This is a genomic window from Brevibacillus sp. B_LB10_24 (assembly GCF_046036945.1).
In the GTDB taxonomy this organism is placed as follows: Bacteria; Bacillota; Bacilli; order Brevibacillales; family Brevibacillaceae; genus Brevibacillus_C.
This window is the reverse complement of record NZ_JBJQOQ010000001.1, coordinates 56,124-113,794: the sequence shown is the minus strand read 5'-3', so window position 1 is coordinate 113,794 and position 57,671 is coordinate 56,124. Positions and strand designations below refer to the sequence as shown.

General features: G+C 55.9%; 54 protein-coding genes and 1 other annotated feature (2 of these 55 cut by a window edge). Of the genes, 15 read left to right on the top strand and 39 right to left on the bottom strand.

What is annotated here, in order from left to right:
- The 3 genes from ACI7RC_RS00555 to ACI7RC_RS00545 form a co-directional block, all read right to left on the bottom strand.
- On the bottom strand, positions 1–803 hold the 5' portion of the coding sequence (locus ACI7RC_RS00555; RefSeq protein WP_408106273.1) for an acyclic terpene utilization AtuA family protein. Its footprint begins 508 nt before the window's first position; the window shows 803 of its 1,311 coding nt (coding positions 1–803); the start codon lies at positions 801–803; the stop codon falls past the left edge of the window.
- A 14-nt stretch (positions 804–817) separates the two neighbouring features.
- Positions 818–2,110 carry a CitMHS family transporter gene (locus tag ACI7RC_RS00550; RefSeq protein WP_408106272.1) on the bottom strand — a complete coding sequence of 431 codons (1,293 nt, stop codon included), beginning with the start codon at positions 2,108–2,110 and terminating at the stop codon, positions 818–820.
- Positions 2,111–2,343: 233 nt separating this feature from the next.
- On the bottom strand, positions 2,344–3,759 hold the full coding sequence (locus ACI7RC_RS00545) for a sigma-54 interaction domain-containing protein (RefSeq protein WP_408106271.1): 1,416 nt from the start codon (positions 3,757–3,759) through the stop codon (positions 2,344–2,346).
- 198 nt (positions 3,760–3,957) lie between these two features.
- On the opposite strand from ACI7RC_RS00545, the gene ACI7RC_RS00540 reads away from it, so the two are divergent.
- Positions 3,958–4,632 carry a type 1 glutamine amidotransferase domain-containing protein gene (locus tag ACI7RC_RS00540; protein ID WP_408106270.1) on the top strand — a complete coding sequence of 225 codons (675 nt, stop codon included), beginning with the start codon at positions 3,958–3,960 and terminating at the stop codon, positions 4,630–4,632.
- Positions 4,633–4,745: 113 nt separating this feature from the next.
- Here ACI7RC_RS00540 and ACI7RC_RS00535 read toward each other — a convergent pair whose 3' ends face one another.
- Positions 4,746–6,347 carry an amidohydrolase gene (locus ACI7RC_RS00535; RefSeq protein ID WP_408106269.1) on the bottom strand — a complete coding sequence of 534 codons (1,602 nt, stop codon included), beginning with the start codon at positions 6,345–6,347 and terminating at the stop codon, positions 4,746–4,748.
- A gap of 258 nt (positions 6,348–6,605) precedes the next feature.
- Here ACI7RC_RS00535 and ACI7RC_RS00530 point away from each other — a divergent pair, with 258 nt between their 5' ends.
- Both ACI7RC_RS00530 and ACI7RC_RS00525 read left to right on the top strand, forming a co-directional pair.
- Positions 6,606–8,222 (top strand): S-layer homology domain-containing protein, encoded by a 1,617-nt coding sequence (locus tag ACI7RC_RS00530; protein WP_408106268.1) that lies wholly within the window; start codon positions 6,606–6,608, stop codon positions 8,220–8,222.
- Positions 8,223–8,331: 109 nt separating this feature from the next.
- Positions 8,332–8,814, top strand: coding sequence for a GyrI-like domain-containing protein (locus ACI7RC_RS00525; RefSeq protein WP_408106267.1), 483 nt, complete (start codon positions 8,332–8,334; stop codon positions 8,812–8,814).
- 57 nt (positions 8,815–8,871) lie between these two features.
- On the opposite strand, the gene ACI7RC_RS00520 is transcribed toward ACI7RC_RS00525, so the two are convergent.
- From ACI7RC_RS00520 to ACI7RC_RS00445, 16 genes are all read right to left on the bottom strand, one after another.
- On the bottom strand, positions 8,872–9,846 hold the full coding sequence (locus ACI7RC_RS00520) for a 5-oxoprolinase subunit C family protein (protein WP_408106266.1): 975 nt from the start codon (positions 9,844–9,846) through the stop codon (positions 8,872–8,874).
- A gap of 1 nt (position 9,847) precedes the next feature.
- The gene (locus ACI7RC_RS00515; RefSeq protein ID WP_408106265.1) at positions 9,848–10,735 is read right to left on the bottom strand and encodes a 5-oxoprolinase subunit B family protein; all 888 of its coding nucleotides are present in this window, start codon (positions 10,733–10,735) and stop codon (positions 9,848–9,850) included.
- Between the two features lie 19 nt (positions 10,736–10,754).
- Positions 10,755–12,821, bottom strand: a complete 2,067-nt coding sequence (locus ACI7RC_RS00510; protein WP_408106701.1) for a sigma 54-interacting transcriptional regulator — start codon at positions 12,819–12,821, stop codon at positions 10,755–10,757.
- Positions 12,822–12,972: 151 nt separating this feature from the next.
- Positions 12,973–13,743 (bottom strand): LamB/YcsF family protein, encoded by a 771-nt coding sequence (locus ACI7RC_RS00505; protein ID WP_408106264.1) that lies wholly within the window; start codon positions 13,741–13,743, stop codon positions 12,973–12,975.
- 40 nt (positions 13,744–13,783) lie between these two features.
- The gene (locus tag ACI7RC_RS00500) at positions 13,784–14,026 is read right to left on the bottom strand and encodes an acetyl-CoA carboxylase (RefSeq protein WP_408106263.1); all 243 of its coding nucleotides are present in this window, start codon (positions 14,024–14,026) and stop codon (positions 13,784–13,786) included.
- A 29-nt stretch (positions 14,027–14,055) separates the two neighbouring features.
- Positions 14,056–15,024, bottom strand: coding sequence for a 5-oxoprolinase subunit C family protein (locus ACI7RC_RS00495; protein ID WP_408106262.1), 969 nt, complete (start codon positions 15,022–15,024; stop codon positions 14,056–14,058).
- Positions 15,017–15,904 (bottom strand): 5-oxoprolinase subunit B family protein, encoded by an 888-nt coding sequence (locus tag ACI7RC_RS00490; protein ID WP_408106261.1) that lies wholly within the window; start codon positions 15,902–15,904, stop codon positions 15,017–15,019. The genes ACI7RC_RS00495 and ACI7RC_RS00490 overlap by 8 nt, the downstream gene beginning before the upstream one ends.
- A complete protein-coding gene (locus ACI7RC_RS00485; protein ID WP_408106260.1) occupies positions 15,901–16,551 on the bottom strand; it encodes a nucleotidyltransferase family protein in 651 nt (216 codons plus the stop codon). Before ACI7RC_RS00485 ends, ACI7RC_RS00490 begins: the two co-directional genes overlap by 4 nt.
- A 21-nt stretch (positions 16,552–16,572) precedes the next feature.
- On the bottom strand, positions 16,573–17,691 hold the full coding sequence (locus ACI7RC_RS00480; RefSeq protein ID WP_408106259.1) for an XdhC family protein: 1,119 nt from the start codon (positions 17,689–17,691) through the stop codon (positions 16,573–16,575).
- 6 nt (positions 17,692–17,697) lie between these two features.
- On the bottom strand, positions 17,698–18,888 hold the full coding sequence (locus ACI7RC_RS00475) for a vWA domain-containing protein (RefSeq protein WP_408106258.1): 1,191 nt from the start codon (positions 18,886–18,888) through the stop codon (positions 17,698–17,700).
- On the bottom strand, positions 18,881–19,681 hold the full coding sequence (locus ACI7RC_RS00470; RefSeq protein WP_408106257.1) for an AAA family ATPase: 801 nt from the start codon (positions 19,679–19,681) through the stop codon (positions 18,881–18,883). Before ACI7RC_RS00470 ends, ACI7RC_RS00475 begins: the two co-directional genes overlap by 8 nt.
- Before the next feature lie 180 nt (positions 19,682–19,861).
- Positions 19,862–20,719: an FAD binding domain-containing protein gene (locus tag ACI7RC_RS00465; protein WP_408106256.1), complete on the bottom strand. Its 858-nt coding sequence runs from the start codon at positions 20,717–20,719 to the stop codon at positions 19,862–19,864.
- Positions 20,700–23,063 (bottom strand): xanthine dehydrogenase family protein molybdopterin-binding subunit, encoded by a 2,364-nt coding sequence (locus tag ACI7RC_RS00460; RefSeq protein WP_408106255.1) that lies wholly within the window; start codon positions 23,061–23,063, stop codon positions 20,700–20,702. The genes ACI7RC_RS00465 and ACI7RC_RS00460 overlap by 20 nt, the downstream gene beginning before the upstream one ends.
- Positions 23,064–23,065: 2 nt before the next feature.
- Positions 23,066–23,593: a (2Fe-2S)-binding protein gene (locus tag ACI7RC_RS00455; RefSeq protein WP_408106254.1), complete on the bottom strand. Its 528-nt coding sequence runs from the start codon at positions 23,591–23,593 to the stop codon at positions 23,066–23,068.
- A gap of 28 nt (positions 23,594–23,621) precedes the next feature.
- Positions 23,622–24,074, bottom strand: coding sequence for an SRPBCC family protein (locus ACI7RC_RS00450; RefSeq protein WP_408106253.1), 453 nt, complete (start codon positions 24,072–24,074; stop codon positions 23,622–23,624).
- A gap of 167 nt (positions 24,075–24,241) precedes the next feature.
- On the bottom strand, positions 24,242–25,096 hold the full coding sequence (locus ACI7RC_RS00445; protein WP_408106252.1) for an SMR family transporter: 855 nt from the start codon (positions 25,094–25,096) through the stop codon (positions 24,242–24,244).
- Positions 25,097–25,385: 289 nt separating this feature from the next.
- Here ACI7RC_RS00445 and ACI7RC_RS00440 point away from each other — a divergent pair, with 289 nt between their 5' ends.
- The 3 genes from ACI7RC_RS00440 (at position 25,386) to ACI7RC_RS00430 (ending at position 31,044) form a co-directional block, all read left to right on the top strand.
- On the top strand, positions 25,386–27,416 hold the full coding sequence (locus ACI7RC_RS00440) for a hydantoinase/oxoprolinase family protein (protein ID WP_408106251.1): 2,031 nt from the start codon (positions 25,386–25,388) through the stop codon (positions 27,414–27,416).
- 17 nt (positions 27,417–27,433) lie between these two features.
- Positions 27,434–29,401, top strand: a complete 1,968-nt coding sequence (locus ACI7RC_RS00435) for a hydantoinase B/oxoprolinase family protein (protein ID WP_408106250.1) — start codon at positions 27,434–27,436, stop codon at positions 29,399–29,401.
- Between the two features lie 71 nt (positions 29,402–29,472).
- The gene (locus ACI7RC_RS00430; protein WP_408106249.1) at positions 29,473–31,044 is read left to right on the top strand and encodes a purine-cytosine permease family protein; all 1,572 of its coding nucleotides are present in this window, start codon (positions 29,473–29,475) and stop codon (positions 31,042–31,044) included.
- Positions 31,045–31,127: 83 nt separating this feature from the next.
- Here ACI7RC_RS00430 and ACI7RC_RS00425 read toward each other — a convergent pair whose 3' ends face one another.
- From ACI7RC_RS00425 to ACI7RC_RS00405, 5 genes are all read right to left on the bottom strand, one after another.
- Entirely contained in the window at positions 31,128–32,723 is a 1,596-nt protein-coding gene (locus ACI7RC_RS00425) for an amidohydrolase (protein WP_408106248.1), read from the bottom strand.
- Between the two features lie 245 nt (positions 32,724–32,968).
- Positions 32,969–33,439 (bottom strand): SRPBCC family protein, encoded by a 471-nt coding sequence (locus tag ACI7RC_RS00420; protein WP_408106247.1) that lies wholly within the window; start codon positions 33,437–33,439, stop codon positions 32,969–32,971.
- A 101-nt stretch (positions 33,440–33,540) separates the two neighbouring features.
- Positions 33,541–34,107 (bottom strand): hypothetical protein, encoded by a 567-nt coding sequence (locus tag ACI7RC_RS00415; protein WP_408106246.1) that lies wholly within the window; start codon positions 34,105–34,107, stop codon positions 33,541–33,543.
- The gene (locus ACI7RC_RS00410; protein ID WP_408106245.1) at positions 34,104–35,021 is read right to left on the bottom strand and encodes a stalk domain-containing protein; all 918 of its coding nucleotides are present in this window, start codon (positions 35,019–35,021) and stop codon (positions 34,104–34,106) included. The genes ACI7RC_RS00415 and ACI7RC_RS00410 overlap by 4 nt, the downstream gene beginning before the upstream one ends.
- 33 nt (positions 35,022–35,054) lie before the next feature.
- Positions 35,055–35,288: a hypothetical protein gene (locus ACI7RC_RS00405; protein WP_408106244.1), complete on the bottom strand. Its 234-nt coding sequence runs from the start codon at positions 35,286–35,288 to the stop codon at positions 35,055–35,057.
- Positions 35,289–35,420: 132 nt separating this feature from the next.
- Here ACI7RC_RS00405 and ACI7RC_RS00400 point away from each other — a divergent pair, with 132 nt between their 5' ends.
- Positions 35,421–35,870, top strand: a complete 450-nt coding sequence (locus ACI7RC_RS00400; RefSeq protein WP_408106243.1) for a hypothetical protein — start codon at positions 35,421–35,423, stop codon at positions 35,868–35,870.
- A gap of 127 nt (positions 35,871–35,997) precedes the next feature.
- On the opposite strand, the gene larA is transcribed toward ACI7RC_RS00400, so the two are convergent.
- From larA to ACI7RC_RS00380, 4 genes are all read right to left on the bottom strand, one after another.
- Positions 35,998–37,260, bottom strand: a complete 1,263-nt coding sequence (gene larA, locus ACI7RC_RS00395; RefSeq protein WP_408106242.1) for a nickel-dependent lactate racemase — start codon at positions 37,258–37,260, stop codon at positions 35,998–36,000.
- Positions 37,261–38,403 (bottom strand): glycerate kinase, encoded by a 1,143-nt coding sequence (locus tag ACI7RC_RS00390; protein ID WP_408106241.1) that lies wholly within the window; start codon positions 38,401–38,403, stop codon positions 37,261–37,263.
- Positions 38,404–38,506: 103 nt separating this feature from the next.
- Positions 38,507–39,802, bottom strand: a complete 1,296-nt coding sequence (locus tag ACI7RC_RS00385; RefSeq protein ID WP_408106240.1) for a (Fe-S)-binding protein — start codon at positions 39,800–39,802, stop codon at positions 38,507–38,509.
- A complete protein-coding gene (locus ACI7RC_RS00380; protein WP_408106239.1) occupies positions 39,799–41,211 on the bottom strand; it encodes an FAD-binding oxidoreductase in 1,413 nt (470 codons plus the stop codon). The genes ACI7RC_RS00385 and ACI7RC_RS00380 overlap by 4 nt, the downstream gene beginning before the upstream one ends.
- 249 nt (positions 41,212–41,460) lie before the next feature.
- Here ACI7RC_RS00380 and ACI7RC_RS00375 point away from each other — a divergent pair, with 249 nt between their 5' ends.
- From ACI7RC_RS00375 to ACI7RC_RS00360, 4 genes are all read left to right on the top strand, one after another.
- Positions 41,461–42,615, top strand: a complete 1,155-nt coding sequence (locus ACI7RC_RS00375; protein WP_408106238.1) for an alpha-hydroxy-acid oxidizing protein — start codon at positions 41,461–41,463, stop codon at positions 42,613–42,615.
- A gap of 63 nt (positions 42,616–42,678) precedes the next feature.
- Positions 42,679–43,788: a 2-keto-3-deoxygluconate permease gene (locus ACI7RC_RS00370; protein WP_408106237.1), complete on the top strand. Its 1,110-nt coding sequence runs from the start codon at positions 42,679–42,681 to the stop codon at positions 43,786–43,788.
- A gap of 85 nt (positions 43,789–43,873) precedes the next feature.
- Positions 43,874–44,593, top strand: a complete 720-nt coding sequence (locus ACI7RC_RS00365; RefSeq protein ID WP_408106236.1) for a FadR/GntR family transcriptional regulator — start codon at positions 43,874–43,876, stop codon at positions 44,591–44,593.
- A 25-nt stretch (positions 44,594–44,618) separates the two neighbouring features.
- Positions 44,619–45,035, top strand: a complete 417-nt coding sequence (locus ACI7RC_RS00360; protein ID WP_408106235.1) for a thiol-disulfide oxidoreductase DCC family protein — start codon at positions 44,619–44,621, stop codon at positions 45,033–45,035.
- A gap of 13 nt (positions 45,036–45,048) precedes the next feature.
- On the opposite strand, the gene ACI7RC_RS00355 is transcribed toward ACI7RC_RS00360, so the two are convergent.
- On the bottom strand, positions 45,049–45,942 hold the full coding sequence (locus ACI7RC_RS00355; RefSeq protein ID WP_408106234.1) for a TIGR01777 family oxidoreductase: 894 nt from the start codon (positions 45,940–45,942) through the stop codon (positions 45,049–45,051).
- 153 nt (positions 45,943–46,095) lie between these two features.
- On the opposite strand from ACI7RC_RS00355, the gene ACI7RC_RS00350 reads away from it, so the two are divergent.
- From ACI7RC_RS00350 to ACI7RC_RS00335, 4 genes are all read left to right on the top strand, one after another.
- A complete protein-coding gene (locus ACI7RC_RS00350) occupies positions 46,096–46,701 on the top strand; it encodes a TetR/AcrR family transcriptional regulator (RefSeq protein ID WP_408106233.1) in 606 nt (201 codons plus the stop codon).
- Positions 46,702–46,703: 2 nt separating this feature from the next.
- The gene (locus tag ACI7RC_RS00345; protein WP_408106232.1) at positions 46,704–47,108 is read left to right on the top strand and encodes a hypothetical protein; all 405 of its coding nucleotides are present in this window, start codon (positions 46,704–46,706) and stop codon (positions 47,106–47,108) included.
- 108 nt (positions 47,109–47,216) lie between these two features.
- The gene (locus tag ACI7RC_RS00340; protein WP_408106231.1) at positions 47,217–48,146 is read left to right on the top strand and encodes an NAD(P)/FAD-dependent oxidoreductase; all 930 of its coding nucleotides are present in this window, start codon (positions 47,217–47,219) and stop codon (positions 48,144–48,146) included.
- A gap of 7 nt (positions 48,147–48,153) precedes the next feature.
- The gene (locus ACI7RC_RS00335; protein ID WP_408106230.1) at positions 48,154–48,627 is read left to right on the top strand and encodes an NUDIX domain-containing protein; all 474 of its coding nucleotides are present in this window, start codon (positions 48,154–48,156) and stop codon (positions 48,625–48,627) included.
- A gap of 40 nt (positions 48,628–48,667) precedes the next feature.
- Here the strand turns inward: ACI7RC_RS00335 and ACI7RC_RS00330 are convergent, their stop codons facing one another.
- The 9 genes from ACI7RC_RS00330 to ACI7RC_RS00290 all read right to left on the bottom strand — a co-directional run.
- Positions 48,668–50,077, bottom strand: coding sequence for an MFS transporter (locus ACI7RC_RS00330; RefSeq protein WP_408106229.1), 1,410 nt, complete (start codon positions 50,075–50,077; stop codon positions 48,668–48,670).
- Positions 50,078–50,094: 17 nt separating this feature from the next.
- A complete protein-coding gene (locus ACI7RC_RS00325) occupies positions 50,095–51,213 on the bottom strand; it encodes a mandelate racemase/muconate lactonizing enzyme family protein (protein ID WP_408106700.1) in 1,119 nt (372 codons plus the stop codon).
- The gene (locus ACI7RC_RS00320) at positions 51,203–51,994 is read right to left on the bottom strand and encodes a TraR/DksA C4-type zinc finger protein (RefSeq protein WP_408106228.1); all 792 of its coding nucleotides are present in this window, start codon (positions 51,992–51,994) and stop codon (positions 51,203–51,205) included. Before ACI7RC_RS00320 ends, ACI7RC_RS00325 begins: the two co-directional genes overlap by 11 nt.
- 117 nt (positions 51,995–52,111) lie before the next feature.
- Entirely contained in the window at positions 52,112–54,892 is a 2,781-nt protein-coding gene (ileS, locus tag ACI7RC_RS00315; protein WP_408106699.1) for an isoleucine--tRNA ligase, read from the bottom strand.
- A gap of 59 nt (positions 54,893–54,951) precedes the next feature.
- Positions 54,952–55,191 (bottom strand) — a binding site (T-box leader).
- A 49-nt stretch (positions 55,192–55,240) separates the two neighbouring features.
- Entirely contained in the window at positions 55,241–55,726 is a 486-nt protein-coding gene (locus ACI7RC_RS00310) for a DivIVA domain-containing protein (protein WP_408106227.1), read from the bottom strand.
- A gap of 105 nt (positions 55,727–55,831) precedes the next feature.
- Positions 55,832–56,605 carry a YlmH family RNA-binding protein gene (locus ACI7RC_RS00305; protein ID WP_408106226.1) on the bottom strand — a complete coding sequence of 258 codons (774 nt, stop codon included), beginning with the start codon at positions 56,603–56,605 and terminating at the stop codon, positions 55,832–55,834.
- Positions 56,606–56,614: 9 nt separating this feature from the next.
- A complete protein-coding gene (locus tag ACI7RC_RS00300) occupies positions 56,615–56,893 on the bottom strand; it encodes a YggT family protein (protein WP_408106225.1) in 279 nt (92 codons plus the stop codon).
- 22 nt (positions 56,894–56,915) lie between these two features.
- Positions 56,916–57,335: a cell division protein SepF gene (locus ACI7RC_RS00295; RefSeq protein WP_408106698.1), complete on the bottom strand. Its 420-nt coding sequence runs from the start codon at positions 57,333–57,335 to the stop codon at positions 56,916–56,918.
- 35 nt (positions 57,336–57,370) lie between these two features.
- Positions 57,371–57,671: the 3' end of a YggS family pyridoxal phosphate-dependent enzyme gene (locus ACI7RC_RS00290; protein WP_408106224.1), read on the bottom strand. 401 nt of this gene lie beyond the right edge of the window; only the last 301 of its 702 coding nucleotides appear in the window; the start codon falls outside the window, past its right edge — the gene reads right to left on this strand; it ends in the stop codon at positions 57,371–57,373.

The window sequence follows — 57,671 nt, the reverse complement described above, 5'->3', positions numbered from 1 at the left end:
TAGCCGGTCGGGTCTGTCACTTCGTAGAGAAGCTGTTCTTTGACCGTCGCCAGACTGATCAGTCCGCCCGTTCCCGCCACTTTGCCAATTACCGCCCTTCCCGTGGAATCGATGTCAGCGTAGGGAAAGCCGATGTTCGCGAGGTCGGGCACGTCCTTGATGCCCGGATCAGCGAAGTAGCCGCCGCAGATTTGTCCGGCGCATTCCAGCAAGTGTCCGACGACGGTTCCCTGTGCGATCCGGTCGGCGTCCTGCAGGGACCAGCCGTAGTGGTAGATCATCGGAGCCAGAAAGAGCGACGGATCTGCCACCCGTCCGGTGATGATCACATCTGCTCCGCTCTTAAGCGCCGGCAGCAGAGCGTCGGCCCCGAGGTAAGCGTTGGCAGAGATGACTTGCGGATAGCTGGCCAGCGGCTCGCCAGTCTCCAGTACCGTGTCCGCCGGCGTGATCAGATCCAGCACGTCGTCCCCGGTCACCGCTGCCACTTTGAGCGAAAGCCCCAGGCTGCCGGCGATTTCCAGGACGCGACGGGCGGCAGCCAACGGATTTGCCGCCCCCATGTTGGTGATGATCCGGACGCCATTTGCCTTGGTCACAGGCAAAAGCTGCTTCATCCGCTTTTCCAATAGCGGATCATAGCCGCGTGCCGGATCGTGAAGTTTTCTTTTTTGGGCGAGAGCGATGGTCCTTTCCGCCAAACACTCCAATACTAGATAATCCAGTTCTCCCCGTTCGGCCAGGAGTACTGCCGGCTCCAGCCGATCTCCGGAAAATCCCGCCCCGGAACCAATTCTCAGCATAGTCCAACCCTCTCTTATAAGGAAATTGCTCCGATGATAACGGCGATGATCGTCATCACAATCGTCGTGCCAAACGCCCAGGCAAACGTAAATTTCTGGTGGTCTCCCAGCTCCACCCCCGCCAGGCCAACCAATAAAAAGGTGGAAGCCGTCAGCGGACTGATCGGGAATCCTGTCGTCATCTGTCCCAGGATGGCGGCCCGGGCGATCTCTGCAGGCTCGACGCCAAATGCCGCAGCCGCCTGGGAAACAACTGGCAGCACTCCGAAGTAATACGCATCCGGGTTGAACAGCAGGCTCAAAGGCATGCTGGTCACAGCCACCAAAACAGGCATATGTCCGCCCATTCCCTGGGGAATCAGGCTGACGAGGCTGGCAGCCATCGCTTCGATCATTTTGGTGCCAGACAGGATTCCCGTAAAGATGCCGGCGGCAAAGATAATCGCCAGCACCAATATAACGCCTTGCGCCTGTGCGTTTATCCGCTCCTGCTGTTCTTTGGGATTGGGATAATTCACAATCAGTGCGATCACCAGCGAGATCATAAAGACGACGGGAAGCGGTATCCATGCCCCAACAAGCACCACGATTGTAACCAGGGTCAGCGCCAGGTTAAACCAGAACAAGCGGGGCCGGCGTACGCGCAGCTGCTCTTCCGTCAGTTCCGCATGAAAATTGTAAACCAGATCGGTTACCCCGACCCGCTCCCGCTCCTTTTTCCCCAGCCAGTAGGCGGCTGCCAGAACCCAGATGAGCCCGGCAATCATCGCGGGAATCACAGGTGGAAAAATCGTGTCGATGTCCAGCTTCAGCGAACTGGCGGCACGGGCCGTCGGTCCTCCCCAGGGCAGGAGGTTCATCGTCCCGGCACCAAGCGCCACCACACAAGTCAGGACCAGCTTGCTCATGCCCAACCGTTCGTACAGCGGCAGCAGCGCCGGGATGGCGATGAGGAAAGTGGAAGCGCCGGAGCCGTCCAGATGAGCCAGTATGGCGATGACAGCCGTTCCGACCACGACCTTGAGCGGATCCCCCTTGACCAGCCGCAGGACTCTGGAGATGACAGGGTCAAACAGACCTGCGTCGTTCATAACCCCAAAATAAAGGATCGCAAAAGAGAGCATGACGCCGGTCGGGGCTACATCCCTGATCCCGTCCAGCATCATTTTTCCCAGGTCGGTCCCGAATCCGCCGACGAGTCCAAAAAAGATCGGCACTGCGATCAGCGCAACGATGACAGAGGCCCTTTTGGTCATAATCAGAAAAAGAAAGACGAAGATAGTTAAAAAACCGAGCAACGCCAACAACTTGCCCCCTCCTCTGGTACGTAATCTGTATCTCGCACCTTTCAAGAAGCAAGCCTCATGCCAAAAAGGAAAACCTTGTCGCCAAGGTTTTTTCGCATGCATGCTTGTCTTTGTTTCCAACATATTAGAAAGCGGGATCGGGCTGCAGACCGTCACCCTGCGCCCGCTGTAATCGCTTCCATTTCCAGATGTTTAGAAATCCTCTTCCCGATTTCCAAACCTTTAGAGAATTTTTACATCATGATGTCCAATTGTTTCATTTTATTGTACAGGGTAGCCAGGGAAATCCCCAGCAGTCGGGCTGCTTTTTTCTTTCCTTCCACATCCTTGCCGCACTGCTCAATCGCTTGGAGGATGGCGTTGCGCTGTGCAGCATCCATCGCTTCCTTAAGCGTTGCCTGAACCTGCGGCTGGCAGCTTTCAGGATGCGATGTTTTGGCAATCCACTCCGGCAGGTGATGCGCCTTGATGACCGCATCATCTGTCATGCAAACGGCGTAATCGATCGCGTTTTTCAGTTCCCGCACGTTGCCTGGCCAATCGTAATTCTGCAGCGTTCGCAAGGCCCCCTCCTCTATGCTGAATGTCGTCCCGGCGTCAGATTTGTTGCCGTTTCTCGACAGCATCCAATCGATCATCCGCGGGATGTCCTGACGTCTCTCCCGCAGCGGCGGGATTTTCAGGCTGATGACGTTTAGGCGATACAGGAGATCCTCGCGAAACTGTTTCTTCGCTACGAGCGATGTCAGGTCCTTGTTCGTTGCGGCAATCACTCTGACGTTGACCGCCCGCTCCCGGGTTGCTCCCACCCGGCGGATCTTCTGCTCTTGCAGGACCCGCAGCAGTTTTGCCTGAAGCGCGAAGGACATATCGCCGATTTCATCCAGGAACAAGGTCCCCTGATCGGCAAATTCAAACAATCCGATTTTTCCGCCCTTTTTCGCGTGGGTAAAGGCGCCGTCTTCGTACCCGAACAGTTCGCTCTCCAGCAGCTCCGGGGAAAAAGTCGCACAGTTCACAGGAACAAAGGGATTTCCAGCCCGTTTGCTTTCATTGTGGATCGCCTGAGCGAACAGCTCCTTGCCCGTGCCGCTTTCACCGGTAATCAAGACGGGCAAATCAGAATCGGCTGCTCTCCTCGCCACGAACACGATGTCTTTTAATCCGCCGTCATTTCCGACGATCTGGTCAAAGGTATGGGCAGCCTGATGCAGCGAGCCCATCGTCTTTTCCAATCGGCTGATTGTTTCCTTGCTCTTTGCCAGCTCTTGGGCAAGTGTATGTACCTCTGTCAATCCTTTGCAAACGGATACCGCTCCGATGATCTCGCCGCGGACCATGATGGGGGCCATATCGACGACGTATTCCCGGCTGCCCTCTTTTCGATAGATCCCCACCCGGTTTTTTCCGTCTGCCAGTGTCTTCGGGAGCAGCGCGCCTGGCCGCACATCCCGCAGCTTTTTCCCGATAATCCGCTCAGGGGGCACTCCTGTGATCTGCGTGTACTCGGGATTGATCAGCCGAACCACCTCCTGCTTGTCAATCACGAGAATGCCGTCATTGACCGAATACACAATCGCCTTCAGCCATTCCAATTGCCGATCCAAAGGAAAAGCCTCCGCCGCATCCAACGATGGAAAATGGAGCATGTCGGCTACCGCCTCCTCTCTTCTTCCCCTAGTTTAAACGAAAACTTCCAAAAAAGGATATCCCGTCTGCTCAAAGAAGATCAGCTCCCCTCGCCGGGCAATGGCGGCGGATAAAACGGGCCGCAGTTACCATAATATAGATGTTACGTGAGTGAAATCCAGTTTTTCGATCACCCAACAGGAGGTGCCCCTTTGTCCATGTCAAACAACAAGCGCATTTTGATGGTGGTAACCAATCATACCAAGATCACAGACGATCACAAAACAGGCCTGTGGCTGGAGGAATTCGCTGTTCCCTACAATGTGTTTCACTCCAAAGGCTATGAAGTCAAGGTCACGAGCATCAGCGGCGGGGAAGTAGCACTCGACCCCAACAGCATCTCTGACGAAGCAAATGCCGAGTGGAGCGAAGCGGAAGCCGAGCTGAAGCATACAGCTGCATTGAGCAAGGAAGACGCCAACGGATTCGACGCGGTCTTTCTCCCCGGCGGTCATGGCACGATGTACGATTTTCCCGACAGCGAGACCTTGCAGTACGTTTTGCAGCAGTTTGCCGAACAGGGAAAAGTGATTGGAGCAGTATGTCATGGCCCGGCCGGTTTGGTAAACGCAACCTACAAGGACGGCACCCCGTTGGTGAAAGGAAAAAAGGTCAGCTCCTTCACCGACGAGGAAGAAAGGGAGATGCAGCTCGATCAGCACATGCCGTTCCTTTTGGAATCCAAGCTGAGGGAGAGGGGCGGTACCTTTGTCTCCGGAGAAAAGTGGACCGACTTCTCGGTTCGGGACGGCAATTTGGTCACCGGCCAAAATCCGATGTCAAGCAGAAGCACCGCCGAAAAGGTCATCGAGGCGATTGAAAACCCCCAGTGAACCTGAACCGATCAGAGCTATGTCAACAACCAGGGGGCAATGACAAACCAATCGCCGCGCAAAAAGCTCCCCTTCGGACGGTTTGCGTGTACCGTAGGGGAGCCTCTTTTTGCCTATTGCCGCTCGTAGACGATCTCTCCGTCGATCATCGTCTGCTCTACACGGAGATCCTTGATCTTCTCTATGGGAACATCCAGAATTCTGCCGTCCAATACGACCAGATCAGCCAGCTTTCCCGTTTCGATGCTCCCTTTGAGCTCTTCCTCAAAACTGGCATAGGCTCCGTTCCAGGTGTACAGCTTGATCGCCTCCATGACGCTGATCCGCTGATTTGCTCCAACCTCCACCCCGGCCCGGCTTTTCCGGTTGACTGCCGTGTGAATGCCGAGGAGCGGGTTAAAGTCGGTGACAGGACTGTCTGAGCCTCCCGCCGCGATGATCCCTTCATTAAAGTAGTCGCGGGCCGGGAACATGTGATTGACCCGTTCGCCGATGTTTTTGATGTACCCTTCACCGAATTCGTAGAAAAACGGCGGGTTCGGAATCGGGATCACCCCGAGCCGCTTCATCCGCTCCACAAGGTCTGGCATCGCCACGCCTGCGTGTTCAATCCGGTGGCGGTGGTTTTGGCGCGGATGCTTCTCCAGAGCGGCTTCGATGCAGTTCAACATCATTTCAATCGCCTTGTCTCCCTGGGCGTGGGCGGTGATCTGGAAGCCCTGCTCATGCGCTTCGCCCAATATCGCGTTCAGCTCCTCTTGCGAAAAGTAGAGAATCCCGCAGTCGTCCGGATTGCTTGTATACGGCTGCCGCATGGCCATCGTCGGCACAGAACTGGCTCCGTCCGTAAAGACCTTTGCCGGACCGATTCTGAACCTCTCATCGCCCAGTCCAGTTACGATGCCCGCATCCAGCATTTTTCGGACGACGTCTTCGCAGCGGTTCAAGGCGGCAGCCATCGCGTAAATCCTCACTTTTACCTGGCCCGCCTGGACGGCCTTTTGCATCGCCCTGATGTTGTGCGGGCCGTATCCGCCGGCGTCGTGGACGCTGGTGATCCCGGCTGCGGCAAAGTCGGCCGATGCGAGCGACAACGCCTGGATAAGCTCGGCTTCGTTGTAGCCTGCAACTTCGAACATCTGCATATGGGCGGTTTCCACGAGCAGCCCGTTCAACCGTCCCCGCTCATCGCGATCCAGCCTGCCCCCGGCGGGGTCGGCTGTCCGTTCGTCATATCCGGCCAGCTCCAGCGCCCGGCTGTTGACGATGGAGTGGTGCGCACAGGTCCGCATGACGAAGATCGGGTGCTCCCGGGAAATCTCGTCCAGTTCCCACCTCGTCGGGAAGCGGCCCTCGGCGATTTTGCTTTCGTTAAAGCCGGAAGCCCGCACCCACTCTCCTTTTGGCGTCTGGGCCGCTTTTTCCTGCAAGGCCTGAAACAGATCGTCCAGGGTATCCATTCCGGGCGCTTTGCAATCAACCCCCAGTTTATTCGCGCCAAAAATCGTAATGTGCAGGTGAGAATCGATAAAACCGGGCAGCAAGCTTTTTCCCTGCAAACGAATCACCCGGGTATGCCCGCCAATCAAAGCTTCCACTTCTTGATTGGTGCCCACCGCGACGATCCGGTTGCCGGCGACAGCCACCGCCTCGGCAATCCGGCTGCTGCCATCTACAGTTACCACCTGCCCGTCAAGAAACACAACGTCAGCCATGACAACTCCTCCTTTTCTTCCATTTTACTTCATCTTCTTGATATATTCTGTCTTTTCTGTCTGTTTTGAGAAACTTTTCACTGCCAGGCCGACCAGCATTATTGCACAAAGATGACGAGCACAAGCGATAAAGCCAGTCCCCAAGAATCGCAAGACGTGCGTCAGCCTCCTTTGCCTATAGAAAAAGGAGAAACATTCCGTTACTATTTGAGTTACTATTAGAGAAAGCATTCCAAAAATAGAAGGGGAGAGAGAAACATGTGGAAAAAGACGCTGCTGTTTTGCGCCATCCTGCTGTTTGCCGGGATGGGACAAGCCTTTGCCTACGAATCCCGGCTGACGCCGTTTAAAGACGTGGCGCAGAACGACTGGGCGAAAGACAGAATCTACATGCTGTCCGCCTTGAACATCATTTCCGGGTACGACGACCAGACATTCAAGCCTGGCGACACGGTGACCCGCGAGGCGTTCATCACCATGCTGGCCAAATCGCTGTCGCTTGCGGGCAATGGCGGGAATGCGGGGCCGTCGTTTGCAGACGTTGACAAAAACAGATGGTCCTACCCGTACGTCAAAAGCACCTACGACAACGGCTTGATCGGCTTTATGGTGAAAGACCAGGCCCTCCGTCCGGCAAGCAATATCACCAGGCAGGAAGTGGCCATGCTCGTCGGCTCCTACTTGTTCCGGCAGCTATCGGCCGAGCAGCAGGCGCAATGGCTGGAAACCGGCTGGAAGGCCGAACAGGCAGCCCGGCATTTTTCCGATGCGAACGGGATTGCAAGCGACTACGCTCCGTACGTTTACCTCGCTTCTCATCAGGGGATCATGATTGGAGACGAGAAGGGAACGTTTCGCCCGGGTTCTTCCTTGACCAGGCGGGAAGCGGCCTCGATCCTGTACGCCGCGATCGATCAAGGCATCAATGACACGAAGCTGTCCGGCACCGGCTTTTACGCCATCCGCTCGTACCAGAGCGTCGACAAAATGAACCTTCTGTCCGACGTCATCTTCGGCTGGTCCCATCTTGAATACAGCGGCGACGGCAATGGCCGTTTAAGCACGGTTTCGACGGAATACTCGGTTCCGGAGGGCTGGGAAACGGTTATCGATGCGGCAAATCGCAGCAATGTTTCAAAACAACTGATGGTTTACGCAGACAATCAAAACGGCGCGCTCAGCAAGTTTCTCAGCGATCAGCCGGCCCGCCAGATGTTCATCCAGACGGCGCAGGCAGTACTGGCAGACGAAAAGTACGGCTTTACGGGGATTTCCCTCGATTTTGAAGGGCTGACAGATGCGGGAGACAAGGACCATTACACCTCTTTTCTCCAGCAGCTGAAAACCGGTCTGGGAGATAAAACCCTGACTGTCGCCGTCCCGCCGACGTTCTATTACAAGGGATATGACCTGAAAGCCATCGGCCAGACAGCGGATCAAGTCATTTTGATGGCCTACGACTTTACGCACAAGGAAAGCAGTCTGCCCTCGGCGCCGCTGCCGCTCGTGGCAGAATCGATCCGCGTTGCGCTGGGTGACATCCCCCGGGAAAAACTGGTGCTGGGGATTTCCAAACAGGCAAACCAATGGATACAGACAGCAAGCGTTGTCTCCCTGCAATATCCTTCCGTCGACCTGGTTGAGCAGCGTCTGCAGATGCCAAATACTTCGGCGCAGTTTTCTGTTCCCTACTTCCTGGAGCGGATCACGTTTGCCGACGAGCGCGGCAAGCATGAGCTTTGGTACGAAAACGCCGAAAGCATCGAGAAAAAACTCTGGATCGCCAAGTACTACGGACTGCACGGCGTCTCCCTGTGGTACATGGGCAACTTTACACAGAGCGACTGGGGCGTCATTCAAGCGAACATCAGGTAAAAAAGGCGGCCATCCCGATTCACACCCATAACGGGACGCGGAACCGGCGTACCATTAACAGCTTATCCGGTACATGACCTTTACCATTAACAAAAAGGGAGAAGTAGGGATGAATTACAGAATAGAACGCCTCGGAACATTCGCAGCAGTTGGTTTCAAAGAGCGAGTAAACACGAAGGATGCTTTCCATGCGATTCCGGATCTATGGGACAAAGCAAAGCAAAATGGGCGGATTGACAAGCTCATTGAGTTACTGTGGGCTTATCCGCCAAGAAATCCAAGAGGTATCTTAGGAATTTGCGCTAATGGGGATTTCGGAAATCATGAGGAGTTCGATTATTACCTTGCGTCTCTTTCTGAGCATGACCCCCTTGAGGGCATGGTAAAGCTGAATTTTCCCGCAAGCACATGGGCGGTGTTTGAAGTGACTCCCGAATTGGATGTTCAAGGGATTTGGAAAAAAATGTATGCGGAATGGGTACCGACATCCGGGTACGATCTTGCTAACTTGCCCGGTATTGAGTGTTATTGCCCTCCAGGTCATGTTCCTGCAGCAGAAGTATGGATTGCTGTTGAAAAAAAATTGAAATAAAAAACTTCCCTTTTTGGGAAGCCAAGGCGGACATCCCGCCTTTTTTCTTTCTCTTGGCTATCGCAGCAAGTCCTGGACCGCCATGAGCCGCCTTTTCTTTTGCAGTCTCGCGGCGATCGCCTGATCGACGGTTACGGCGAGAAAACGGGTGGTCGTGTGCGGCCTGGACTGGGCGATCAGGTCGAGATCGGCATTGATCGCCGTGCCGATCGTGACGTAACCTCCACCTGTCGTGGCGTCCCGCAGGAGCAATATCAACTCTTCCTCATTCGTCACCATGATCGCGCCGACAGGATAGACGATGTCGACCGCATTGGACGAATTGCTGCCGGCGCCGAACGGCGGATCGAGCGGCTTAAACGCCACTCTGGCGCCCGTGTAGCGGTACGCCACATTGTTTGATTCCAGGCCGACCCGCCACTCAGAATCCAAAAACGCTTTGATCCCCTCGTCGCTCAGCCGGTAACTGGAGATGCCCATCACCACGCGAATATCGGCGGAAGAGGGAAACTCGGGAATGAACTCATCCGGGATCCGCTTGCCAACGTGATGGAACACTCCGGGCAGCGGCTCTCCGATCGGCACGTCATCCCCGGCCATGAGCTTCCGCCCCTTGTAACCGCCGAGATGGCTAAGCGTGTACGTGGATTTGCAGCCGAGAACATCGGGCACCTGGATGCCTCCGGACACGCACAGATAGGTCTTTACCCCCCGCGATGCCGCCTTAAAGCTGATCGTATCCCCTTCCTGGACGCAGATCGTCTCCCACATCGGAGCAGGCTGTCCGTTGTGCATGACCAGGGCGGGCGCGCCCGTAATGGCGATCACCGTCTTCTTCTTCACTTCGATCTTCGGCCCGAGCATGGTGATCTCCAATGCGGCGTAATCATGCGGATTCCCCAGCAAGATGTTCCCCAGCAGATAGGAGTACTTGTCTGCTGCCCCGGAGGGAGGCACCCCGAGGTGGTAGTACTCTTTTCTTCCCATATCCTGCACCAGTGTTTGCAGGCCTCCGTCGATGATCGTCAACATGCTAAAAATCCTCCATTAGCTGCTTGATGTACGTCCTTCTTTTGGCAAAGTACTCTTCCGGAGAAAAATCGACGTATTTGATCCGGTACCGGTAGGTTCCCGCTTCCACCTCGCGGACAATCTGCCGATACTCCCGTTCGCCGACGGGCCGGTGTTTCCAGATATCCCCAGGACGTGCCAAAAAGAAGGTGTCTTTCAGATCCTCCAAGCGCCGCTCCTGATCGAATACGGGCACGGCGGACATGCCGATCAGCTGATAGCTGCCGGGAGCGGACAGCGGGTAGATCACCGTAAACGCCCCGCCGAGGCCAACCGCCCGGCCGGGGGTATCCGTGCGCGGGCTGGCGTATTTGGGGGTCTGAATGATCTTTTCCTTCTCCATTCCGAGCGGGTACTCCCAGGCAGTGCCGGGAATAAAGCCCATCATCGTAATCAGGTAGGGAGAGGACGAATGGGCTTCGATAAACCGCTCTTTATCCGTAAACCCGTTCAGCTTCATCACCAGTTCAAAATTGCTGATCTCCTCCCGGGTAAAATTGCGCTCGTGAAACCGCCGCCCGTACTCTCGGGTCAGCGGGTCGTCGTACCAGATGGGGATATCGACGATCCGCACCTGCAAATTCAGCTCGGAAGGGTTGCTTTTGGTGATGTCGATCTCCTTTAAGTACTCCAGCAGATCATTTGCCGAGATCACCTCCGGGTCAAACCGCACCAGATAAGACGCATTGGAAGGGCAAATGTCCAGGATTCCGGGAATTTGCCGCCTGCGCAGTTCGTTGGTGATCGCCAGCGCCTTGAAATTGCTCTCCTCGCTCATATCCCGGGAAATTTCGGCGTAGATGTATTCGTCTCCGCCAAAGTCAAACCTCGTTTCCGGCAGGGTAAACAATCAGACTCCCCCTTATTCCTTAGTACAGCAGTTTTTGCATGCGCCGGCTGACGGTAGCTGGGCTCACACCGAGCACCTCTGCCACTTTGTAAGCTGTGCCGTACTTTTTCAGCGCCATGCTGATCAACTGGCTTTCCACCTCTTCTACCGCTTCCTTCAGCGGCATGATATCCTGAACCAGCGGCTTTTTCTCCCGGTCGCGGGTAAGCCCGCCGTACAGGTTGGACAGGACATCCTCCCTGGAAATGACGTCTGCTCTCGTCGTCACCATCAGGCGTTCGATCACATTTTGCAATTCGCGGATATTCCCCGGCCAATCGTAGCCCTCCAGGACCTCCAGGGCCTCCCTGGTCAGCCGTTTATCCAATTTGTGCAGTTCGTTAAATTGCTGCAAAAAATGAATCGACAGGGGGACGATATCCAGTCTCCTCGCCCGCAGCGGCGGGATTTCCAGGGGAATCACGTGCAAGCGGTAGTACAGGTCTTCGCGAAACTTCTGCTGGGCCACCAACTGCTTGATATTCTGGTTGGTGGCGGCAATCACGCGCACATCGACCGACACGGTTTTCACACCGCCCACCCGCATCACTTCCCGCTCCTGCAGCACCCTAAGCAGCTTCACCTGCATGTTGTAGGGCAATTCGGTCACCTCGTCCAAAAAAATGCTCCCCCTGTGGGCCAGCTCGAACAGCCCCGGCTTTCCCCTCTGGTCGGCTCCGGTAAAGGCGCCCTTTTCATACCCGAACAGTTCGCTCTCCATCAGGTTTTCAGGAATGGCGCCGCAGTTCACCCGGATAAAAGGTTCGTTTTTGCGCGGACTGTACTCGTGGATGGCCTGTGCGAACACTTCCTTGCCGACGCCCGACTCTCCGATTAAAAGCACGGTTGAGTCGACGCGGGAAATGTGCTTTAGCTCGTCCACCAGCCTTTCCATCACCTGTGAACGGTAGACCAGCTTCCGCTGGATATCCTGCCTGGTCAACAGCTCGTCCAGCTCTTGCTTGTACTCTTTCGACTTTCGTTTGGCCAGCTCCAGTTCCGCCCGCAGCTCGTTGATTTCCGTGATATCCCGCGACAGGATCACGACCTTCTCAACCCTGTCCCCGTGAAAAACAGGCGTAGCCACTGACCAGATCTTCCGTCCGCTCCTCGACTCCTGGATCATGGAGAGCTTTTTCTTCTGCACCAGGCACAAATCGACGATGTTCGGCTGAAAGATGCCGTCCTTCTCCAACTGGTAGACGTCTTTTCCCACTAATTGTTCCGGGCTGTCCTCCTGCCAGAATTCCTGCAAAAAGGTTCCGGCCATGCGGACGATTTCTCCCAGATGGTTGACGACGATGATCTGTTCGTTGGCCGAGGAATAGATCACCTGCAGGTCTTCATTCAGATTGCGGACCATCTCCAGTTCCCTGACAGCTTCCTCGTGCTGCTCCCGCGGCGAAAAAATATGGACAATCCCGATGATCTTGCCGTTCTCGTGCAGCGGTGAAAAATTTCCGCTGATCTGCTTGAAATTGATCGAGCTTTTCATGCTCAAAAGCTGTTTGCCGGAGAGGATCTCCTCCAGGTCCTTGTCCATGCTAAGCAGGGTCTTGTAGTTGCGATACAAGAGCACGCTCTTGGACAAGCCCAGAATCTGTTCCGCCGTTTCATTCATGAAAGTTATTTCAAAATTGGAATTGGTCGTGATGATCCCCGTGCCGGAGCTGTTGAATATCTGGTTGAGCTGCTGCAGCTTGTACTGGCTCAATTGGTTGCGCGCTTCCTGGGTCGTCATATACCCCGTGATGTTTCCAGCGCTGTCCACTCCCAGGACGACGGAGATATTGTGGTAAAAGGTGATCGGGCTGAGCTCCGGCACCTTCAGAATGTCTATCTTGTACTCGATGGGCCCTCTGAGGTCTTGCGTGGCTTTGATCTGTTGCAAAAGGGAATTCCGGTCGACATATCCTATAATCTCCTGTTGTTCATCGCTGACCAGCAGCAAATCAGCCTGGCTCTCCTCCAGCAATTCGAGTGCCCCCAGCAGTGTGCTCTCTTTCGGCAACGGGCAGTAAACAGGTTGCAAAGCATTTTTCCACACAATCAATGCGACCCCTCCAGAGAGATTAAGTGTTTGGAATTTTCCCACATCTATTATTATAGCAAAAAGGGCGGCAAAGCATGCGAATATTTTCAGATTTGAAAATAAAAGCAGCCAACCTGTTGTCAAGTTGGCTGCCCATTCATTTCAACTATGAAACATTCAAGACCTCGCGCGCCGGTTGAATCGCGATCCCCGCCTGTTGAAACGCGGCGTGGATCTGCTTGACCAGCTCGATCGCCCCCGTCGTATCGCCATGAATACAGATCGTCTCCGCCGTTACCTCTGCCTCCTCGCCGTCAGGCGTCCGCACCTTGCCTTCTTTCACCATCCGGACGACCCGCTGTGCCATCTCTGTGTAATCCTTGATCGTCGGACCTGTACGTGTCAACACAATCGAGCCGTTCTTGGTGTGTTCCCGGTCGGCGTACACTTCCTTGGCGATCGGAATGCCCATCTGCCGGCCGATCTCCACGACTGCCGAGCCATTCAACGCGAAGACGATCATCTTCTCGGAGACACTCGCCAGCCCTTCCAGAATCGCCCTGGCGATTTTCTCATCTTCCATCGCCATCATGAATAAAGCGCCATGCGGCTTGCAGTGCTGCAGTTCCAGTTTGCTGGCGGCGGCAAATTCCCGCAAAGCCCCGGTCTGATACATGACGTAATCCCTGATTTCCTCTGCAGAAGCCGTGATGTAGCGGCGGCCAAACCCCATCATATCGGGAAATCCGGGATGGGCGCCAATGCTGACTCCGTGCTCCTTCGCCAACTCGACAGTCCTTCGCATGACGTGCGGATCGCCCCCGTGGTAGCCGCAGGCGATGTTGGCAGAAGAAATGTATTTCATCATTTCCTCGTCATTGCCCATCTGGTAGAGACCGTAGCTCTCCCCCATATCGCAATTTAGATCGACTTTCACCCGTTTCACTCCTCACGCTTGCTGCCCATATGGCACAGCATTATTTGAGCACCAGAAGTTCTTGCCCGGCGTCGACAAGCCCCTCGTTGTCCACGAAAAACTTTTCAATAACGCCGTCTTCTTCCGCCTTCACTTCGTAGAAATTTTTCATCACTTCGATCAATCCCACGGTATCCCCCGCTTTGACCGAATCCCCCTCCTTGAAGAATTCGGCTTCCTCCGGGCTCGGTTTGCGGTAAAAAACTCCCGGCAGCGGAGAGAGTATTGCTTTTTTCTGGCTCATCTTGCTTCCCCCTTGGAATTTTTTTGAGATTAGATGGCATCCGCTATCTGCTTCAATTTCTCCTGGACTTCCCGCCGCGCCTGAAGCGCCTGTTCCAACGTGACAGCGACAAAATGCACTTTTTCGTTGGTCTTGATCTGCGCCATACGATTCAGGTCACAGCTGATGACGGTCGCGATCGTCGCATATCCGCCGCCGGTGACGGCATCGTGGAGCAGCACGATCGGCTCAACGCCGTCAGGAACCTGAATCGACCCGATCGGGTACCCCAGGTCGGTGACGTTGGACGGATTGCTCCCCGCGCCGAATGGCTGTTCCCGCTCGACAAAGCGGAGCCGCTCGCCCTTATGCCTGTAGCCGATCCGGTTTGCCTCAGGGGTGACTGTCCATTCGATTCCGAGGAAGGTTTGCAGGCTCTCCTCGGTCAGGCGGTAGCTGCAGAGGCCGACTACGACTCTGATCTCATGTGACTTGCTGTAGACGGGAATCAAATCCGGAGAGATCCTCGTCCCCGCTTTGACGTCCTTTACTTTCATCTCGCCGACCGGCACCTCGTCCCCGGCGGCCAGCGCCCGGCCTTCAAAACCGCCGATTCCGATCAGCGTATAGGTGGAGCGGGAGTTCATCACCAGCGGCACGTCGATGCCGCCTTCGACAGCGAGATACGTCCGCGCCCCCGTCTGGACAAAATCGAAGGATAAGACGTCACCCGCGTTGACCTCCAGCGTTTCCCACATCGGAACGGACTCGCCGTTGATCTTGGGCGGAATCTGCCCTCCAGTCAGACAGATGCGCATCCCCCGCTCGAACAACAGCTCCGGCCCCAGATAGGTAATCTCCAGCACAGCGGCATTGGGGTGGTTGCCTACCAGGAGGTTGGCGACTGTAAATGCGTACTTATCCATCGCGCCGGAGGGAGGCATGCCAATCTCGTATAGTCCGATTCTGCCGTTGTCCTGTACGGTCGTCTGCAATCCGGGCTTGATCACTTTAATCATGGTATAACCTCCCCATTACCATCTCCGAGAACTTCTCCGGGTCGGCCAGCACGTCGCTTGGCGTAAACGAGAACTCTTTCTTGCGGTAGACGAACTCTCCCGCCTCGACCTGACTTCTGATCTCCTCGTACTCCTCTTTCGTGATGCTCCTGTAGCGGAAGATGTCCCCCTGCTTCGGAAACACGATCGAATCCTGGAAGTCAGGCAGAGTCTGTTCCTTTTGGTAGATAGGCGCCGGGGCGATCCCGTACATCTGGTACCCTCCTGCTCCCTGCACCGGATAGATGACGGAGAAGGCGCCGCCAAAGCCGAAGGTCCGCTCCGGTGTAAACGTACGGGGGCGCACGTACTTCGGCACTTCGATCTGTTTCTCGCGGGGCACGATCTGGAAGCACCAGGGCAGTCCGGGAACGAAGCCGATCATGGAGACCAGGTAGGGAGCCCGTGTCAGTGCGTCGATAAACTCCTCTTTGCTGGCGTAGCCGTTGATGCGTGCCGAGTACTCCAGATCGGTCGACTCGGGATCCTGGTGCCGGTCGCGAAAGCGCATGACCGCTTCATGTGTCCAGGGATCTTCAAACCAGACCGGCACGTCGACCAAGCGGGAGTCGATGGCGATGTCGTCCAGATCTTTGACCGACTCTTCGATCGCCTTCAACTCTTTGATCAAGTCGTCCGGATGAAACACGTCGGGGTCGACTCGCACCATGTAAGAGGCGTTGGCCGGGCAAATATCCAAAATCCCTTCGATATTTTTTTCTTTCAGCTTTCGGGTGATGGCAATTCCTTTAAAATTGGCTTCCAGGCTCATCTCTTCCGACAGTTGAACGAAAACAAACTCGTCCCCGCCGTACTCGTACCGGGTATGTAGATTGCTCATTTTCCCTCACCTCCGGGTATTGTCACATCTGATTTTTTTCTCTCGAGCAGACGTAGGGCCTGCCTGTACGCTTCTTGCGTGTCGATGTCAAACAAGATGCCGGGATCGTCCACCGGGATCCGGATGCGCTGCCGCATCATCCCGAGGATCGGCTTCGCTCCCTGATCGCCTTCAAGCTTGCGGAACGCTGCTGCATCTACGTTGCCGAAAAAGACGGGGTGGCCCGCATCGCCTTGAAAAGCGGGCTGCACGACGAACGGCTCCTGCCATTCCGACAGCAGGCCCGCCCCCCGCTGCATGACGGACTGGATGGTTTCGTCCGCAATCAGAGGAAGGTCGGCGAGAAATACCATGACTGCCGGATGGGCTGCCGCTTGCATACCCCGGACAAGCGAGGAGCTTTGCCCGGAAGCGAAAGCGGGATTGACCACCCAACGAAACCGGGAGTCGGCAATGCGGATCTCGCGCTGGATCTCTTCCGCCCGATAGCCGATCACAGCGATCACTTCGGCCGCCTTCGTCCCAAGAGCTTGGCGGATCACCCGCTCCAGCAGACAGCAGCCTCCCAGCTTCAGCAGCTGTTTTGGCTCCCCCATTCTCCTCGACATCCCTGCAGCGAGAATCACTGCTGATACCTGCGGTTTCACTTCCCTCCTCCCCTCTTTGCGCTATCTTGCCGCGGGCTGATGAATGCCGGGGCGCTCGCGCAAGAAACCCGCGGCATGGCCGCTGCGGAAGGCCAAGACCTCGGCCATGATGCTGACGGCGATTTCCTCCGGGGAATCAGCCCCGATATCCAGTCCCACCGGGCTGAACATGCGGGCCAGCTCCTCTGCTCGAAACACTGCGCCCGCCCTCTCCAGGGCTTCCAGCATGCGGTTGCTGCGGGAGCGCGGGCCGAGCACGCCCACGTACGGCGCCTTCGATTGCAAGGCGAACCGCAATGCTTCCTGGTCGCGCTCCAGGTGGTGATTCATGACGATGACATATGTTCGCCGGCCGATGCTGACCTGTTCCCCGTACGTCTCGGCATTGGCGAGGATGCGCTCTGCTCCCGGGAAGCGATCGGCAGTGTTGTAGCCCGGCCGCGGATCGACCACTGTCGTTTTCATTCCCAGCTCGAGGCTTGCCTTTGCCAGCGGGATGGCATCATGCCCAGCACCGAAGATCATCAGCTCCATCGCAGGGACATGTACGTCGAGGAAGACGACCTCCTTTTTTCCGCCCGGCAGGAGAAGCTCGCGCGTCTGTGACCTCGGCGACTGCTCGGACAGCTTCTGGCGAGCCAGCTCGACAACCTGCTGCTGCAATGTCTCGTCGCCGAGACCGCCGATCGGCGAACCCTCCTCCGCGACGAACAGCCGGCGGGAGGAATCCTCCAGGACAGTGGCGAGCACACCCGCCCCCTCCGCCATAAGGCACTCCAGCCAGGCGGTCAAAGGGCAAGCGTGGGCAGCAGCTTCCCCCGCCGGCACGGATTCAATAAACACCTCGACGGTACCCGGACAGCCCAGCCCCAGTCCCCAGACGAGGTCTTCGTCCAGGTCGTACCGCTTCAGTACGGGCCTTCCCTGCTGGATCACGTTTTTGGCCACCTCCGCCACATCTGCCTCCAGGCAGCCGCCGGAGATCATCCCCGTTACACCGCCATCCTCATCCGTCACCATTTTTGCCCCTTCGCGCCGATATGCCGAGCCAAAGACGCGGACGACAGTGGCCAGAGCAGCTTGTTTGCCCGCTTTCCTCGCTTCCTCAATCGCCCGGACTACGTGGACATTCTCTCTCATATACGATCACCTCCGAAGCATCATCTGCTTGGCTAATGTGCGAAAAGCGGCGGCATCACCTGCCGGCAAAAACATGTCAATAAAGGGAAGCGCCGCCTGCATCCCGCGCGCCTTCGGCTCGTAACCGCTGATCGACAGCAGCGGGTTGAGCCAGACGACCCGCGCCGACCGCCGCTGAAGCTCCTGCATGGCACGCGCCAACGGCTCGATCGGACCGGTATCCAATCCGTCGCTTGCAATCAGGACGACGGTATTTTGCTTGAGCATCGCAGAGCCGTATCTCTGGACAAAGTCGTCCAGCGATTCACCGATGCGGGTGCCACCGCCCCACTCCGCCCCGGGCAGCATCAAGGCGGGCAAACTCCCCTGCAGGCCTGTATGCAGAAGCCGCGTCACCCGCCTGAGCCGGGTGGAGAAGAGAAACACTTCCACGCGCGCAGCCGGGCAGCGAGTGAGCGCATAAGCAAACTGCAGGAATCTTTCGGCGGCTCCCGCCATGGAGCGGCTGGTGTCGCATAGCAGGACAAACTGCGCCTTGCGGAGCGGGTGTCCCTTCCAGGCCGGGCGGAAAGCGTCACCGCCCGTTTGCAGGCTGCTTCGCAAGGTGCCGCGAAAGTCGAGGCGCCTTCCTTTTTGCTCCGTTCGCCAGCGCCTGCTACGCTTCAGCCGGACGCTGGCAGCAACCGACTTTGCGGACGAAAGCATTTCGCCGAGCTGGTCCGCCAAAACCCGCGCTTCGGCCTGATGATCCACTGAATGTCGACTGGTGCGAGCGGCCCGCCACATGCCCTCTGCCATTCTCGAACGGCTGCCTTGCTCCTGATGTTCTGCAGCATGCTCCAGTCCCATCCCGAAGCCGTCGAACGGCCTTGATGAATCCGCTTTGTCCTGCCCGGTCTTCCCCTCCGCCCCCACTGCTTCTTTTCCGCTTGCCGCAGAGAACAGAGGAGCCTGGCTGTCACTCTCCACGTTGCCGCTCAAGTGAAAAAAGCGCTGATAGAGCTGATCGAACTTCTCCTGTTCTTCCCTGCTGGATGAAAACACCAACCGTAGCGCCAGGCGAAATTGCGTTTCATCTGAAATGTCTACCGCCGTCAAGGCTTGCAAGGCTGCTATCGCTTCACCGGGACCGCACGAGAAGCCGCATTCTCGCAAGTGCCGGCCAAATGCCAGCACCCGCGCGGAAAGCCTAGCCATGTTCGCCGCTCCCCGCAAGCAGTGTCCCGCTTCGCAATGCATTCTCCACCAATTCCCAATCTTCGCGGTCTTTCAGGAAACAGCCGAACGTTGCCCTGACGGCCTCTTCAGGCAGTTCACCCCGGTGAAGAACCATCAGGGCCTGGGCCCAGTCCAGGCTTTCCGCGACGCCGGGAACCTTGTTCAGCGGCATGCGGCGCAGCCGCTCCATCACACCGGCAATCTGCCGGGCCAGCCGCTGGTCGATGTCGGGCAGCCGGGCCGCGAGGATGGCTGCTTCCTTCTCGGGATCCGGGTAATCGATCCACTGATAGAGACACCGGCGGCGCAAGGCATCACCCAGCTCCCGCGTCCGATTCGAGGTAAGCACAACATAAGGACGGTGGGCAGCGGTGATGGTGCCCAGCTCCGGGATGGTCACCTGGAATTCGGCGAGGACCTCCAGCAGAAACGCCTCAAATTCTTCGTCGGCCCGGTCGACCTCATCTATCAGCAAGACGGGCGACGCCTGCTCATCTCCTATCGCTTCCAGCAGCGGGCGGCGCAGCAGGAACGCCGGACTGAAAATCTCCGCCTCCCTCTCCCGAAGCGTTGCTCCGCTGTTCTCCGTCAGTTTGAGATGAAGCAGTTGCTTCTGGTAGTTCCATTCATACAGGACGGTGTTCACATCCAGCCCTTCATAGCACTGGAGCCGGATCAAGCGAGTGCCCAGCACGCGGGACAACACCTTGGCGATCTCCGTCTTTCCGACGCCGGCCGGCCCTTCCACCAGCAGGGGCTTCTGCAAGGCCATGACGAGGTGCAGCGCCGTCGCCTGGGCCTGGTCGGTTACATAACCCTGATCCCGAAATGCGTTTTCAATCGTGGCAATCTGTTCCAGGGCTCCTCATTCCCTTCCTTTGCCGCAGCGGTGCAGATAGCAGGGGACCCGCTCTTTTTCACGGAGCGGGTCCACTTTTGTGACAGCCCTCGGCTACAGCAAAATCTGACTTAGCGCACGCTCCGTATAGACCGCACTGAGATGCCGCCTGTATTCTTCGGAAGCGAACAGGTCGCTGCCAATCTCTCCGTCCTCGGCCGCCAGCGCTGCCGCTTCCCGGATACTCTTTGCTGTCGCTCTTTGACCGAGCAGCGCCTGCTCTGCCGCTGTCGCTCTGTAGGCGACATCGGCCACTCCATTGATGCCGATTCGCACATAGTTGACCACTCCGTCCGGGTCGGTACCGGCGACAGCGCACACCCCGACCACGGCATAACCGGACGCGGGATGCGGGTATTTCAGGTAGACGCTCTTCGTTCCCTCCGGCGGCACTGCGAAGGAGACAGACGTTACCAGACTTGTCTCCGGCAGTGCGGTGATCAGCGGACCGAGGAAAAAGCCGTCGATTTCCACCACTTCCTGTCCATCCTCGCCGTGCAGCTCGACGAGCGAGTCAAGTGCCAGCGCCACTCCCGGCAAATCGGCTGCCGGATCGGCGTGGGCGATATTTCCCCCGACTGTTCCGCGATTTCTCACCTGCAGGTCGCCGATCTGGCGGGCCGCATCAGCCAGGACCGGGATGTGCTCCCGTACGAGCGGATCTGACGCCAGCTGGCTGTGAGTCGTCAGTGCTCCGACGACCAGCCGGTTCCCTTCCTTCCGTACCCCGCGCAGCTCGGGGATCCGGCTGATATCGACCAGCTTCCCCGGCGTTGTCAGCCTGAATTTCATCAACGGGACTAAACTGTGTCCGCCAGCGAGCAGCTTCCCTTCCCCGCTGCTCTCCTGCAGCAGCCGGATCGCCTCTTCTACGGATTCTGCGCGGACGTACTCAAATGCACTCGGTATCATTCGCCACACCCCCGTTTCGCATCGCCTTCCACACCTTCTCAGGCGTCAGCGGCATATCCAAATCTTTGACCCCAAATGGCCGCAGGGCATCCATCACCGCATTGGCGACAGCCGGCGGGGCCGCCGTCGTGCCGGTCTCCCCAATTCCTTTGGCACCGAGCGGATTGACCGGTGACGGAGTCTCGGTAAAGGCCGTCTCGATCGTCGGGAAAAAGCGGGCCTTGGGCATCGTGTAGTCCATGAACGTTCCGGATAACAGCTGTCCGTTCTCCCCGTAGACCGCGCCTTCCCACAGCGCCTGTCCGACGCCCTGGGCGATGCCGCCATGCACCTGGCCCTCTGCCAGCATGGGGTTGATCACGCGCCCTACATCGTCGACGGCGACATACCGTTTCAGCTCCACCTGGCCGGTATTCCCGTCCACTTCCACTACGCAGATGTGAGCGCCAAACGGGTAGACGAAGTTGGACGGGTCGAAGAACGACTGGGCCTCCAGGGAAGGCTCCATGCCTTCCGGCAGGTTCCAGGCGAAATTGGCCGACTTGGCCATCTCCTGGAACGTGCGTGCCTGTCCGGGAACCCCCGCGACCTGGAAGACGCCTGCGGAGAATTCCAAATCCTCCTCCGCCACTTCCAGTTCGTGTGCAGCGATCTTCTTCGCCTTCTCAATGACCCGGTCTGTGGCGATCGCGACCGCGGCACCGCCTACGGCTGTCGTCCGGGAACCGTACGTTCCCCACCCCATGGAGATGCTCTGCGTATCGCCGTGGATGATTTCCACGTCCTCCATCGGGATGCCCAGCTTTTCCGCCACCACCTGCGAAAAGGACGTCTCTGTTCCCTGGCCGTGCGGCGATGTGCCGGTATAGACGTTTACTTTTCCGCTGGGGTGAACGCGTACCGTGCTGTTCTCCCATACGCCGCCCTGGAATCCGATCGCTCCCGCCACCTTTGACGGGCCGAATCCGCACAGCTCAACGTACGTGGATACGCCGATGCCGATGTACCTGCCCTGCTTCCTCAGCTCTTCCTGTTCCTGGCGCAGCTCCTCGTAGCCGATCATCTTCAGGGCTTTGTCCAGTGTGAGATGGTAGTCGCCGCTGTCGTAGACGCACCCCATCGGATTGGAGTAAGGGAACGCTTCTTTTTGCACCATGTTTTTCCGCCGGACTTCGACGGGATCCATGCCGATTTCGCGGGCGAACAGATCAACTGCCCGTTCGATCTGGAACGTCGCCTCCGGCTTGCCCGCTCCCCGATATGCGTCAGTCGGCGTGGTATTGGTGTAGACGCCGTACGTCACTACCGCCGCCTGCGGGATCGTGTAGGCTCCGGTCACCATCAGGCCGAAGTCGATCGTCGGGCAGCCAGCGCCAAACGTGGACAGGTACGCCCCCAGATTGGCGGTATTCTTTACACGCAAGGCCGTCATGATGCCGTCCCGCGTCCCGGCCAGCTCGATCTCGATCACTTCATCCCTAGCATGGGTCGTCGCCTTGAAATGTTCGCTCCGCTCTTCCGCCCATTTGACCGGCCGCTTCAGTTCGCGGGCCACGCATCCGACGACGGCCTCTTCCGTGTACGTAGCGATTTTCGCGCCAAAGCCGCCGCCTACATCCGGTGCGATAATCCGCAGCTTCGATTCGGGAATGCCGAGCACCTCGGAATAGACCATGCGATGGATGTGCGGGTTTTGCGTCGTGCACCAGATCGTCATCTCGCCGCTGCCGGGATTGTACTGGGCGACGGCTCCCCGCGTCTCCATCGGATTGGGGATGACGCGCTGGTTGTACAGCCGCTGCCTGACGACGACTTCTGCCTGTTCGAACACCTCGTCGGGGATCTCGCCCGCCTTCCAGACCAGGGCGAGATTGTTCGGCACGTCTTCGTGGAGGAGCGGCGCCCCTTCCTGCATGGCCGCTTCCTGCCCGACGACTGCCGGCAGTTCCTCGTATTCCACCACGATCAAGTCCAGGGCATCTCGAGCCGTATAGCGGTCCTCAGCCACCGCCACCGCAACGGCTTCACCGGCGTACAAGACCTTGTCTACAGCCAGCGGGCTGCGAGGTTTCGGCTTGAGGTCAGAACCGGTGACAAACCACATCGCTGGAACCGCTTTCATTTTTTTGGCGATGTCCGCTCCGGTAAAGACAGCTGTCACCCCTGGCAGCTTAAGCGCTTCCGATACGTCGATTCGCTTGATCCGGGCGTGTGCGTAAGGGCTGCGCAAAAAAGCGGCGTGCAGCATGCCCGGCAGCTTGATATCGTCGGTGAAATGGCCGTTTCCGGTAATCAGGCGGGGATCTTCTTTTCTTTTGATACGTGCTCCAATCAAACCAGCCATCGTCAGCTTCCCTCCCCTACTTGTACTGTCCCTTGATCAACCGCTTTGCTGCCGCCCTCGGCCAGCAGCTTGGCCGCATGCTGGACGGCACTGACGATGAATTGGTAGCCGGTGCAGCGGCAGATGACGCCCTCCAGCGCTTCTCTGATCTCCGCCTCGGTAGGGTCGGGATTCTGCTGGAGCAGGCCGACCGATGCCATCATCACGCCAGATGTGCAAAAGCCGCACTGCAATCCGTGCTTCTCCCAGAATCCCTGCTGGATCGGGTGCAGATTTTGCATGTCGCCCAGGCCCTCCACAGTCGTGATTTCCCCGCCGTCTGCCTGCACGGCCAGCACCGTACAGGATTTGACGGCCTCCCCGTTCAACAGCACCGTGCACGCTCCGCACTGGCTGGTGTCGCAGCCAATGTGCGTGCCGGTGAGGTCCAGCTCATCGCGCAGAAAGTGAACAAGCAGCATGCGTGAATCCACTTCCGTGCTTTTCGCGACGCCGTTTACGGTTACTGAAATTTCTGTCCTTTTCGTCACGACGATCCCTCCTCCTCAAAAATATGTATCATGAAGGCAACATAAGTTGCTTCATTTCCTTGTCCACTGCTTTAAAAAACTGCCCCAGAACCAGTTTGGCCACGCCGCCCATCACCCTTTGCCCTACCGACGCAAGAACTCCGGTCACCTGTACTTGCGAGGTACAGATCAGCTTGGTTCCCTGCCCGTCCTCTTCCAGTTTCATATCTGCAACGGCATCGATTTCCCCCGGTTTTCCCTTGCCCCTGACGAGCAGCCGGTAAAAAGCGGGCTCCTGTTGGTCGACCTGCTGCACTTCTCCGGTAAACAGCCCCTTGACCGGTCCGACGCTCAGGCCCATTTCGGCTTGATAGACGCCGTCCTTCACCTCTTGAAACGACTGGCAGCCCGGCAGCGACTTCTTCAGTACTTGTTCATCCTGGATGTACTTCCAAACGTGTTCCCGCGGAATATCAAACGTATATATGTACTCGATTTGCAACGATGCTCACTCCTTATTCGCGTGATAACGCTGTGTCCCTTTGGTGAAGTGCAAATTCCATGCCACGGCTGGACGTGTGAATGACCTGCGTTTTTCCGACATTCATCCATCAGGAAATTTCAAATTTGAACGGGATTCTTTCATTTTTGAAAAATTCGCAAAACAACTCACTTCCAAATCCCGATTAGAATGACGCCAGCTGTGATGACGATCGACATCGCTACCCGTCTCATCCCCTGATGCTCCTTCAATACGAGGATCCCCAGAACCGTTCCAATCACGGTTCCGATCTCCCGTATCGGGGCCACGTAGGAAAGCGGCGAGAGCTGCATGGCAAACATGAACATCATCGTCGAGCCGGGAACGAGCAGAGCTCCAAGCACCACAGCGTGCCAATGCTTTCGGCACTCGTCCACGGCCGCTTTCGACCTTCGTACGGTGCGCAGCGCGACCAACAAATACGTGATGTACGTCAACTGGATCAAGATGATCGGAGACATGTACTGCAAGATGACCTTGTCGGCAACCGTATACCCCGTAATGCACAGCCCAACTCCAACGCCGGCTGCCACTCCCTTCAGTCCCGGTCCCTTCTCCCTGGTGATTTTGGACGGCGAGATCCCGCTGATGGCAAACAGCCCTCCCACGATGCAGCCAAGGCCGACCCAGCCGATCCAACTGAGCGATTCGCCAAACAGCGCAACCCCCAATACTGTCACCAGCAGTGCCCCCGTACCCCTGATCAGCGGGTAGACCTGTGACAGGTCGCCGTACGTATAAGCCTTATCCAGAAGAAGGTAGTACCCGATCTGAAACGAGATGCTCAGCGCGACAAAGCCCCAGACGAACAAAGGAATGCGGAACTGGGCCGCTTCTACGATAAAAAAAGGCAGCAAAAGAAAAAAAGCCACAAACGTCGCCATCCAAAGAAACACGGTCTTGTGCTTTTCCTTCTTGGTGATAAAGTTCCATGCGGCATGCATAATGCCCGAGCACAGCACGAGCAAAAGCGGGATGGTCATGCAACCAGAACCTCTCATCTGTTATTTGAATTTTCTGTCTATGCATATTCCATCTTAGCACAGCCCGCTCCGTATGAAAATAACTTTGCTGCAAGCGGCATGTTTCATCCGATTTCAAATCAGAAAGACATCTTCCAGATTTGAAAGCTTTTGTACACGTCAATCGTTTTTTACCGGTACGATATGATGCGCAAACGGGCCTTTTTCCGATCAGGCCCGCTTGGCATTGAATGTGCACGATCATGTGACGATGCATGTTTACCATCAAAGCGCAAAAGGAGGAGGCTGCGTGGGACATTATCGCGTTGCAGTTGACGTAGGAGGCACCTTTACCGATGTCTTTATCTTTGACGAACAGAAAGGAGAGATTACCGTCACCAAAGTATCCTCTACGCCTGATAACCCCGCCGAGGGCATTATGCAGGGCGTAAAGCAGGCCGACGTCCCCCTTGGCGAGATCGCGCTGTTTTCCCACGGCACGACGGTCGGCACCAATGCGCTGATCACCAGGCGGCTGCCCAAAACAGCCTTTATCGCGACGAAGGGCTTTCGCGATGTGCCGGAGATCCGGCGAGGCACAAAGCTCGACCTGTGGGACGCGTACGATGATGTCGCTCCCCCCTACATCCGCAGGCGGGACCGCTTCGAGGTCACCGAACGGACGGACTACTCCGGACAGATCATCACAGACCTCGATGAGCAGGAAGCGAGGACAATAGCCAGAGTATTGCGTAAACGGGGCGTCGAGTCCGTTGCCATCGGCTTTATGAACGCCTATGTCAACCCGGAAAACGAACAGCGAATGAAGGCGATCCTCCAGGAAGAGCTGCCGGAGGCGTACATCTGCACTTCCAGTGAAACCATTCCCGAGATGTTCGAACACGAGCGGATCAGCACGACGATCGTCAACGCTGTCCTCGGCCCCATCGTCGGCTCCTATATTAAGGAATTGTCGGCATCCCTGCAGGTAGAGGGGTACGGCGGCGATGTGCTCGTGCTGCACTCGGGCGGGGGCGTCATGACTGCCGACACCGTGCCGCGCTTCGCTGCCCGCGTCGCCAGCTCCGGAATCGCCGCCGGGGCCATCGCCAGCGCCCACATCGCCAAGCTGTGCGGTTTCCAAAACGCGATCGGCCTGGATATGGGCGGAACCAGCACCGATATCTCGCTGATGTACGACGGGCAGCTGCGCGTCACCAAAGACTGGTACATCGAGTACGGGTATCCGATCGGCTTTCCCAGCATCGAGATTTTGACCATCGGGGCGGGAGGCGGCAGTCTGGCCTGGATCGATCAGGGCGGTTCGCTGCGAAACGGACCCCACAGCGCCGGCGCCGATCCTGGACCAGCCTGCTACCAAAAAGGCGGGCAGCAGCCGACCAATACCGATGCCAATCTGCTGCTTGGACGGCTGAACACGCATCTGCTGGGCGGACAGCTCATCCTGGACAAGGAGCGGGCGAGCGAGGTGATCGCGGAAAAGATCGGAGCGCCGTTTGGCTACAGTGACGCGGAAGCTGCCAATGCGATCATCAAGGTGGCCAACGCCAACATGTGCGACGCGCTGCGGCTGATCTCGATCCGGCGCGGATACGACCCGCGCGATTTCGCCCTGGTCGTATTCGGCGGCGCAGGAGCCCTGCACGGCGCTCACCTGGCCAAAGAGATGGAAATCCCCACTGTCATCGTCCCGCCCTATCCCGGCATCACCTCGGCCATGGGGTGTCTCTTGGTCGACGTCCGGCACGACCTGTTCCGCACGTATCTGGCCCGGTTCCAAGACGTCACTCCCGATGATTTGGAAACGGAGTACAAGGAGATGGAGGAACAGGCGGCAAAGCTGCTCAGCGAAGAAGGGGTTGCAGGGGAGAACGTTCAGTTGATCCGCTATATCGACATGCGCTACATCGGCCAGTGGCGCTCGCTCTCCATTCCGCTCTCCCGGCCGGTCAGCTCGCTCGCGGAGGCACTGGAACTGTTCCACCGGGAGCACGAGCGGGAATTCGCCTTTTCCAATCCCGATCAGGGTGTGGAAATCTACGGGCTGCGTGTGGAAGCGACCGGGGTCGTGCCCAAGCCCGACTTGCCCACCGAAGAGCCGCATGGACATCTCGAAGACGCCGTCAAGGAAACCCGTAGCGTCTACTTCGAGGAAGGCGGCGGCTATGTGGAGACGACCGTCTACGACCGCAGCAAAATCCCCGTCGGCTCGGTGTTTCACGGACCGGCGATCGTCGAACAGTTGGACTCGACAGTCGTGGTGCCGCCCGGATTTACCGCCGAGGTGGATGCGTATAAAAACATCCTCTTAACTTACTAAAAAGGAGGGCAAAAGAAATGGCTGAAACAAATGCAGCGCCGACCAAGCTGGACCCCGTCACTTTTGAGGTGTTAAAAAACGCCTTTGTCAATCTCGTCGACCAGATGTCGGAGCAGATTCTGCGCACCTGCTATTCCTTTGTCATCTACAGCCGGGACTTCAGCTCGGCGATCTGCGACGCCCAGGGCAACACGATCATGCAGGGCACGCAGGACATCTCGGTTCACGTCGGCACGCTTCACTTGTCGGCAAAAGCCGTCATTGAGGACTTCGGCGACGACATCCATCCCGGAGATGTTTTTCTCATCAATGACCCATATCGCGGCGGGACCCATTTTTGCGATGTCCGCGTGATCCGGCCGGTCTTTTACGAGGGGAAGCTGATCTCGTTCATGCAGTGCAACGGGCATTGGGCCGACGTGGGCGGCTACGTGCCCGGCTCGTTCAACGTCCAGTCAAAAGACCACTACGGAGAGGGCTTGCGCATCCCGCCCGTGCGCATCTGGAGCAAAGGGAACTACCTGACAGATGTCGCCGGCCTGCTCGTCTCCAACATGCGGGTGCCGGAAGAGCGCCTCGGAGATTTGCGGGCCCAGGCGGAGGCGACCCGGGTGGGAGAGCTTCAGCTGCTGCGGCTGATCGAGAAATACGGGGCAGATACGGTCTTGACCGCCTTTGATGAGGTGCAAAACTACGTCGAAAGACTGGCCCGGGTGCAAATCGCCGATTTGCCGGACGGAACCTGGGAGACGACCGACTACATCGACATGGATCCGGAGATCGGCGACAGGCTGATCCCGATTCGGGTCAAGCTGACGATTGAAGGCGACGAACTCTTTTACGACCTGTCCGGCTCCCATCCGGCGATCAGCTGTTTTCTCAACTCCGGGTTCGGCGCGTCGTTCTCCGCCGTCATCTCCGGCACAAAGACGTTCTTTCCAGACATCCCGCTCAACTCTGGATTTTACCGGCTGGTTCACGTGAATTTGCCGGAGAATTCCGTCGTCAATGCCCCGTGGCCGGTCGCGGTAACCGGGTTTTGCTCAGGCGCGTACGAAAAAATCATGAACGCCATCTTTGAACTCTGGTCCTACATCATGCCGGAGCGGGCGCTCGCCTGCTCGTTCAATCTGGAGTACCTCCTGGTCGGCGGCTGGGACCGTCGCGAAGGCTACCAGAACTACTTTATGTGGTACGACTGGATGGCCGGCGGCCACGGCGGCCGGGCCTACAAGGACGGCGGAAATGTGCTCTCGCCCGTATTCGGCGTGGGTCTCAGCATCCAGCCGTGTGAAGGCCAGGAACGTCTTTCCCCGGTGATCACCACGCATCACGAGATCGTCACCGATTCCGGCGGGCCAGGCCGGTATCGCGGCGGTTGCGGGCTGCGCAAGGGAGGCATTTTGACCAACAGCGAAAATACGGTGATGTCGTACTGCTGCGACCGCTCCCGCTCAGTCACCTGGGGCATTCTCGGCGGACTTCCCTCTCTCCCGCACGGAGCCTGGCTGAATCCCGGAACAACTGATGAGAAGTTCCTGGGGACCGTCTTCTCCAACATTCCATTAAAACCGGGCGACTCCTTTGACCGCCCTTCCGCCGGCGGGGGCGGCCTCGGCGACCCCTTGGAGCGCGATCCGCACGATGTGCTGGAGGACGTGATCGACCAGTACGTTTCCATCGAGCGGGCGAAAAAAGATTACGGAGTCGTGATCAAGGAAAACGACTGGGAAGTATGCGACTTTGAGATCGACTGGGAGGCGACCGAGACAGAGCGGGCGTACATTCGCGCTCACCGCAAGGAGTGGCTTTGGGAGGACATCGCTTCCGTCGCGCAAAAATTCCGCGCCGGCGAGATTGACGAACTGGACCTGATTCGCCGCTACGGGGTGATCATGGACTACACCAGTGGCGAAATCCTGCCCACGTCTACAGAGCAGTACCGCGAAATGCTGTACAAACGCACCCTGGCGTATTGGTCATAAGGGTCGGGGAGAGGCTGCCCTGGCCTCTCCTCCCTTTTCACATAGATACCAATTAGAAAGGAAGTGATTGGATGGAAGGTGTTGTCAAACCGCAGGAGGATCAAAAAAGCGAAAAAAAGGAGGACTACGCGCTGCAGCGGGTTCCCAAGCACTGGCGCATGCCCTGGCTGAACATGACCAATGTGGCGATCGGCGTCGCGACCGCGATGATCTTCATGCAGATGGGCAGCCTGATGGCCGTCCAGTTCGGCAGTGTCAACGCGCTGCTCGCCGAGATATACGCTACGATCGTCGCCGGCGCGATCGGCATCACGATTGCTTACTTTGCCGCCAAGTACGGACTGAACGTCAATCTGATGTCCCGCGGCGCCGGCTTCGGTTTTATCGGCGCATCGATTACCTCGTTTATCTACGCGATCAACTTTATCATGTACTGTGCCATTGAAGGGTCGATCATGGCGGTCGCTGTCCACGAGTACTTGAAGTTCATCCCGCTCTGGGTGCTGATGATCTTCTTCGGGCTGGCAGTGGTTCCGCTCAATTGGTACGGCGTCAAACAGCTGGATACGTTTCAGAAGTACTCTCTGCCTGTCTACCTGATTCTTTTGGCAGTAGGCATCTGGCTGACCGCGACCCGCGAATTCGACAACGCGGATATCTGGCTCTCTTATTTACCGGCAGGTCAAAGCATCGGCGGCATCGGATTGATTACTTGTATCGGCATTATAAATGGATTGGTTGGAATCATGGCATTGTTAATCTCGGACTATGCCCGCTTTGTCAAACCGGAGGAATTCAAAATCGGTGTTTTCGCAGTAGGCTTTATCCCTCAACTCGTCTGCTTTTTCCTCTCCGGCCTGCTCGGGATCTGGTTTGGCGTCCGCTATATGCAGGATAATCCTGGCGTCTACTTCGTCACGGCAATGGGCGTATGGGGAGCACTCTTCTCCATCCTGACCCAGCTTCGGATCAACGTAACCAACCTGTACAGCGGCTCGATGTCGCTGGCCAACTTTTTCGCCCGCGTCTTTCACTTTGCCCCGGGCCGGGTGTTTTGGGTGGTAACTACCGCCGTTTTGGCCATCATCTCGATGCTGCTCGGCATTCTGGATTACATCGGTCCGCTGCTGACGTTTCAGGGTGTCTTCCTGTTTGCCTGGGCGTCGATTCTCGTCACTGATGTCATCGTGATCAAAAAGTGGCTTAAGCTGGGGCAGCTGCACATCGAGCACCGTCGCGGCTTCTTGCCGGAGTGGAACCCGGTCGGGGTCGTTGCCATCATCATCTCCAGCGTGATCGGCACAGCGATGGCACTGGGCGCATTCGGCCCCGTCTGGTCCGGTCTGGCCGCCCTGGTCGCCGGAGTGATCGCCTGCATCCTCACTGTGGTAATGGCTGTCGCCACCGGCGGAAAAACCTATCTGACGCGCCGTCAGCAGGCTGAGCTGGCAGGGGACATGCGCCCCAACAAGTACGGTGAAAAGGTAGTCAAGTGCGGCAATTGCCACGGCGAGTTTATTGCCGAAGACATGCTCTACTGCCCATTCCATACCCATAACATCTGCTCACAGTGCTGTGCGGCAGAGTCGAGCTGCCACGAGGTTTGCAAGACGGAAACGGACTCGGCCGTTGTTTCGGCGTAAGCAGAACCGGCTCGAGCAGATGGAAAAAGGCTCTTCCTTGACCGGAATTCGGTTCAGGGAAGAGCTTTTTAATGAGAAATGGCTTATACCGTTTGCGGTTCCCCGCCGATAATCGTCATTTCGATATCTGTCTGCAATAGTTCATCCGGATCTTCCATCGCCATCAGATTATGGGAATAAACTGTAAAATCGGCCAATTTTCCCCTGGATATCGTCCCCTTGACCTGCTCCTCGTTTGTCGCATAGGCGCCGCCAACTGTGAACAGAGTCAAAGCTTCCAGCATCGACAGCTTCTCTTTTTCGTTCCAGCCGCCATGAGACTGACCCGGGGCCCGCCGGGTAACGGCTGCGTGAATGCCAAGCAGCGGATCGATCGGTTCGACGGGCGCATCCGAACCGCCTGCACATAAAACGCCTGCGGCAAGCAGGGATTTCCACGCATACAGATACGCTTCTCTCGTCTCGCCCAGTCTCTCCAGCACCCAAGGGTAATCGCCCACCAAAAACCTCGGTTGAATGTCCGCGATCCGGCTGGGAACAGCTAGCCGTCGAATCAGGTCGGCTCGGAGAACGGAGACGTGGATGAGTCGGTCACGGTGCCCCGCTTTCGGCAGTTGGTCAAGGATATCCAAGACATTTTCCAAGGCTTTGTCTCCGATGGTATGAACGGCAATCGGCATGGAATGATCCCTTGCCGCTTTGATCATCTGGAACAGGGCTTCCTGGTCATGCATGGCCTCTCCATACTGCCCAGGCTCATCAGAATAAGGCTCTGAGAGCAGGGCGGTTCTTCTCCCCAAGGCGCCATCGGCAAATATTTTGATCGCCCCGATCTGCAATCTCTCATTTCCATACCCGGCATACATCCCCCTCTCCTTTAGTTGGCCAAGGTAGGGGGAATCGATCAGCAGATTGCACCGCAGCCTGTGGTGCCCCGAATTGAGCAGCTCGTCATACATTTTGTACGTTTGGTCGAGACCGCCCAAGTAATGCGGGTCATTTGTATGAACACTCGTTAAACCTCGTCTCACAGCAAGTCCCATCGCCTGCCCCAACGCGTGTTTGATCTCATCATACGTTCTTTGCGGAATGTGGGGCGTGATCAGTTGGGATGCGGATTCGAGCAATAGTCCGGTAGGCTTTCCCGTATCAGGGTCGAGCACGACGCTTCCTCCAGGCGGGACCTCGATAGACGGGTGGTAATGACTGCATTCAAGCGCCTTGGAATTGACCAGAAAGGCATGGTGACAAATTCGCTTCAAGTAGAGCGGACAGTGTGGTGCGACATGGTCAAGCTCATCGATGGTTGGAATCGCGCCGTCGTCAAAGAGGTTCTCGTCCCAGCCCATCCCGATCAACCACTGTCCGGGAGGTATCGCATTCGCTTTTTCCCTGATCTTGTCGAGCATTTCCGTTTTCGATTTGACACCTGTCAGATTGAGATCGAGAAAATGGAGAGCGACTCCCGAGAGATGGAGGTGGCTGTCTATCAAGCCCGGGGAAGCCATTTTTCCCTGCAAATCGATGATCTGGGAACCGGCTCGGCCCCACTGCAGCATCATTTCCTGATGAGATCCCACGTCTGTGATCTTGCCGTTCTCGACGACTACCGCTTCTACAATGGGATGATTGGCATCCAGCGTATAGATCAGCCCATTGGTAATGATCGTTCTTGTCATCCGAACACCTCCGAAACATCTGGGATCTGGAAGCCGACTCTTGTCAAAGATTAGATTCTGCGGCTTTCTTTTGGACAAACGAAGAGATTCATGGATACACTTCTCTGGTACATCAATGAACAAGTAGTGGCAGCTTTTTTCAAATTCCGAATCTTTTGCTCTATCAGAAGGGAGGCTTCCACCGGAGTAATCCAACGGATTTCGGTCAGGAAGAGCCTTCCGGCTAGTTTGCCTCGATCTCCGCCTTAGGCGGACATCTTCTGCAAAAGCTCCTCAAGACGGTCAAAATTCTGTTCGTTCCCCTCTGCAGCATACGTCTTGACCTTATCGAATTCGGCAGCCGTCTCGAAACGCATGCGATATGTGATCCTGGTCTTTCCATCAAGGTTCTCAAAGGTGGCCGTCACCTGAAATTTGGGGCCGGAAACATGCCGGAAGACGATTCGTTCCGGCGGCACGATCTCGTCAAAGATGCTTTTATTTTTATAATCGACACCATCCGGGCCGTGCATAACAAACTTCCAGGTGCCTCCCGGCCTTAAGTCAAATTCATGAAATGTATTGGTAAAACCCTTCGGCCCCCACCACTGTGCTAAATATTCCGGCGAAGTCCAAGCCTGAAAAACGAGATCGCGCGGAGCATCGATGAGACGCGTCGTTACCAACTCGTTTTCGCCTTCGTATGTACCATCATTCATCGTGTTGTGCTCGCTCATACCCTTTCCTCCAAATGTCATTTTTGGTCCTGCAACGCTAGATAAATTTAGCATCAATCATAGGGGAGGATTTCTTTGCGATTGCTGTCTTAGTCTTTCAATCAAGAGGCTTTTTCTTGACCGGAATCTGGTTGGGGTTGGCAAAGATCTCGCAAACTCTCTATAACCTGAGTTATTTCGTCCTCACCGAGATTCGATTGTATGTGGTAGTAGTGAAGATCGCCGACATTCACTGTCTGGTCTAAGATTTGACTTGGTAAAAAAGTGTAGCTGAAGATCCCCTGCTTTTTTATCGTTTTATCGATTTCACCAACGAAATTTCCGATGATCCGGTACTCAATAGCCGGGTCTTTCGCCGGATCTGCCTTATTTGCCGCATCTGAGGCGTTCATCTCGATCATGTGATGATAGTTGTATTTTGACCTTTTCCTTTGAGTGATTTCCATGTAGTGATCCCCACTCCCAAAGGATACAAAGAGCGAGTTCTCTTCTATCGTTTTGTCCTTTAATTCTAAGCCCTCCGGCAAGTAATCCGGCAGAAAAACGGGAAATCCCAATTCCTCTGCTTGTTTCTCCGTGACAGGTTTTGTGTCGGTACCGAAGCAGCCGGTGAGTATTGCAACAAAGACTACGGCAACGATAATCCCAATCACTTTTCTCCGTATCACCCTGCAAAATAGCCTCCTACAAAAATATTACGATCATTCTCATCTACCCGGTACATAGATTCCACATAGGAACCGCCTACATGGGATTGGCCGACTTTAAAAAACAACTCCCCGGTAGATTTGTCGACAAGTATTTTATACGGACCGCTCAATATCCAGTACCCCGCAGACTCATCCTGATATTCGATACTCTCTATCTTTTGGCGGATTTCAGCTAACACCTTGTTAGCGGTATCGCTGCCATTTACGTATGTGTCATTCTTTAAAAACGTGCTGTATGCCTTTTCCATAGCAGCTCTGGCTATTTGTACAGCCTCTTCCCTGGTCACGTTTTTCTCTCTCGTATCAATCGAAATCAACGGATTGTCCAAGGGCATGATTCCGCTGTTATAGCTGACATCCATATGAAACGCGTCGGCCACTGGTCGCAATGGCACATACAACTTGTTCTCGAGTATTTTCGCGGCTACTGGCAGGACGACTGTTTTTCCGTCTATAACCGCATGTTTATCCCCTGCTGTCAGCGTCATTTTCTTGTTTTGATACAGGATTTCCGCGCTTTTTTTCGCATCCCAGTTTACCTGTCCGCCTAATTCTTCCGTGATGAGCCTGATCGGAACCAAGGAATGCCCGTTTTCAATCCGTATATCTACATTCGGTATGAAATTACTGTTTATCATCAGAAACGTAAAAGTGTCTGCTTCATTAATGACAGTTGTTGCCCCATTCTCATACGTAATTTTTTGCAGCCAGTATTCCCCGTTTTCGAAGTCCGTACGCTCTGCATCAATCGTACACAAATACGAGTGATTGTTTTCTGTTTTCCCAAAAACTGTAAATGGAACAAGTACTGTCAACAAGCTGCACATAGCAAACGTGACAACAAGTGATGAGGCTATCGTTTTCTTTTTCATACCCTTACCTCCTCGTATTCTTCTTTCCTCTCCCTACCTGAACAAATAATTGTAAATCAGCCCGATGACGAGGAAAATGGCACCGATCCCTATAATGGCATAAAAGAAATAGCCGAACCAGCGCAACGGCTTGGGCATGCTGTTCAAGTCAACCGTTTGTTTTGGTACTCCCATGATGTTTTGATAGTGGTCAGTCACACTGTTAAACGAAGGGACCCCTTGTTCATCTGCGGTTCTGTCTGATGAGTCGCGGCTTTCCTTCACCATTCATCACCTCTTCATGATAATTTTACCAATATATGCTATTATACCTTCTATTCATGACCCAAAAGCAAGATGCACTTTCATAAACAAAAACGAAAAAGGGAAAGAGCATAAGGAGAATATTTTGCGGTAGCGGTGAAACAGAAGGCGAAAGTTTCGTCTAATAATGAAGGAGGTGTTACGAGTGAAAAAAATGCTCTGTTTATTCTTTCTACCGCTCTTTTGTTAGGACTGATTGCTTGTTCTAACGAGAGTGTACAAGTAAGTAAAAATGACGAAAATATCGTTAACAGCAGCAAAAAAGAGGGCGACAAGGTTGTCAAAAAAGATGATGTCAGAGAAATCGTTTGGAACCAATTGTCCCCAGAACAAAAAGAATGGATTGATGGTACTTGGAAAGATGGACATGTTTCTAAAATTACTCTGAATGAAAATATGATGAGTCAAATTGGTGATAAATCATATGAAGGAAAAGAAGTGTATTTGATTGATTTTCCCACGAAAAGTGCATCCATTCCAAACAATATGATTGTTTATGCAGACGTAAATACCTTTGATTACATTGGAAACGGTCTTGTTGATTAGGATAACTTGGAAAAATAAGGGGAATGGTCAGCGGGGCATGTAGCAGTGAAGTACCACGGCCGAATGCCCCGCTCTCGGTATCCTTCAGGTAATCCACTGGAGAGTGGAATTCCGCTGCCCCTTCCGCTTATTCCTCTACATACGGAATGGTCAGCGGCCCGAGCGGCAGGACAGCTACGGACATATCCTCTCCGTACTTTTGCTTCAACTCCGCCAGCGTCGCCTCTATGTCGCGGCATGGTTTAAACATCGCCTTCTCCAGGTCCTCATCGGGCAGCGTGGAATAGACGTACACATCGGCCCACACCTGGATGACGGCCTGTTTTTGCACCTGCCACTGATCGAACATTTCGAAGGCAGGGTCACCTATCATCTCCAGAATCTCTTCCGGAGTCTTGCGCATTTGCAGGATTTTGGCATAATTCCCGTGGTTGGGCAGCCCGTCCGAACACTCTGCTGCGCAGATGATCGTTCCGCCTTTTTTCACGATCTTGTGGGCGGCGCTCATCCCTTTAACCGCCTGATAGAGATTTTGATCCAGCGGATAGCCGGAGTTGGAGGTGATGACCACGTCAAAGCGCTGGTCGCACTTGATCATCGCGTGTTCCTTGGCAAAGGCGCAGCCGACGTCGTGAGCTTCGAACAGCTCGCCGGCAAACACCTGGGTGATCTCCTTCTCCCGGTTTAGCGTGACGTTCAGCATAAAGTGGGGCTTGCACATCCGGTTGATCTCCCGGGTCATGTCCTGCAGCGGATTGTTCACCATATTGCCCCAGGTGGAGAGCGGGTCGCCGATCATCCTCGCATTGTGAAAGGTCAGGATCGTCTCAATGCCGGCGATCCCTGGCATAATGCCTTTTGGTCCGCCGGAAAAACCGGCAAAGAAATGGGGCTCGATAAACCCGGTTACGATGCGAAAATCTGCTTCTACATACTCCTTGTTCAAATACACATCACAGCCGAAAGAGCTGCGGCCCACCTTCGCCAGCGACTCCTTCTCGTGACAGTGGTTGTTGATGATGCGGATGTTCTCGACCACCCACTCGCCCAGCATCTGCACAAACTCTTCCCGCGTCTGGTCGCGATGCGTCCCTGTGCCGTTGATGATCACAAAGTTCTCCAACGGAATGTGAGAGAGCTCCTCGATCAGCCAGGGAACCAGCTTGTGGTTCGGCGTCGGCCGGGTAATGTCGCTGATGACGATGGCCACCTTGTCTGTCTCCTTGACCATCTTCTGCAGCGGCGGTGCGCCAATCGGTTGACGAAGCGCTTTCAAAACAGCCTCCCGCTCGTCCACAAGACCCGGAAGGTGTCTCGGCTCCACGAGCACAGAATGGTCGGGGACCTCTATCGTCAAGCCTTCTTTGCCGTACATAAGAGTCGTCTTCACTTAGGATAACCTCGCTTTTCCGTCATAAGTTCGCAATACCTGCTCTGAGCGCTCCTCCAGCAATTCCGGGGCCCGTTGCATCGCTTCCTGCAGCGTCATCGGGGCGTTTACAATACTGTGTATGCCGGTAATGCCGTACTGATACAGCTCGCTGATGCCGCGGCCGATCGAACCGGCCAGCACAAATACGGGAATCCCCAGCTTCTGGGCCTCCTGCGCTACCCCCATAGGAGTTTTGCCCGAGGCAGTCTGAAAGTCGATCTGCCCTTCACCGGTGAAGACCAGGTCTGCCCCCTGCAGCGCATCGCGCAGCCCGGTGTACTCGATGACGACATCGATCCCCCGCCGCATCGCCGCCGGAAAAAAGGCTTGAAACGCTCCGCCAATCCCGCCGGCGGCACCGGCTCCCGGGCGGTCGTGAATCCGCATGCCCGTCTTTGCCTCGATCACGTCAGCCCAATGGGACATGCCCTCGTCCAGGCTGGCAGCCATCTCCGGAGTCGCCCCTTTTTGCGGCCCAAATACGTGCGAAGCGCCGTTTGGACCCACAAGCGGATTTTGCACATCGGTTGCGATCAAGAAAGATGCCTCGGCAATCCGCCGATCAAAACCGCTGTCGTCGATGGCTGTGATCTGCTGCAATTCGCCGCCTCCAAAGCCGATCGGCTCCCCTTTGGCATTCAAAAGCTTCATTCCCAGCGCCTGCAGCATGCCTGCGCCTCCGTCGTTAGTAGCGCTGCCGCCAATCGCCAGAATAAAGCGGCGGCATCCGTCATCCAAGGCTTGTCTGATCAATTCGCCCGTCCCATAGGTTGTCGTAACCAGCGGGTTTCTCTCTTCGGGAGATATCAGGTACAGCCCGGAGGCACTGGCCATCTCGATCACACATGTCTTTCCGTCTCCAAGCAGTCCGTACTCGGCTGCTACCGGGGAACCCAGCGGACCGGTCACCGTTACCGGCACGCGCTTCCCGCCAGTCGCGGCCACCAGGCTGTCCAGCGTCCCTTCCCCGCCGTCAGCGACAGGGATCAGCAGCGTCTGAGCATCGGTCAGGTATCGTTTGATCCCTTTCTCGATAGCGATTGCCGCTTCCATGGCTGAGACGCTGCCCTTAAACGAATCGGGTGCTATGACGATTTTCATGATTTTTGTCCCCACCTCTTGCAAGAGTTGCAATATTTATTATACAGGCCATTTTTGCCAAAATCCAAAAATTTTGCCCAAAGCTGGAGGCGAACCTCCAACACTACAGCGCCCGAGCCAGCAAATCCATGATGTGCACCGCTTCCATCTGGCCTTCCAGTCCGGCCCGGATGATGCCTTTTTTCATCTGCAAAAGGCAGCCGGGATTCGACGTCGCAATGATGTGTGCCTTCGTCTCCTTCACATGCTCCATCTTGCCGTCCAAGATTTGCATCGACATATCAAAGTTGGTGATGTTGTAGATCCCGGCAGATCCGCAGCAGCTGTCAGCCCCGGACATTTCGACGAGCTCTACGCCAGGGATGCTTTTCAACAGTTCGCGGGGCTGGTTGCGAATGCCTTGACCGTGAGCCAGGTGACAGGAATCCTGATAGGTGACGCGGGCGTTTAAGGGCTTGGTAAAGACGAGCGGCGGCAGCTCGGCCAACAGCTCATTGGCATCCCTCACCTTCGCGACAAACGCCATGGCCCGCGCCTTCCATTCCGGATCATCCTCGAACCAGTGGTGGTACTCCTTCAGCGCCGCGCCGCAGCCGCCGGCGTTGTTGACGATGAAGTCAACACCTGCCCGCTCAAACGCTTCAATATTGCGCTTGGCCAGCTCAATGGCGCCGTCTTTTTCCCCGGCATGGGCGTGCAGGGCCCCGCAGCAGGCCTGGTTTTCCACAAACACGACACTGCAGCCTGCCTTCGTCAAGAGGTTTGCTGTCGCCTGGTTCGTCTCAAAAAACATCACATCCATGATGCAGCCGGTGAACATCCCGACCGTCAAGTCCGCCTCCGCCGTCTGTGCCGGCATCACCGGCTGGCGCTGTTTCCGCTCCCGCGGCGATGCGATCTTGTCGACCGCCTGCTGCATCTCGGCCATCTCCCGCGGCAGGATGTTGATCAAGCCCGTCTTGTTGGCCAGCGTCTGCAGTCCAGTGCTCTGAGCTGCCCACAGCGCCGTCCCCAGCGCCTTCATCCGCTCAGGATAGGGAAATACCTTCTCAAATACAAGCTTGCGGACAAATGGCGGTTTCGACTCGCTCTTTTTATTCTCTTCGACCACTTCCCGCGCTGTCTCTACCAGGCTGCCGTAGGGCACTCCGGCCGGACAAGCCGTTTCACAAGCGCGGCAGCCGAGACAGGCGTACATGTTTTTCTCAAATTCCTGATCGATCGCCAGCTGGCTGTTCGCCACTCCCTTCATCAGGGCGATGCGGCCGCGCGGACTGTGCGATTCCAAGCCTGTCTCCCGGTAGGTGGGGCAAGCCGGCAGACAGAATCCACAGTGCATGCAGTTCATGATCTCATCCATGTTGAATTTGGCCAAAAGTCCTTGCTTCGTCAAGTTCATCGTTTCACCACCACTCTGCGGCGTCCGCTGCCTGCGAACATTTTTCCGGGATTCATGATGTTGTTCGGGTCAAACGCGGCCTTGATCCGCTTCATCAATTCGATTCCTCCCTCGCCCACTTTCAGATCGAGATAATTCATCTTGGCCATGCCGACACCGTGCTCACCGGTAATCGTCCCGCCGAGGCGAATCGCCGCGTGGAAAATTTCTTCAAAAGCCTGCTCTACCCGGTGAATCTCTTCCTTGTCCCGCTCGTCGGTCATGCAGGTCGGGTGCAAGTTTCCATCACCGGCGTGGCCAAAGGTGCAGATCTGCACCTGGTACCTCTCCGCGATGCGCTCCACCTCTTCCACCATCTCGGCCAGCTTGGAGCGGGGAACCGTCGCGTCTTCGAGAATCGTCGTGGGACGCAGCCGGGACAGCGCCGCCAAGGCGGAGCGTCTGGCCGCGAGCAGCTTGGCTCCCTCCTCGGCCGTTTGCGCGAGCTGCACGTCGGCCGCTCCCTCCTGCTTGGCGATGGCGGCGATCTGTTCAATATCCCGCACCACCAAGTCTTCCGGTCCATCCTGCTCGATCAAAAGCATCGATTTCATCTCCAGCGGCAGACCCAGCTTGGCAAAGTCGTCCACGACCTTCATGGTGGACTGGTCGAGAAATTCGATTGTCGCCGGGATGATTTTGGAGGCGATCACCTTTTCCACGGTCCGGGCCGCATCGACGAGATTGGTGTAGTAAGCGACAAGCGTCCGCTTCGATTCCGGCAAGGGAACCAGCTTTACCGTGATCTCCGTGATGATCCCGAGCGTGCCTTCCGATCCGACCATCAGCCTGGTCATGTCGTACCCGGCGACGTCTTTCATGTTTTTCCCGCCGCAGCGCAGCACCTCGCCCGATGGCAGGACGTATTCCAGCCCCAGGATGTAATCCTTGGTGACCCCGTATTTCAGCCCTCTCATGCCGCCCGCGCATTGGGCCATGTTCCCGCCGACCGTCGAGATCCGCATGCTGCCCGGATCCGGCGGGTAAAACAAGCCGACTGCTTCGACAGCCTTGTGCAGGTCGGCCGTCACGACCCCTGGTCCGAGCGTTGCTGTCAGATTTTTTTGGTCAATTTCATAAATTTTGTCAAACCGGTTCATGTTTACGACGATGCCGCCTTCTACCGGAATCGTCCCCCCGGCCAGATTCGTTCCCGACCCGCGGGGCACGATCGGAATGCCGTGCGCATTCGCCAGCTTCAAGATGGCGGCCACCTCATCGGTACACCCCGGCATGACCACTGCATCAGGCATGGCCTGGTGAATGGGCGTCGCGTCATAGGAATACGCGTACAGCTCGTTTGGCGTATCCAAAAAATACTTTTCTCCTACAATAGCAATCAGGTCTTCCCGAATTCCCTTGTCCAGCATCTTATTTCCCCCGTCTATTCTAGTGATCAGGTCATCAGATGACTTTAAAAAATTATATCATTCCTGCTCTTTGGACAACAATCCCTTTTGCCGTGATCCCCTGAAATGAATCATTCCTCCCGCCTGAAACAATTGCTCACACAATATTATATCCATTGCAAATCATATAACAATTTGTTGAATTCCTGTTTTTCTTTTGCTAAAATCCTCGTCAGATGATCATATATTTGAAGCTTGGAGGTGAAGCAAATGGATTACAAGACTCAGGTTGAACTTTTCAAGAGCAAGAAGCACCGCGACAGTTCTTCTCTTCCTTTCTCTGTAGAAGAGTGGGAGGAGCGGGCACGCGAGCTTTTGCCAGAGCAGAATTACGATTACATCGCGGCGGGCGCCGGTTCCGGCGATACGATGAACGCCAATTTGGAAGCGTTTAAACGCTGGCGGATTCAACCGCGGATGTTTTGCGACGTCTCCCGGCGGGACATTTCCGTCTCGCTGTTTGGCCAGACCTTCGCCAGCCCGATCCTGATCCCCCCCGTCGGCGCGCAAACGATCGCCCACCCGCAAGGCGACCTTGCGTCCGCAAAAGCTGCCGCTTCCTTGGGGGTTCCCTATATCTGCAGCACGGCATCGGCGTATTCCCTCGAGGAAATCGCCGGCGTCATGGGAGATGCCGCACGCTGGTTTCAACTGTACTGGAGCAAGGACCCGGAATTGTCGGCGAGCTTGCTGAAGCGTGCCGAGGCTGCCGGGTATTCTGCCATCGTCATCACCCTGGATACCGCGATGATCGGTTGGCGGGAGCGAGATCTGCGGCACGGCTGGCTTCCGTTTCTGGAGGGAATCGGCATTGCCAACTACACCTCAGACCCGGTCTTTCGCAGCAAGTGTCCATGTCCTCCTGAAGAGGATCTCGAGGCCGCCGGTACCGTCTTCCGAGAAGTGTTCGGCAATCCGAGCCTGACGTGGAAGGACCTCGCCTTTGTGCGAGAACACACTCGACTGCCGATCTTGCTCAAAGGCATCCTGGATCCGCGCGATGCCGAACTAGCCCTGCATTACGGCGTTGACGGTTTGATCGTCTCCAACCACGGCGGCCGGCAGGTTAACGGAGCGATCGCTGCCCTCGATGCGCTGCCGAGAGTGGCTGAAGTGGCAGCCGGTAAAGTACCGGTGCTGATGGACAGCGGGATCAGACGCGGCGACGACGTGTTGAAAGCCCTCGCATTGGGCGCTTCTGCAGTCCTGATCGGACGGCAGTTCCTCTACGGTTTGGCGGTTGCCGGCGAAGAAGGGGTGAGAACCGTCCTGCGAAATCTCATCTCAGACTTTGAGGTGACGATGGCTTTGTCAGGCGTGTGTTCTGCAGCCGAAATCGACCGCTCCATCCTCTTCCGTGTATAAAAATATTTTTGAAAGCGCAATCATCATATCATATCACACCTACTTCGAAAGCGAGAGATGTCGATGCAGATCATGAAATCGGTGGAAAAAGTACCCGGGGGGCTCATGGTTGTTCCGCTGCTGCTCGGAGCCTTATTAAATACGATTGACCAGATGCACGTTCCATTTATCATGGAGTTCCTGAAAGGATTGGGAGTCGCGCCGACAGCGGACGGCAACTACGAGTTTTTGAAGATCGGCGGGTTTTCCGAGGCACTGTTCAAAAACGGAGCGATTCCCTTAATCGCCCTCTTCCTCTTCTGCGCGGGCAGCCAAATGAATCTGCGGGTCGGCGGCCGCGCCTTGAAAAAAGGCGTTCTGCTTACGGCAAGCAAGTACCTGACCGGCGTGGCAGTCGGGTTTCTCTTCGCCATGTTCTTCGATCCGATGAACGGAATGCTCGGCCTCTCCACGATGGCCATCATCGCGGCGATGACCAACGGCAACGGCGGGATGTACGTCGCCTTGACGGGACAGTACGGAAACCGCTCCGACGTCGGTGCCGTTTCGGTCCTCTCCCTGAACGACGGTCCGTTTTTCACCCTGATGGCGCTGGGCATGCTGGGCCAGAGCTTCCCGATGATCGCCTTTATCGCCGTGCTCCTGCCGATTGGACTGGGTATGCTCCTCGGCAACCTCGATCCGCGGATTCGCGAGTTCTTAAAGCCCGGCGAGACCCTGCCTGTGCCCTTCTTCGCCTTTGCGCTGGGAGCGGGGATGAACCTGGCCAACTTTTTCAATCCGGAAGTCGTCGGCGCAGGTCTTGCCCTGGGGATCGGCACGACCGTCTTGACGGGATTGACCGGAATCCTGGTCTTTAAAATCTTTCGCGAAAAAAGCCAGATTGCTCCCGTTGCCGAAGCCTCCACGGCCGGCAACGCAGTGGGTACTCCGGCGGCGATTGCAGCGGCGGCAACCGTCGCGGCAGGCTCCGGGATGATGACCCAGGCCGAGGCTCAGGCTTACCACGATATCGTCAACATCGCCACCGCGCAGATATCGCTCTCCACCTTGACAACGGCCATCCTCTGCCCCGTCGCGGTCATTTTCATGGACAAATACCAGCGGCGCAAAGGCATTGACGGCAAGTTCGAGCCGGAAGAATTGAAGCGAGACAAACAGGCCGCCACCTGACGAAGAGATAACCCCTAAAGCAGATGCTTTGGGGGTTGCTTGTGTAGTAAAATGAAATGAGAACGAGACAAAGGATGGAGTCACATTGCCAATTCAACAAATATCCAGCAAAAAAATATACGAAGTGATTACCGATGAACTGAAGCAGATGATTCTGGACGGACAGCTAAAACCAGGAGACAAGCTTGACTCCGTGCAGTTGCTTGCGGAGAAGTTCCAGGTCGGACGCTCCGCCGTCAGGGAAGCGCTCAGTGCCTTGCAAGCGATGGGGTTGGTTGAAATGAAGCAGGGTGAGGGCACCTTTGTCCGCAAATTCGACACCGCCAGCCTGACCGCTCCCCTGTCCACCATTCTGATGGGTTCTGAAGATATCCTGGAACTGCTGGAGATCCGCAAAATCCTCGAAGAGGGCAGCGCCGGTCTGGCAGCGCGAAAATGGGCCGATGAGGATTTGGCCGCCATCGAACAAGCACTCGAGCGCATGCGGCAAGGCTTCGACTCGGAAGAAGTCAGCGATCAGGCCGACATCGACTTCCATCAGGCCATCGCTTACGCCAGTCACAATCGCCTGCTGATCGACATGATGAAGACCATCTCCGGAGCCATGAGCAAAAGCATGCGCAACACCCGGAAAATGTGGCTGTTCGGCGAGCGGGCCAGCGCAGAGAGGCTGTACAAGGAGCACGTGTTGATCTATAAAGCAATCCGCGACCGCGACGCCTTAATGGCCCAGCAAAGAATGCTGCACCATCTGCTGAAAGTGGAGGATGTGCTGCACAACCGCTTGGAGCTCGGCGACGAGTGAGAACAGCTAAAGGAGGAGCTTTTCCATGGGACAAAAAACACCCGCTCCATCCGCGATTCTTCTCTTTGACGGCGACTGCACCCTGTGCAGCCGTACGGTTCAGTTCGTCATCCCCCGGGATCGGCAGGGCCGGATAAAATTCGCTTCGCAGCAGTCGGAGGCGGGACAGCAGCTGCTTGACAGGCATGGCCTGCCAACACAGGGAGCGGACACTGTCGTTCTCATCGAAGGCGGCCGCTCCTATGTCAAATCGACGGCAGCACTCCGTCTGCTGCGCTGCATGTCCGGATTGTGGCCGGTTCTGTATGCCCTGATCATCGTTCCCCTGCCGCTGCGCGACCGGGTGTACGACTGGGTGGCCCGCAACCGCTACCGCTGGTTTGGCAAGCAGTCCAGCTGCCTCATGCCGACGCCGGAGATCAGAGAGAGATTTCTGGATTGACCCAGTGAGCCGTTTATTTTCCTGCCAACTGCTTGATCGCGTCATCAATTCCAGGGTAGCGAAACTGGAAGCCGCAATCGAGCAGCTTTTGCGGGAAGACCCGCTGCCCTTCCAGCAGGAGGACAGCGAGCTCGCCGAAGATCAGCTTCATCAGCGCTGCCGGGACGGGAAACCAATGCGGACGGCCCAGCCCTCTGGCGACGGCCCGGCCAAACTGGTCGTTGGTGACCGGGTTTGGTGCTGTAGCGTTGACCGGTCCGCTGACCTGCTCATTGCGGATGCAAAAATCGATCAGTCTGACCATGTCTTCGATGTGAATCCAGGAAAGCCACTGGCTGCCGCTGCCGACCTTGCCGCCGACTCCCAGCTTGTAGGGAAGCGCCATCTTCGGATAGGCCCCGCCGTCGTTTCCCAGCACGATCCCGACGCGGATTTTCACTGTCCGCGGGGCGCTGACCAGGTCAGCTGCCGCTTCCCACTTCTCCACGACATCGGACAAAAAATCGACGATTCGAGCGGGGCTGCTCTCATCGTACGTATCTGTATCGGAAGTGCCGTAGATGGAGATCCCGGATGCGTTGATCAGCACCGGGGGTTTATGTTCCAGCCTGTCAAAAAGCTCGGCCAGCTTTTCGGCAGCTGTGCGGCGTGATGAGACGATCCGCTCTTTGGCGCTCGGCGTCCACCTTTGATTGATCGACTCTCCTGCCAGGTTGACCACAGCATCCAATCCTTCGAGCATATCCCGCTTGTCTGTCAGCTCGTCCCATCTTACAACCTTTACATTGGGCACACCCTGCCCGCCTGCAGAGCGAGAAATGGCGATAACCTCGTCGCCTTGGCTCACAAGATGCCGAGCCAGATGCTTCCCGATAAATCCGGTTGCGCCTGTGACTGCGATTTTCATTTGCACCCCTCCGTTCATGTCATGCTCCCATCATTATAACCCAATACTTGGTAAACAGATATCTGTTCTTCTTGACTACAGCAGCCCGCTTATTGTACATTTATGGAAAACGCCTAGTTAGTCGTTTGACTAACTTACTCTAAGGAGGTACTCATGGCGAAGCCAAATGTCATATCTAAGCAAGACCTGATCGAGTCTGCCAAGCAATGCATCGTGGAACACGGGATTCAGCAGCTGACGCTGAAGGCGGTTGCCGAGAAAGCAGGGGTCTCCCAGGGAACCGTCTACTATCACTTCCGGCAAAAAGAACAGCTTTTGCTCGATGTCGTAAGCGACCTCTGCCACGGCTCGTGGAAAAAGATCCAACAGCCGCAGCCAGGTGATTCCGATGTGATCCGATCTGCATTGGAATCGGCTCGCAGCCGCTGTACGGCAGACTCGTCTTACCATCAGCTGTTCTTTTCCCTGGTCGTCTCCGGCCTCCAACACGAGGAGATCCGCAAGCAGTTGGGAGAGCTGATCGAAACGGAAAACCGCTTTTTGCAGGATCAGCTCGCCGCCTTGTGGCCGCACCCGCCGATGCAAGGCGTCTCCCAAAAAACCTGGGCGATGCTCCTCAATGCGATGATTGACGGACTGGCCCTGCAGGCGCTGCTCTGTGAATCTTTTTCCGCGGATGAGGTGTACGGCGAATTGTACCAGTTTATCCGCCATATCACTGCCGCGTCCCAAGCGGCTCCAGAGTCAAAGGAGGAATAATCATGCCGCAAAAAAAATGGCTTCCCGCTTTATCGTTCGCAGTCATCGTCTGGTTCGTCGTCATTCTCTGTTTTCGCTTCTTTGGCCAGACGGTATTGCTGCCGCCGGCCTCCGCTGCCCTCTCCCCCCTCCGGTTTTGCCTATTAGAGGGAGTTACGGCAATCCTGTTGTACCTGGTTGCCTGGTGTTATGGCAAATTCGACCGATCCCCGGAAGCGGGACGCCGCCTTGCCGTCATCGGCTCGGCAACGGGACTGGGCCTGGATGCGTTCGTATTCTGGAATCACGAGCTGTTCTTACCTGGCTGGTCCTACGACCAACTGCTCTCATTCGCCGTCTGGCTCTGTTTTGCTTACGCTTTGTACCTGATCATTCCCTTCCTCGCCCTTCGAACCAATCGACTTTGAGGAAAACAGACGCCCCCCTTTTTACCGGCGCTGAGCACACCACGGTTTTTTGCAGGAATTCAAAGTTTCCCATTGAATTAAACTAAGAAGAAGACGATTGGAAAAGAAATGGGGAAACTCACTGTGGAAAACGTACAGGTGCTAATCGTCGGAGCAGGTATCGCCGGCATCGCTGCGGCGGTCTGGTGCAAGCGGCTGGGCCTGACAGCCGTCTGCATTGAACGCAGCGATCAAATCGGCGGGCAGTTGAGACAGATCCATAATGAAATCTGGGACTTTCCGCCGAAGATCTATGCGAACGGCGCTGCCTTTCTTCAGGAATTGACGGCGTTTGCCGCATCGGCAGGGGTGGATTGCAGGTTGAATGAAGCGTTGACGGCGATTGACTTCAGCCATAAGCAGGTCGTAACGGAAAAGCAATCGTATCAGGTGGAGTACTTGATCCTGGCAACTGGCGTCAAGCAAAACCGGCTCTCGTCGCTCGCGTGCTCATCGATCGTCCTGCCGGCCTCCTTCTCTACCACGACACATGGGGAGAAGCTTGCAGGCAAGCGCATTTTGATCATCGGAGGCGGCGATCGGGCCGTCGAGAGCGCGTACAACCTGTCCGAATATGTGGAGCATATCTGGATCGCTGTCCGCGGAAGCCGCCTGCGGGCCAGACCCGAGTGGACAGAGCGGCTGTCTTCCCGCTCCAACGTTACCCTGCTTATGGAAACAGAGCTCTTGCGGACGGCAGAGAACCAAGCGCCAAGGGGCGTCTTCCTGCAGGTGCAGGGAGGCGGCGATCCGCTTTTTCTTCCCGTAGACTGGGTTCTGCCGCGGATCGGCGTTAGGGGCAACAGTGATGAAGTTCCTGGCTTGTCCCGCTATGGCGAGGGATTTTTGCAGACCAATGCGTTTCAGGAAACCAGCATTCCCTGGATTTACGCCGTTGGGGACGTCGCCAACGGAGCAGTATACGCTTCCCTTGCGCTCGCTGCAGGACAGGCGATGAAAGCGACCAAGCACATATCACAGCAAATCAAAAAGGGATGAACACAAAATGTATTTCTTTTCGGATGACTTTGGGCTGCCGGTAGAGCTTACCTTCGACCCATCCGTATACCGGAAGCGCACGGCGGGACACGTTCTGGTCTTTTCATTTTTTGAAGGCAAGCTGCTGTTCACCGTCCATACCAAACGCGGCATCGAGCTGCCCGGCGGCAAGGTGGAACCGGGCGAAACCAGTCTGGCGGCGGCTGTCCGCGAAACCTATGAGGAGACGGGATGCTCCCTTGACTTCATCCAAAAGATCGGCCAGTACGTGGTGGATCAAACGCTGGTCAAAGACGTCTTCGTCGCCCGCGTGGAACAGCATGTCACAGAGATGAGGGGCGGCAGCGTCGGCGGCATGATGCTGTTTGACAACATCCCGGAAGACGTCAAGGGAGACCCCCGCTTCAGCCGCTATCTGTACGACGATGTCTACCCGCTCTGCCTTGCCTACCTCCGCGACAACGGGCTGATTCCTAACTAGACGATAAACAGGTCTTGCGTCGTCCATCGACCAAGACCTGTTACGTTTTCGATTTGGATCTGCCCCTTTTTAAAAAGCTGCTGACCGGTTTGGCCGGATCAAAGCCGAGAACCTCATGCATCTCCTGCTGTTTTTTCTCTTCTTCATCCAATTCTGCCGGCTCTTCCTTCGCCTCTGCGGCCGCTTCCTTCATCTGCTGGAGGACTTCGTTGTCATCCGGCGATTTTGCCGCGTTCGCCTGCCCCGCCGCGTTTTGCTGCTGCTTGTGCTTTTGCGGCGCAATGAAGAAAAACGCGATGACGGCAAACAAGAGCGTCAAAGAAGCGATCGTGTAAAACATCACATTGGTGGAGAAGCCGAGCAGCCAGGTAAAGACAGGCGGCCCGACAGCTACGCCGATAAACCGGACGCCGTTGTACAGCGAGGTGATCATGCCTCGCTCTGATTTTTTGACGGCCCCGATAATCATGCTGTTCAGGCAGGGCAGGATCATTCCGGTGCCGATGCTGCCGATGACCAGAATGCCGACCAGCAGGTAGACGTTTTTCACGAAGCTGGCCAACAGGTAAGACAAGGCCAACAGCAGCATCCCCGAAATGATAAACACGCGCATCAGGGTCAGCTTCTTTTTGATGATCGCCCCCGACAGATAGGCGGTAATGCTCATCGCCAACAGCGGAATCGCCAGAAAGCCTCCTTTTAGCACTCCGTCGATGCCGTACTTCTCCTCGAAGAGATCAGACAGGTAAAAGAGCACGCCAAACAGCGTGAACAGGCAGATGCTGCCAATGAAAAAAGCGGGAACCAGCCACTTGCCATGCTTCTTAAACACCTGCTTGATCGAGCCCAGGTACTGTTTGAAGGGCATCGGTTCTTTCTTTCGCTGCTTTTCCTTGACGAAGAAGGCGAAAAACAAGAGCGTAATTCCGCAAATGACCGGAAAGGCGAGAAACACCATGTACCAGGCGATCAGGGCAAGCAGAGAGCCGATGATCGGACTGAGCACCTTGCCCAATCCGTTCGAGGTTTCCAACAGGCCAAGCGCTCTGCTTTCCGCAGCGCCGTTAAACAAGTCCCCCACCAACGCCATCGCGATCGGCGCCGTGCCGGCAGCGCCAATTCCCTGAAGCACGCGGCCGATCATGATGAACGTATATGGATTTTGCCACCAGAGCGCAGCCATTCCGGCAAGCAATCCGCCGATTCCGTACACCGACAGGGCGATCAGTACGACCGCTTTCCGGTTAAACCGATCGGACAGGTAGCCGGCAAGCGGTATTACGATTCCTGCGGCAATCGAGAAAGCGGTAATAAGCAAACTGGACTGAAACGACGTTAAATGCAACACGGATTTCATGGTCGGGAGCACCGGGATCAACATGGAGTTGCCCAGCACCATGACCAGCGGTACCCCAGCCAAACCAAAGAGATTCTTCGTGCTTTGAGCCATGTCCACTCCTCGTCTCTTTAGATGTATGTTCTCTCGTCCCAGCGAAAGGCAGCGATTCGCTCAAGATCGAGCTCCACTCCAAGTCCAACTCCGTCGGGAAGCGTTACCCTCCCGCCTTTTGGCGCCAGGGGCACAAGCTGGTTGAAGGGGTTATCCATCACGTCCCACTCTACCGGTTCCAGTTCCTCGCCGGCCATTTTGCTCCAGGGCGGCAGGCACGCCTGAGCGAACAGAGCGTAAAGCCGGGACAGCGCCCCATCAAAGGCATGCGGTGAGACGCGCAAGCCAAATTGTCTGATCGTCTCCAGAGTAGAACGGTAACTGTCAATTCCATCCAAATGCATCGGATCAGGCTGGGCGATATCGATTGCGCCTTCCATTAGCAGGGGTAAAAACTGTTCTGCAGTCTGCAGGTTCTCGCCTCCGGCCAGCGGGATGGACAGCCGGGAGCGAAGCAGCTTGTAATCTGCTGTCCGGTCCATCGGCAGCGGCTCCTCCAGCCACAGCAGGTTGTCCCATTGCGAAAACAAGCGCTGCCACTCAATGGCCGAGGCTGCATCGTAACTTTGATTGGCATCGAGGGCGATTTGCACCGCGCCGGCAAGGGAACTTTGGAGTGCTTGAATGTGCTTCTGGTCTTCCGCGATCCGCTTCCCGCCGATCTTTACCTTTACCTTGTCGAAACCGGCGGCGGCCGCCCGTTCGACCAGCTTGATCGAATGACGCTGCCAATCAGGCCGATCGCTGTAGGATTGAAAAGAAGCGTAAACCGGTACTTGGGCTTGCCATCTGCCGCCCCAGAGCTCACAGATGGAAAGTCCGGCGGCCTTGGCGGTGATTTCCGTGAGCGCCATGCTGATTCCCGCGGCAATGCGCTGATGCCATTTGTTGATTATTTTCACCAATGGCCGGCGATTTGTTGCTGCTTTTCCCATTAAAAACGGGATTATTCGCTCGCGGAACCCGAGCTCCAGCGTAGGCAGCCAGTCGACGCATTCTCCCCAGCCGACGAGGCCGCTCTCCGTCGTCAGGCGAAACAGGCAGCAGGTTCGGTATTTTTTGTAGCCGTTGGCATCGCCGTACGGCTGCGGCAGACGGTACAGCAGCGGAAACGTGTCAACCTGTTTAATCGTCACCATTGCTGATGTCCGTAAGACCCGGTCCTGCGCCATCCTGATCCTCCAACTCCTCAAGGTACTCCTCATAACGAATCGAATTCCCTTTTCCTTCTCCTTTTTCCATGTACTCTTCATATTGGTAGCCACGGTTGAAATGGACGCTGTCCGGACCGTGATAGCCGTGAATATCGGTGTAGGCGATCTGCTCCACGGGTTCGACAAAGCCGTCCGGCTCGCCTGATTCAATCATCATGTTATTGTAATCCATCTTGTCGTTGTCCTCGTAAGACCAAGGCGTGCTGGATGTCCCCCAATTCTCCACGATCTGCCAGGCGTCTTCTCCGTCAAAAAAGTTGGCGTCGTCCCGCTCGTCCAGCGAGGAGCGGCCAAACGGGGGCATTTCAAATTGTTCTTCAATCGGCCGCTGATCATTCACGTTGGGGGCAGGAGCGTGTTCTTTGCACGTAAGGGTATGGGGAATTGCTTCCAGCCGCTCCTCCGGTATTGGCTGGCCGCAGACGCTGCAGAAGCCGTAACTGCCGTCCTCCATCCGGTTCAGTGCCTGATCGATCTCCCGCAGCGTCTCTCGATCGAGGAAGTACAGAGCGATGTCCTTCTCCCGTTCGAACATCTCTGTGCCGATATCTGCCGGGTGGTTGTCGTACATGGAAAACTCGGAGAAGGATTCGGACATCTGGTTCTCCAGGTTGTAGCGGTTATTTTCTTCCAGGCGTGCCAGCAGGCTCTCCTTTTCGTCCAACAGACGCCGCTTGAGCTTCGCGAGCAACTCCTTGTCCATGTGAGCACCTTCCTTTGTCGTTCTATTTGGCTAGTATGCCTCAAGAGAACGCAAAAAAAGCCCCCTCGACCGGCATTTGTTTCAGCCAGCGAGGGAAGCTTTGCAAAGCATCAATTCCTATTGTACGTCGGTAAAATGTTCTTCTACGATCGAGGCGCAGCGGCCGCACGCTTCAGGATATGCCGGGTTGACCCCTACATCCGGTTTGACGATCCGGCAGCGCTCACACTTGACGCCTTCAGCCGGCAGTACCCGTACGGAAATCCCTTCCAGCGCCATTGCTTCTGCGGGTGCCGTCTCAGCCGGGGAGTGAAGGTCGACATGGGCGACGATGAACAGGTCAGCCAAGTCATCCATCTTCGTCAGCGTCTGGAACGCTTTTTCACCCGGGTACAGCTCCAGCTTGGCGTCGACAGAGTTGCCGAACACTTTTTGGCGGCGGGCTTCTTCCATCGCTTTCAACACCTCGTTACGCACTTCTAGGAAGTCGTTCCACTTAGCCTCCGCCTCGGCGCCAAATGCCAGATGCAGCTCATTGGAGCGCGGCATGTCGGTCAACTGTACGCTCGCCTCGGAGACTCCCGGGATGTAGCGCCATACCTCATCTGCTGTATGCGGCACGATCGGGGCGACCAGCCGGACCAAGTCGAGCAGGACGTCGTACATCACGGTCTGGGCTGCCCGTCTTTTCGCGCTGTCAGGAGCCTCGACATACAGGCGGTCTTTGCAGATATCCAAGTAGAAAGCGGACAGGTCGATCGTGCAGAAGTTATGCACTGCGTGGAAGACCGTATGGAATTGGTATTCGTCGTACGCCTTGATCACGCGATCCGTCACTTTGGCTGCTTTTGCCAGCACAAAGCGGTCCAGTTCGCTCAACTGCTCGTAGGAAACGCGGTCTTTTGCCGGCTCAAAGCCGCTTAAGTTCCCCAGCAGGAAGCGGAACGTATTGCGGATTTTCCGGTACACTTCGGCGATCTGGCTGAGAATCGCATCAGAGATGCGCTGGTCTGCCTGGTAATCGACGGAAGCGACCCACAGGCGCAAAATGTCCGCTCCCAGCTTGTCGACCACTTCTTGCGGCACGATGACGTTGCCGAGTGATTTCGACATCTTGCGGCCTTCGCCGTCCAGCGTAAAGCCGTGGCTGAGTACTCCCTTGTAAGGAGCTTTGCCGTGTACGGCGACAGAGGTGGACAAGGACGAGTTGAACCAGCCGCGATACTGGTCGGAGCCTTCCAGGTAGAGGTCGGCCGGCCAGACGAGATCATCGCGCTCGGCCAGAACGGCCTCATGGCTGGAACCGGAGTCAAACCAGACGTCCATGATATCCGTCTCCTTGCGGAATTCCTTCGCTCCGCAGCTCGGACAGGTCAGCCCGTGCGGCACCAGCTCTGCAGCATCGCGGGAGAACCAGACTTGGGATCCTTCTTGGCGGAACAGTTCGGACACGTGGTCAATCGTCTGATCGTTGATGATCGCCTCATTGCAGGACTTGCAATAGAAGATCGGAATCGGCACGCCCCAGACCCGCTGGCGGGAGATGCACCAGTCGCCGCGGTCGGCCACCATGTTGGCCAGCCTGGTTTCGCCCCAGTGGGGAATCCACTTAACTTCCTTGATCGCGTCGAGGAGCTGCTGGCGGAACCCGTCGATCGATGCAAACCACTGTTCGGTGGCACGGTAGATGACCGGTTTTTTCGTCCGCCAGTCGTGCGGATACGAGTGGGTGATGAAACCCAGTTTCAGCAGCGCTCCTGTCTCCTTCAGCTTCTCCGTTACCGCTTTGTTGGCGTCGTCGTAGAACAGTCCGGCAAAACCGGGCGCTTCCTCGGTCATTTTCCCTTCGTGGTCGACCGGACAGAGCACGCCGATGTCGTACTTCATCCCGACGTTAAAGTCGTCCTCACCATGTCCGGGAGCAGTGTGGACACAGCCCGTTCCGGCGTCAAGCGTGACGTGTTCGCCGAGCAGCAGCGGCGATTCCCGGTCGTAGAACGGATGGCTTGTAACGACTCCTTCCAGCTCGGATCCTTTAATCGTGGACATCACTTCGACAGACTCCCAGCCAATTTCCTTGGCAGCGGCTTCGACCAGTCCGGAAGCGAGCAGGTATTTGGCTCCGTCCGCTTTGACTACGCTGTACTCCAGTTCCGGATGTACGCAGATGGCCAAGTTTGCCGGAATCGTCCACGGCGTCGTCGTCCAGATGACCACGCCCGTTTCCGTATCCAGCTTGCCTTTGCCGTCTTTGACCATGAAATTGACGTAGATGGACGGAGAGCGCTTGTCCTTGTACTCGATCTCTGCGTCAGCCAGCGCAGTCTCGGAAGAAGGCGACCAGTATACGGAGCGCAAGCCCTTGTAGATGTATCCCTTTTTCGCCATCTCGCCAAACACTTTGATCTGCCGCGCCTCATACTCCGGAAGCAGGGTCACATACGGATTGGCCCAATCTCCGCGCACTCCCAGCCGCTTAAACTGCGAACGCTGCTTGTCGATGTACGACCAGGCGTACTCCTCGCAACGTTTGCGGAAGTCGCTCACTTCGATATTGCGGCGATCCAGACCTTGCGCGTTGATGATCGCCTGCTCGATCGGCAGCCCGTGCGTATCCCACCCGGGTACGTACGGAGCGTGGAAACCGGCCATCGACTTGTAACGAACGATAAAGTCCTTCAAAATTTTATTCAAGGCATGCCCGATGTGAATGTCTCCGTTGGCATACGGCGGACCGTCATGCAGAACGAAGAAAGGGCGGCCCTTCGTGCGTTCTTGCACTCTGGCGTAAATGTCCATCTCTTCCCAGTGTGCCTGGATTTCCGGCTCACGGTTCGGCAGGTTGCCGCGCATCGGGAAGTCCGTTTTGGGCAAGTTCAAGGTTTTGCTATAGTCGATACTCATCACTGTCACTCCTACCATTTGCTGTCGTATAACAAAAAAACCTCCCCCATCCCCTTAGGGACGAGAAAGGCTCCCGTGGTACCACCCTATTGAATCAAAGATTATTGATCCACTTAAAGCATTCGTAACGAGAATGACCCGCTCACCTACTGGCCAGGCACATTTTACGCCGCCAAGCGTTCGGATATGAACTCCCGGGTGATATTCAGCAAAGCGTACTGATCAGGTTCGCAGCTCCCCCTGACTCTCTTGGCAGCCTTCTTTTGCTTACTCGTCCCGTTCATCGTCAAAGTAAAAGTTTGCTATGAATTATAACACCATTTTTGACAGAAAATCAAGCTCTTATGCTTCCGAGAGGCTGGCATTCGCCTCTTCAAGATCGTTCCAGTCACCGTTTTCCAGCATCTCCAACTGCGCTTCGAGCAGCGTGCGAAAACGCATCCGGTAGACGGAAGCCCGTTTTTTCAAATCTTCTATCTCAATCGCGACCTTGCGCGACTTGGCTAACGCTTCATTGACGATCCGATCCGCGTTTTTTTCTGCTTCCTTTAAAATGAGCTGGCTCTCCTTGCGGGCGTTAGCCTTGACTTCTTCCGCTGTCTCTTGCGCCACCAGGATGGATTTGCTGAGGTTCTCTTCCATGCTCTTATAATGCTCGACACGTTCATTTAAGAGGGCAAGCCGCTCCTCCAACTCTTTCTTTTCTTTGGTCAACAGTTCAAAGTCTTTAATGACCTGATCGAGAAACTCGTTGACTTCATCTACGTTGTACCCGCGAAAACCGGTACTGAATTCTTTGTTGTGTATGTCTAACGGAGTCAAAGGCACAAGAACACCCCTCTTCACCCTTTATCAGAATGGTTTTTTCATAGAATTTCGACAGGAGTCAAGACATTCCTGCCTTTTTTTGCATTTTTTTCGGATTCTCACAGGCTAGATGAAGACGCCGACTGTCATGCGAATGCGCCCGCTCCGGGTTGTCCCGGATACGTCCACAACCTTGCAGCGGCCCATGCCTGCAAGTGACAGCACATCGCCGGCATGAACAGGATGCGACGGATCATCAACCACCTTCCAGTTTACTTTCACCTTTCCTCCCCGGATGGGAACAAGCGCTTTGGCCCGCGACAGGTGATAGACCTCCCCCAGTACGGCGTCAAGGCGCGGCGACGCCACAGTGATGCTCTTCTCGGCGAGGTTTCTGACCGGCGGCCGCATCTGCGTCCATGGTACGCTGACAAGTTCGACCGGGATGCGGTGGATCTGCGTGACTTGCGTGCGGGCAAACTCCAGGATTTCTTTTGCGATCACCGTTTGGCAGCCCGTCTCGTCCAACAGGATATCGCCAAACTTTTCCCGTTTTAGTCCAATATGAAGGAGTGCCCCCATTACGTCCCGATGCTGCAGCTTCACGAAGCGCTGATCCCCTGTGATCTCGACGAGCGCCAGCCCGTAATCCTCTGCGTCAGGACTTATGTAATCAGGGAATATCAATGCGCGTACTCGTTCAGCCTCAGGGAAACCGCCGTTCCCTTCCACCTTCACGTCTCGCACCTGTGAAGTGAGGCTTTTCAGGATCGCAAACTGCCGCGGATCGAGAAAATCGGTCAGACGTACTATATGTGTACGCTCCACCTGTGCCAATATTTCCAGCGACCGCTCGACAAAAGGCAACTCCTCTTTGCGAAAATGATCGTATAATCCCATCCGGCATCCTCACACAATGCGGTATCCTGTAATCATTCCCAGCAAGGTCAGCACACCGTAACGGGCAAACGTCAAAGCAATCAATGCGACAATCGGTGAAATGTCGATAAATCCAAGCGGTGGAATAAATCGGCGAAACGGCGCCAGATACGGCTCAACCAACCGTTCCAACAGTTGACCGATCTGGGTTTCGCGCATCTGCGGAACCCATGACATCAAAACGTAAGCAATCACCATAAACTGGTACACCTGAAAAGCAAAGTTAATGATATAAATTAAGCTGGACATAAATCACCTCAAAGTACGGTAGTTACTCTTCAATAACACCGGAGATCGTTCCCTGGATGTCGACGTTTTCCGGCGTGCAGACAAAAATGTGATCCCCCACCTTTTGGATGTCGCCGTTCAGCGCATACACCGTTCCGCTTAGGAAATCGACAATCCGCTTCGCCTGTTCCTTCTCCACCCGCTGCAAATTGATGACGACAGGCCGGCGGTTGCGGAGGTTGTCCGCTATGTCCTGTGCATCACTGTAGTGCCGCGGCTCAAACAGCATGAGACGGATTCCGGTCTGCTCCCGGGCCGCATGCAGGCTGACTACGTTGTTTTTTACCGGCTGCTGCCGCTTGGAGTGAACCTCCTCCTTCTCACGCTCTTCCTCGATCGTCTCTTCGATCAGCTCTTCTTGGTCCAATCCGAAAAAGCCCATGATTTTATTCATAACTCCCATCGTCTGCTTCATCCTCCCATCAGCCCCGAGGTTTGTCAGGGGCGCACCAAAATGGAGCCTAGGCGTACAAACGTCGCTCCTTCTTCAATCGCTACTTCAAAATCCCCAGACATTCCCATCGACAGTTCTTCAACGGTCACATGAGGCAGCTTCAGGGCTTGTAAGCGTTTTTGCCATTCCGCAAGTCCGCGAAAGACAGGCCGAACCGCTTCCGAATTTTCGACCTGAGGCGCCATCGTCATCAGTCCGGCAATTCTTATATGTTTCATATTACTGGTTTCCTCGGCAAAAGCCAAGACATCACCTGGATTTAGCCCAAATTTTGTCTCTTCGCCG

Excerpts from the sequence above, each read along its gene's own strand:
- ACI7RC_RS00545 (WP_408106271.1), bottom strand. The coding sequence starts at position 3,759 with ATGCTCCATTTTCCATCGTTGGATGCGGCGGAGGCTTTTCCTTTGGAT.
- ACI7RC_RS00540 (WP_408106270.1), top strand. The coding sequence starts at position 3,958 with ATGTCAAACAACAAGCGCATTTTGATGGTGGTAACCAATCATACCAAG.
- ACI7RC_RS00535 (WP_408106269.1), bottom strand. The coding sequence starts at position 6,347 with ATGGCTGACGTTGTGTTTCTTGACGGGCAGGTGGTAACTGTAGATGGC.
- ACI7RC_RS00530 (WP_408106268.1), top strand. The coding sequence starts at position 6,606 with ATGTGGAAAAAGACGCTGCTGTTTTGCGCCATCCTGCTGTTTGCCGGG.
- ACI7RC_RS00525 (WP_408106267.1), top strand. The coding sequence starts at position 8,332 with ATGAATTACAGAATAGAACGCCTCGGAACATTCGCAGCAGTTGGTTTC.
- ACI7RC_RS00520 (WP_408106266.1), bottom strand. The coding sequence starts at position 9,846 with ATGTTGACGATCATCGACGGAGGCCTGCAAACACTGGTGCAGGATATG.
- ACI7RC_RS00500 (WP_408106263.1), bottom strand. The coding sequence starts at position 14,026 with ATGAGCCAGAAAAAAGCAATACTCTCTCCGCTGCCGGGAGTTTTTTAC.
- ACI7RC_RS00495 (WP_408106262.1), bottom strand. The coding sequence starts at position 15,024 with ATGATTAAAGTGATCAAGCCCGGATTGCAGACGACCGTACAGGACAAC.
- ACI7RC_RS00490 (WP_408106261.1), bottom strand. The coding sequence starts at position 15,904 with ATGAGCAATCTACATACCCGGTACGAGTACGGCGGGGACGAGTTTGTT.
- ACI7RC_RS00480 (WP_408106259.1), bottom strand. The coding sequence starts at position 17,691 with ATGAGAGAGAATGTCCACGTAGTCCGGGCGATTGAGGAAGCGAGGAAA.
- ACI7RC_RS00475 (WP_408106258.1), bottom strand. The coding sequence starts at position 18,888 with ATGGCTAGGCTTTCCGCGCGGGTGCTGGCATTTGGCCGGCACTTGCGA.
- ACI7RC_RS00470 (WP_408106257.1), bottom strand. The coding sequence starts at position 19,681 with ATGGCCTTGCAGAAGCCCCTGCTGGTGGAAGGGCCGGCCGGCGTCGGA.
- ACI7RC_RS00465 (WP_408106256.1), bottom strand. The coding sequence starts at position 20,719 with ATGATACCGAGTGCATTTGAGTACGTCCGCGCAGAATCCGTAGAAGAG.
- ACI7RC_RS00460 (WP_408106255.1), bottom strand. The coding sequence starts at position 23,063 with ATGGCTGGTTTGATTGGAGCACGTATCAAAAGAAAAGAAGATCCCCGC.
- ACI7RC_RS00445 (WP_408106252.1), bottom strand. The coding sequence starts at position 25,096 with ATGACCATCCCGCTTTTGCTCGTGCTGTGCTCGGGCATTATGCATGCC.
- ACI7RC_RS00435 (WP_408106250.1), top strand. The coding sequence starts at position 27,434 with ATGGCTGAAACAAATGCAGCGCCGACCAAGCTGGACCCCGTCACTTTT.
- ACI7RC_RS00430 (WP_408106249.1), top strand. The coding sequence starts at position 29,473 with ATGGAAGGTGTTGTCAAACCGCAGGAGGATCAAAAAAGCGAAAAAAAG.
- ACI7RC_RS00425 (WP_408106248.1), bottom strand. The coding sequence starts at position 32,723 with ATGACAAGAACGATCATTACCAATGGGCTGATCTATACGCTGGATGCC.
- ACI7RC_RS00420 (WP_408106247.1), bottom strand. The coding sequence starts at position 33,439 with ATGAGCGAGCACAACACGATGAATGATGGTACATACGAAGGCGAAAAC.
- ACI7RC_RS00410 (WP_408106245.1), bottom strand. The coding sequence starts at position 35,021 with ATGAAAAAGAAAACGATAGCCTCATCACTTGTTGTCACGTTTGCTATG.
- ACI7RC_RS00405 (WP_408106244.1), bottom strand. The coding sequence starts at position 35,288 with ATGGTGAAGGAAAGCCGCGACTCATCAGACAGAACCGCAGATGAACAA.
- ACI7RC_RS00390 (WP_408106241.1), bottom strand. The coding sequence starts at position 38,403 with ATGAAAATCGTCATAGCACCCGATTCGTTTAAGGGCAGCGTCTCAGCC.
- ACI7RC_RS00385 (WP_408106240.1), bottom strand. The coding sequence starts at position 39,802 with ATGAACTTGACGAAGCAAGGACTTTTGGCCAAATTCAACATGGATGAG.
- ACI7RC_RS00380 (WP_408106239.1), bottom strand. The coding sequence starts at position 41,211 with ATGCTGGACAAGGGAATTCGGGAAGACCTGATTGCTATTGTAGGAGAA.
- ACI7RC_RS00375 (WP_408106238.1), top strand. The coding sequence starts at position 41,461 with ATGGATTACAAGACTCAGGTTGAACTTTTCAAGAGCAAGAAGCACCGC.
- ACI7RC_RS00370 (WP_408106237.1), top strand. The coding sequence starts at position 42,679 with ATGCAGATCATGAAATCGGTGGAAAAAGTACCCGGGGGGCTCATGGTT.
- ACI7RC_RS00360 (WP_408106235.1), top strand. The coding sequence starts at position 44,619 with ATGGGACAAAAAACACCCGCTCCATCCGCGATTCTTCTCTTTGACGGC.
- ACI7RC_RS00355 (WP_408106234.1), bottom strand. The coding sequence starts at position 45,942 with ATGAAAATCGCAGTCACAGGCGCAACCGGATTTATCGGGAAGCATCTG.
- ACI7RC_RS00350 (WP_408106233.1), top strand. The coding sequence starts at position 46,096 with ATGGCGAAGCCAAATGTCATATCTAAGCAAGACCTGATCGAGTCTGCC.
- ACI7RC_RS00345 (WP_408106232.1), top strand. The coding sequence starts at position 46,704 with ATGCCGCAAAAAAAATGGCTTCCCGCTTTATCGTTCGCAGTCATCGTC.
- ACI7RC_RS00340 (WP_408106231.1), top strand. The coding sequence starts at position 47,217 with ATGGGGAAACTCACTGTGGAAAACGTACAGGTGCTAATCGTCGGAGCA.
- ACI7RC_RS00335 (WP_408106230.1), top strand. The coding sequence starts at position 48,154 with ATGTATTTCTTTTCGGATGACTTTGGGCTGCCGGTAGAGCTTACCTTC.
- ACI7RC_RS00330 (WP_408106229.1), bottom strand. The coding sequence starts at position 50,077 with ATGGCTCAAAGCACGAAGAATCTCTTTGGTTTGGCTGGGGTACCGCTG.
- ACI7RC_RS00320 (WP_408106228.1), bottom strand. The coding sequence starts at position 51,994 with ATGGACAAGGAGTTGCTCGCGAAGCTCAAGCGGCGTCTGTTGGACGAA.
- ACI7RC_RS00305 (WP_408106226.1), bottom strand. The coding sequence starts at position 56,605 with ATGGGATTATACGATCATTTTCGCAAAGAGGAGTTGCCTTTTGTCGAG.
- ACI7RC_RS00300 (WP_408106225.1), bottom strand. The coding sequence starts at position 56,893 with ATGTCCAGCTTAATTTATATCATTAACTTTGCTTTTCAGGTGTACCAG.
- ACI7RC_RS00295 (WP_408106698.1), bottom strand. The coding sequence starts at position 57,335 with ATGGGAGTTATGAATAAAATCATGGGCTTTTTCGGATTGGACCAAGAA.